53 protein-coding genes (2 of these 53 only partly in view) are annotated in these 57,671 nt (G+C 42.6%); 40 read left to right on the top strand and 13 right to left on the bottom strand.

What is annotated here, in order from left to right:
• The 7 genes in view from OCU77_RS09455 to OCU77_RS09425 are tightly spaced (at most 22 nt apart) and all read left to right on the top strand, a layout consistent with a single transcriptional unit that may run on beyond the window.
• On the top strand, positions 1-352 hold the end of the coding sequence (locus OCU77_RS09455; RefSeq protein ID WP_371701219.1) for an ABC transporter substrate-binding protein. Its footprint begins 380 nt before the window's first position; 352 of the gene's 732 nt are visible here — the last part of the coding sequence; its start codon lies beyond the left edge, outside the window; the stop codon is at positions 350-352.
• Between the two features lies 1 nt (position 353).
• On the top strand, positions 354-1,346 hold the full coding sequence (locus OCU77_RS09450) for a type VI secretion system-associated FHA domain protein (RefSeq protein ID WP_048898443.1): 993 nt from the start codon (positions 354-356) through the stop codon (positions 1,344-1,346).
• Positions 1,347-1,823 carry a type VI secretion system lipoprotein TssJ gene (gene tssJ, locus OCU77_RS09445; RefSeq protein WP_048898442.1) on the top strand — a complete coding sequence of 159 codons (477 nt, stop codon included), beginning with the start codon at positions 1,347-1,349 and terminating at the stop codon, positions 1,821-1,823. It begins immediately after the preceding gene.
• Positions 1,823-3,145: a type VI secretion system baseplate subunit TssK gene (gene tssK, locus OCU77_RS09440; RefSeq protein WP_048898441.1), complete on the top strand. Its 1,323-nt coding sequence runs from the start codon at positions 1,823-1,825 to the stop codon at positions 3,143-3,145. Before tssJ ends, tssK begins: the two co-directional genes overlap by 1 nt.
• A gap of 10 nt (positions 3,146-3,155) precedes the next feature.
• A complete protein-coding gene (icmH, locus tag OCU77_RS09435; protein WP_048898440.1) occupies positions 3,156-4,298 on the top strand; it encodes a type IVB secretion system protein IcmH/DotU in 1,143 nt (380 codons plus the stop codon).
• A 5-nt stretch (positions 4,299-4,303) separates the two neighbouring features.
• Complete coding sequence (gene tssM / locus OCU77_RS09430) at positions 4,304-7,774, top strand: type VI secretion system membrane subunit TssM (protein WP_244915180.1); 3,471 nt, start codon at positions 4,304-4,306, stop codon at positions 7,772-7,774.
• 22 nt (positions 7,775-7,796) lie between these two features.
• A complete protein-coding gene (locus tag OCU77_RS09425) occupies positions 7,797-8,465 on the top strand; it encodes a protein kinase domain-containing protein (RefSeq protein WP_048898439.1) in 669 nt (222 codons plus the stop codon).
• A gap of 81 nt (positions 8,466-8,546) precedes the next feature.
• On the opposite strand, the gene OCU77_RS09420 is transcribed toward OCU77_RS09425, so the two are convergent.
• From OCU77_RS09420 to OCU77_RS09410, 3 genes are all read right to left on the bottom strand, one after another.
• Positions 8,547-9,134 carry a hypothetical protein gene (locus tag OCU77_RS09420; RefSeq protein WP_048898438.1) on the bottom strand — a complete coding sequence of 196 codons (588 nt, stop codon included), beginning with the start codon at positions 9,132-9,134 and terminating at the stop codon, positions 8,547-8,549.
• A 257-nt stretch (positions 9,135-9,391) separates the two neighbouring features.
• On the bottom strand, positions 9,392-10,024 hold the full coding sequence (locus OCU77_RS09415) for a TetR/AcrR family transcriptional regulator (protein ID WP_048898436.1): 633 nt from the start codon (positions 10,022-10,024) through the stop codon (positions 9,392-9,394).
• A 59-nt stretch (positions 10,025-10,083) separates the two neighbouring features.
• Complete coding sequence (locus OCU77_RS09410; RefSeq protein WP_107302878.1) at positions 10,084-10,596, bottom strand: DUF2505 domain-containing protein; 513 nt, start codon at positions 10,594-10,596, stop codon at positions 10,084-10,086.
• Between the two features lie 521 nt (positions 10,597-11,117).
• On the opposite strand from OCU77_RS09410, the gene OCU77_RS09405 reads away from it, so the two are divergent.
• Positions 11,118-11,534: a hypothetical protein gene (locus OCU77_RS09405; RefSeq protein WP_048898435.1), complete on the top strand. Its 417-nt coding sequence runs from the start codon at positions 11,118-11,120 to the stop codon at positions 11,532-11,534.
• A gap of 57 nt (positions 11,535-11,591) precedes the next feature.
• Here the strand turns inward: OCU77_RS09405 and OCU77_RS09400 are convergent, their stop codons facing one another.
• On the bottom strand, positions 11,592-12,005 hold the full coding sequence (locus OCU77_RS09400) for an HMA2 domain-containing protein (protein WP_239685927.1): 414 nt from the start codon (positions 12,003-12,005) through the stop codon (positions 11,592-11,594).
• 94 nt (positions 12,006-12,099) lie between these two features.
• On the opposite strand from OCU77_RS09400, the gene OCU77_RS09395 reads away from it, so the two are divergent.
• The 7 genes from OCU77_RS09395 (at position 12,100) to OCU77_RS09365 (ending at position 17,097) form a co-directional block, all read left to right on the top strand.
• Positions 12,100-12,420: a heavy-metal-associated domain-containing protein gene (locus tag OCU77_RS09395; protein ID WP_239685926.1), complete on the top strand. Its 321-nt coding sequence runs from the start codon at positions 12,100-12,102 to the stop codon at positions 12,418-12,420.
• Between the two features lie 12 nt (positions 12,421-12,432).
• Positions 12,433-13,260, top strand: coding sequence for a YtxH domain-containing protein (locus tag OCU77_RS09390; RefSeq protein ID WP_239685925.1), 828 nt, complete (start codon positions 12,433-12,435; stop codon positions 13,258-13,260).
• 3 nt (positions 13,261-13,263) lie between these two features.
• Positions 13,264-13,572 carry a magnetosome protein MamC gene (locus tag OCU77_RS09385; RefSeq protein WP_048898434.1) on the top strand — a complete coding sequence of 103 codons (309 nt, stop codon included), beginning with the start codon at positions 13,264-13,266 and terminating at the stop codon, positions 13,570-13,572.
• Positions 13,562-13,858 carry a hypothetical protein gene (locus tag OCU77_RS09380; RefSeq protein ID WP_048898433.1) on the top strand — a complete coding sequence of 99 codons (297 nt, stop codon included), beginning with the start codon at positions 13,562-13,564 and terminating at the stop codon, positions 13,856-13,858. Before OCU77_RS09385 ends, OCU77_RS09380 begins: the two co-directional genes overlap by 11 nt.
• Positions 13,855-15,915, top strand: coding sequence for a heavy metal translocating P-type ATPase (locus OCU77_RS09375; RefSeq protein ID WP_048898432.1), 2,061 nt, complete (start codon positions 13,855-13,857; stop codon positions 15,913-15,915). Before OCU77_RS09380 ends, OCU77_RS09375 begins: the two co-directional genes overlap by 4 nt.
• Positions 15,916-16,241: 326 nt before the next feature.
• Positions 16,242-16,664, top strand: coding sequence for an organic hydroperoxide resistance protein (locus OCU77_RS09370; RefSeq protein WP_048898431.1), 423 nt, complete (start codon positions 16,242-16,244; stop codon positions 16,662-16,664).
• 37 nt (positions 16,665-16,701) lie between these two features.
• Positions 16,702-17,097, top strand: coding sequence for a DoxX family protein (locus tag OCU77_RS09365; RefSeq protein ID WP_048898430.1), 396 nt, complete (start codon positions 16,702-16,704; stop codon positions 17,095-17,097).
• Between the two features lie 207 nt (positions 17,098-17,304).
• Here OCU77_RS09365 and OCU77_RS09360 read toward each other — a convergent pair whose 3' ends face one another.
• The gene (locus OCU77_RS09360; RefSeq protein WP_107302877.1) at positions 17,305-18,420 is read right to left on the bottom strand and encodes a M20 family metallopeptidase; all 1,116 of its coding nucleotides are present in this window, start codon (positions 18,418-18,420) and stop codon (positions 17,305-17,307) included.
• Between the two features lie 182 nt (positions 18,421-18,602).
• On the opposite strand from OCU77_RS09360, the gene OCU77_RS09355 reads away from it, so the two are divergent.
• From OCU77_RS09355 to OCU77_RS09345, 3 genes are read left to right on the top strand one after another with little or no spacing between them, the layout of a single operon-like run.
• Positions 18,603-19,646 carry an ATP-grasp domain-containing protein gene (locus OCU77_RS09355; protein ID WP_048898429.1) on the top strand — a complete coding sequence of 348 codons (1,044 nt, stop codon included), beginning with the start codon at positions 18,603-18,605 and terminating at the stop codon, positions 19,644-19,646.
• Entirely contained in the window at positions 19,643-21,136 is a 1,494-nt protein-coding gene (locus OCU77_RS09350) for an ATP-grasp domain-containing protein (protein WP_048898428.1), read from the top strand. The genes OCU77_RS09355 and OCU77_RS09350 overlap by 4 nt, the downstream gene beginning before the upstream one ends.
• A gap of 6 nt (positions 21,137-21,142) precedes the next feature.
• Entirely contained in the window at positions 21,143-23,848 is a 2,706-nt protein-coding gene (locus tag OCU77_RS09345; protein WP_261855986.1) for a M14 family zinc carboxypeptidase, read from the top strand.
• Positions 23,849-24,017: 169 nt separating this feature from the next.
• Here OCU77_RS09345 and OCU77_RS09340 read toward each other — a convergent pair whose 3' ends face one another.
• Positions 24,018-24,788 carry an endonuclease III domain-containing protein gene (locus OCU77_RS09340; protein WP_107302876.1) on the bottom strand — a complete coding sequence of 257 codons (771 nt, stop codon included), beginning with the start codon at positions 24,786-24,788 and terminating at the stop codon, positions 24,018-24,020.
• Positions 24,789-25,284: 496 nt separating this feature from the next.
• Here OCU77_RS09340 and OCU77_RS09335 point away from each other — a divergent pair, with 496 nt between their 5' ends.
• The 5 genes from OCU77_RS09335 (at position 25,285) to OCU77_RS09315 (ending at position 30,605) form a co-directional block, all read left to right on the top strand.
• Positions 25,285-27,102 (top strand): RICIN domain-containing protein, encoded by a 1,818-nt coding sequence (locus OCU77_RS09335; protein WP_048898426.1) that lies wholly within the window; start codon positions 25,285-25,287, stop codon positions 27,100-27,102.
• Between the two features lie 303 nt (positions 27,103-27,405).
• On the top strand, positions 27,406-28,395 hold the full coding sequence (gene trhO / locus OCU77_RS09330; RefSeq protein ID WP_048898425.1) for an oxygen-dependent tRNA uridine(34) hydroxylase TrhO: 990 nt from the start codon (positions 27,406-27,408) through the stop codon (positions 28,393-28,395).
• Positions 28,396-28,599: 204 nt separating this feature from the next.
• A complete protein-coding gene (locus OCU77_RS09325; protein WP_048898424.1) occupies positions 28,600-29,433 on the top strand; it encodes an AraC family transcriptional regulator in 834 nt (277 codons plus the stop codon).
• 81 nt (positions 29,434-29,514) lie between these two features.
• Positions 29,515-30,291: an AzlC family ABC transporter permease gene (locus OCU77_RS09320; RefSeq protein WP_048898423.1), complete on the top strand. Its 777-nt coding sequence runs from the start codon at positions 29,515-29,517 to the stop codon at positions 30,289-30,291.
• Positions 30,288-30,605, top strand: a complete 318-nt coding sequence (locus tag OCU77_RS09315) for an AzlD domain-containing protein (protein ID WP_048898422.1) — start codon at positions 30,288-30,290, stop codon at positions 30,603-30,605. Before OCU77_RS09320 ends, OCU77_RS09315 begins: the two co-directional genes overlap by 4 nt.
• 118 nt (positions 30,606-30,723) lie before the next feature.
• Here OCU77_RS09315 and OCU77_RS09310 read toward each other — a convergent pair whose 3' ends face one another.
• On the bottom strand, positions 30,724-32,007 hold the full coding sequence (locus OCU77_RS09310) for a sensor histidine kinase (RefSeq protein WP_048898421.1): 1,284 nt from the start codon (positions 32,005-32,007) through the stop codon (positions 30,724-30,726).
• 157 nt (positions 32,008-32,164) lie between these two features.
• On the opposite strand from OCU77_RS09310, the gene OCU77_RS25210 reads away from it, so the two are divergent.
• Complete coding sequence (locus OCU77_RS25210; protein ID WP_048898420.1) at positions 32,165-32,650, top strand: prepilin-type N-terminal cleavage/methylation domain-containing protein; 486 nt, start codon at positions 32,165-32,167, stop codon at positions 32,648-32,650.
• A gap of 20 nt (positions 32,651-32,670) precedes the next feature.
• Here the strand turns inward: OCU77_RS25210 and OCU77_RS09300 are convergent, their stop codons facing one another.
• Positions 32,671-33,339: a response regulator transcription factor gene (locus tag OCU77_RS09300; RefSeq protein ID WP_107302875.1), complete on the bottom strand. Its 669-nt coding sequence runs from the start codon at positions 33,337-33,339 to the stop codon at positions 32,671-32,673.
• Positions 33,340-33,636: 297 nt separating this feature from the next.
• Here OCU77_RS09300 and OCU77_RS09295 point away from each other — a divergent pair, with 297 nt between their 5' ends.
• The 4 genes from OCU77_RS09295 to OCU77_RS09280 all read left to right on the top strand — a co-directional run bounded on the left by OCU77_RS09295 (position 33,637) and on the right by OCU77_RS09280 (position 39,075).
• A complete protein-coding gene (locus OCU77_RS09295; RefSeq protein ID WP_053111790.1) occupies positions 33,637-34,830 on the top strand; it encodes an efflux RND transporter periplasmic adaptor subunit in 1,194 nt (397 codons plus the stop codon).
• Positions 34,831-34,854: 24 nt separating this feature from the next.
• Positions 34,855-38,025, top strand: a complete 3,171-nt coding sequence (locus tag OCU77_RS09290; RefSeq protein WP_048898419.1) for a multidrug efflux RND transporter permease subunit — start codon at positions 34,855-34,857, stop codon at positions 38,023-38,025.
• 246 nt (positions 38,026-38,271) lie between these two features.
• Positions 38,272-38,577, top strand: a complete 306-nt coding sequence (locus OCU77_RS09285) for a peptidase associated/transthyretin-like domain-containing protein (RefSeq protein WP_048898418.1) — start codon at positions 38,272-38,274, stop codon at positions 38,575-38,577.
• Between the two features lie 42 nt (positions 38,578-38,619).
• A complete protein-coding gene (locus tag OCU77_RS09280) occupies positions 38,620-39,075 on the top strand; it encodes a hypothetical protein (protein ID WP_048898417.1) in 456 nt (151 codons plus the stop codon).
• Positions 39,076-39,497: 422 nt separating this feature from the next.
• Here OCU77_RS09280 and OCU77_RS09275 read toward each other — a convergent pair whose 3' ends face one another.
• The 3 genes from OCU77_RS09275 to fdhD form a co-directional block, all read right to left on the bottom strand.
• Entirely contained in the window at positions 39,498-40,088 is a 591-nt protein-coding gene (locus OCU77_RS09275) for a regulatory protein ToxS (protein WP_048898416.1), read from the bottom strand.
• Between the two features lie 252 nt (positions 40,089-40,340).
• Positions 40,341-41,255, bottom strand: coding sequence for a helix-turn-helix transcriptional regulator (locus OCU77_RS09270; protein ID WP_048898415.1), 915 nt, complete (start codon positions 41,253-41,255; stop codon positions 40,341-40,343).
• On the bottom strand, positions 41,252-42,160 hold the full coding sequence (gene fdhD, locus OCU77_RS09265; protein ID WP_048898414.1) for a formate dehydrogenase accessory sulfurtransferase FdhD: 909 nt from the start codon (positions 42,158-42,160) through the stop codon (positions 41,252-41,254). Before fdhD ends, OCU77_RS09270 begins: the two co-directional genes overlap by 4 nt.
• Positions 42,161-42,643: 483 nt before the next feature.
• On the opposite strand from fdhD, the gene OCU77_RS09260 reads away from it, so the two are divergent.
• The 12 genes from OCU77_RS09260 to OCU77_RS09205 all read left to right on the top strand — a co-directional run bounded on the left by OCU77_RS09260 (position 42,644) and on the right by OCU77_RS09205 (position 55,914).
• Entirely contained in the window at positions 42,644-43,096 is a 453-nt protein-coding gene (locus OCU77_RS09260; RefSeq protein ID WP_048898413.1) for a DUF3305 domain-containing protein, read from the top strand.
• Positions 43,086-43,952, top strand: coding sequence for a DUF3306 domain-containing protein (locus OCU77_RS09255; protein WP_048898412.1), 867 nt, complete (start codon positions 43,086-43,088; stop codon positions 43,950-43,952). Before OCU77_RS09260 ends, OCU77_RS09255 begins: the two co-directional genes overlap by 11 nt.
• Positions 43,953-44,246: 294 nt before the next feature.
• Entirely contained in the window at positions 44,247-45,911 is a 1,665-nt protein-coding gene (locus OCU77_RS09250; RefSeq protein WP_107302874.1) for a 4Fe-4S binding protein, read from the top strand.
• A 10-nt stretch (positions 45,912-45,921) separates the two neighbouring features.
• Complete coding sequence (locus tag OCU77_RS09245) at positions 45,922-46,509, top strand: TorD/DmsD family molecular chaperone (RefSeq protein WP_048898411.1); 588 nt, start codon at positions 45,922-45,924, stop codon at positions 46,507-46,509.
• A 120-nt stretch (positions 46,510-46,629) separates the two neighbouring features.
• On the top strand, positions 46,630-46,827 hold the full coding sequence (locus tag OCU77_RS09240) for a formate dehydrogenase subunit or accessory protein (RefSeq protein WP_048898410.1): 198 nt from the start codon (positions 46,630-46,632) through the stop codon (positions 46,825-46,827).
• 12 nt (positions 46,828-46,839) lie between these two features.
• Positions 46,840-49,695, top strand: coding sequence for a formate dehydrogenase subunit alpha (locus OCU77_RS09235; protein WP_107302873.1), 2,856 nt, complete (start codon positions 46,840-46,842; stop codon positions 49,693-49,695).
• 11 nt (positions 49,696-49,706) lie between these two features.
• Positions 49,707-50,333, top strand: coding sequence for a formate dehydrogenase FDH3 subunit beta (gene fdh3B, locus OCU77_RS09230; protein ID WP_048898409.1), 627 nt, complete (start codon positions 49,707-49,709; stop codon positions 50,331-50,333).
• 137 nt (positions 50,334-50,470) lie between these two features.
• Positions 50,471-51,547: a formate dehydrogenase subunit gamma gene (locus OCU77_RS09225; protein WP_048898408.1), complete on the top strand. Its 1,077-nt coding sequence runs from the start codon at positions 50,471-50,473 to the stop codon at positions 51,545-51,547.
• Between the two features lie 375 nt (positions 51,548-51,922).
• Positions 51,923-52,186, top strand: a complete 264-nt coding sequence (locus OCU77_RS09220) for a hypothetical protein (protein ID WP_048898406.1) — start codon at positions 51,923-51,925, stop codon at positions 52,184-52,186.
• 10 nt (positions 52,187-52,196) lie between these two features.
• Positions 52,197-52,925, top strand: coding sequence for a hypothetical protein (locus OCU77_RS09215; RefSeq protein WP_053111788.1), 729 nt, complete (start codon positions 52,197-52,199; stop codon positions 52,923-52,925).
• Between the two features lie 261 nt (positions 52,926-53,186).
• Positions 53,187-53,897, top strand: coding sequence for a Sir2 family NAD+-dependent deacetylase (gene cobB, locus OCU77_RS09210; protein WP_048898405.1), 711 nt, complete (start codon positions 53,187-53,189; stop codon positions 53,895-53,897).
• Positions 53,898-54,204: 307 nt separating this feature from the next.
• Positions 54,205-55,914 carry an amidohydrolase gene (locus OCU77_RS09205; protein ID WP_162845626.1) on the top strand — a complete coding sequence of 570 codons (1,710 nt, stop codon included), beginning with the start codon at positions 54,205-54,207 and terminating at the stop codon, positions 55,912-55,914.
• A 70-nt stretch (positions 55,915-55,984) separates the two neighbouring features.
• Here the strand turns inward: OCU77_RS09205 and OCU77_RS09200 are convergent, their stop codons facing one another.
• Positions 55,985-57,028 (bottom strand): extracellular solute-binding protein, encoded by a 1,044-nt coding sequence (locus OCU77_RS09200; RefSeq protein ID WP_048898402.1) that lies wholly within the window; start codon positions 57,026-57,028, stop codon positions 55,985-55,987.
• Between the two features lie 230 nt (positions 57,029-57,258).
• Positions 57,259-57,671, bottom strand: the 3' end of a protein-coding gene (locus tag OCU77_RS09195) for an extracellular solute-binding protein (RefSeq protein WP_048898401.1). The gene runs 619 nt beyond the window's last position; only the last 413 of its 1,032 coding nucleotides appear in the window; the start codon falls outside the window, past its right edge — the gene reads right to left on this strand; it ends in the stop codon at positions 57,259-57,261.

Here is a 57,671-nt window from a genome sequence, read left to right as displayed (position 1 = left end):
CTCGATTGATACCGAAGATCCCATGTTTAAAAAAGAAGTGATGGTGACAGCGCTGTTTGGGTCAAACAAATGGTTTTGGTTACAAAGCCAGGGCTACCGAGTGGAAAAAAAACCGCGTCGGCCTACAGCGTTAGTGGAACTATTGCTTTCAGGCGAAGTGGGTGCCGTGCTTGCCAATGATTTTGTAATGGAATCGGCTATCAAAAAATTGGGTGTAAGCCACCGAGCAATTACAACAACAAAAGTGAATGACAAACCATTAGGGGTCTACTTCTCGAAGAAATTCACGAAGCAGTATCCTCGTTTTATTAAAGAGTTCAACCAAGCTGTTCAGCAGTGTAAGGAGGGGTAGCATGCCGTTATCACTAAGAATTATCAGTTCTCCAGATGGGGAGCCTATTACTGCATGGGCGCATAATTTTCCTGATGAAGGAGGCAGTATTGGTCGCGCATTTGGTTCGACCATGCAGCTTTCTGATGCATCCCGTGAAATTTCAGGTACGCATGCATTGATTAGCCGTAGTAGCCGTGGCTATCAAATAATGGATGTCAGCACGAATGGCTTATTTATCAATGGTAGCCATGAGCCTCTTGGGCGAAATAACCAATCGACGCTTAGTGACGGTGATGTTCTGAACTTAGGTAAATACAGAGTGATGGTTTCTTGCTTTATTCCTGAAAAGGCACAAGCAAAACAATCGCAATCTATCGACGAACCGCTATTAAATGGTTGGGAGGATGATCCTTTTGGCGTTGAGTTACCTTCTGTTAAAACGCATTTAGAAGCTGTACCAGATGAAGCGAATCGATTTGAGCAAGTGCTGTCATTCACTGCAGCATCACAAGATAGCGTCATTGAAGACCCATTTTTAACGAAAGAACCTGAAGTTGTTTTAGATAGCACGCTACAAACCACCAGTGTGTTTCAAGATGATGGCTTTGATGATGATCCTTTTGTGGATGATAGCATGAGCCAGCTAACGTCTATTCCTCGCGAACAGCAGCGAGGTACTTTGCAAGAACGTCAACAGGTAGGCACAAGTGTTAGTTCGCCATCAATGCTTGATCCGCAGCAGCTCATGATATTTCAAGCTAAGCAGCAAGAACTCATGATGCAGGCTGCAGAAATGGCGCTTGAGCGTTTATTGACAGATATAGCACCAGCGTCTTTGGAGGGATTATTTGATGACTTAGTGCCTAAGCGCTTTTGGGGCAAGAAGTCAGATTATTGGTCAATGTATCAGCGTTATTACGCGCGTCAGCAAGATAACAACGAATGGCAAATGAAGTTCAAAGCCTACTTTGCTGAAAGTCTACGCATTAAACAAACATTTGGAGATAAGTAAATGAAGCGCACTCTTTTTATTGTCTCTGCATTGTTAATGCTAAATGGTTGCAGTAGCTGGATGTTTTGGAAAGACGATAGTCCAGCGCTAGTGATCGCACATGTAACCGCGGCTAATAACATCAACCCGAATATTGACGGCCTTGCGTCACCACTTGAGGTAAGAATCTATCAACTTGCGGATAGTGAAGCATTTAAACAAGCCAGTTTCTTAGACATATATAACGATGACCAAGGTGCGCTAAAGGCCGATCTACTCTCCAAACGTCAGCTGGGAAGCGTACTACCAAACGGTAAGCTTACGGTGGAAATCCCACAAATGAGTGAAGTGAAATATATAGGTGTGGTAGCAGCATTTGCGAATTATCGAGAAGCAAAAAATAAAGTCATTATGACCATCGAACCTGATTCAAAAATAGAAGTAAACGTAATGATCGACGGTATTAACGTGAGTGTTACGGATCTAGAGGACAAATAATGGATAAGAATAAAGTCGTTTGGTCTGAAGGGATGTTTTTAAGTCCCCAGCATTTTCAGCAACAAGAACGTTATTTAGAAGGTTTTACGAAAGATTATTGTGGGTTGATGAATCCATCTCGTTATGGCCTTGCGGATTTTAACCTTGATCACTCAATGACTAACATAGGTAAAGTCGGCATCAAGAATGCGAGAGGAATATTCCCAGATGGTACACCGTTTGATATTCGTAATGGTTTAGCACTTGATATACCAGCGGGCACTATCGATAAGATTGTCTATCTTGCTATGCCAATCTATCGCTCTGGTGTGGTTAATGTAGGTGAAAAAAGTGATCGTAATCGCCGTTACCACCGTGTTGATCATAATGTGTTTGATACTAGCCGTGGCAATAACGAAGCGTTACAGCTTGAGTTAGCTGAATTAAACATAGTGCTGAAACTTGAAGGTGAAGATCTTCAAGATTACACCTTGATCCCAATTGCGCATGTTTCTGAGCATAAATCAGATGGTGAAATTGAATTAAATCAGGCGTTTATTCCTGCCGCTTTGTATTTCACCGTATCGAATTACCTCAAAGAAGGGGTGAGTGAACTGTACGCACAGATGCAGTATCGTGCGCGATCTATTTCACAGCGTCTCAAAGTGGAATCAGCGAGTAAAAGTCACCAAGCCTTAATGCGCGATTATCTATGGTTGCAGTCGCTAGGGCGTTGGCTCCCTATGGTGAAATATTGGTTAGATGTTGGTACAACGTCACCACAAGATGTGTATCTGCAGTGCCTGCAAATTGCGGGTGAGATGCAAGGGCTAAACGGCGATATGCCGCAAGAATACCAAGGTTGGAATACCCGTAAGCTATATGCGTTATTTTCTACCTTGTTTGTTGATATGCGTATTTTACTTCGTGAGGTACAGCTCGATAACGTCACGACCCTAACATGGGATTCAAGCCTGTTCTTGAAGCGCCGTTTGTTACGCACTTTGGTTCAAGATCGTGGATTATACAATGCGGGGCGCTTTATTTTAGTGGTGTCTTCATCATTAGGTTCGGTTCAACTGAGCGAGCAATTCCCGTTAGCAGTTAAATTAGCCGGTAACAGTGCGATTGCTGATTTGGTAAGAAACTCATTATCTGGTGTGCCTCTACGTACCTTACCGATAGCTCCCTCTGAGCTGAAATTGCGAACTGATGCCGCCTATTTCGAATTGGATACGCAATCAGAGCTATGGCATGAGTTGGTGCAAAAGGATGAGCCGATTGCATTGCACGTCGACAGCCGTATTGGTGATGTTGATATTGAATTTTACGTAATTCGCTAATGGTATCGCTATGACATCGTTATTTAATGAACAAGAAACAATTTCGATACGTCGAGCCGAGTTTAAACCGGGTGTTGCTCAACCAACGGCGACTCAGTCACTTGATTTATCTGGTACTGAGAAAGTTATTGATAATTTGGCCATTTATGAAAACCCATTGTTGAACGCGTGCAGTGAATTATTAGGGCTATTGGTCAGCTTACCAAGAATGTCGTCACCGCTCGATATTGATGCATTTCGCCAACAATTGCTGGATGCGATTGATGATTTTAAACGACGAGGGCTGTTTTTAGATTATCACCCAAGCGTGATTGAAAAAGGCTGTTTTGTATTGTGTGCAGCTTTCGATGAAATGATCCAATACACCGCCTGGGGAGAGCAGATTCGCTGGGAGAATCACTCGGTGCTCAGTAAGGTTTTTAACCAACGTAATGGCGGTGAAGTCTTCTTCCAATTGCTCGATCAGGCGCGTCGTCAACCGTCAAAGTTGGTTGATTTTCTTGAGCTGCAATACGTGTTGATGATGCTGGGCTTTCTTGGCAAATATCGCCATGCCGATCGACGAAAGATCAATGAATTAAAGTCTGAGCTATATATGACGATTCGCCATTTTCGTGAAGAATCGGCGATGCGAGTGCCTGTAACGCCTGAGCTGCCAGTAAAGAAAACGCCTTGGCAGTTTTTAAGTGCACCTAAGCTGATGGCACTCGCCACACTGGTTGTTGTGGGATCATTCATTTTTTCTGAATTTTGGTATGACAGCCGAAGCCAATCAACGATTGCGGCATTCACAACATTACAAATGGATGGCTTTTCCAATTCCTCGCAAGATGAAGACTTAGTTTATGTGAGTACCGCTGCAGACATTGGCCTTGTTGAACCGGAAGCTGCGGAGCCAGTTGCCGTAAAACCAGAAGCCAAACCGGCAGAATGGGAAGTGTTACTGGCAACATTTTCGGTCGAGTCTAATGCCAAACGACTTGCTCAAGACATGCAAGGTACAGGTTATAGCGTGCAAATACGTGAATTGGACAACATGGTTGAGTTGGTCGTACCTAAGCAGGTTGATTTAACCAAAGCTAAGCAATTGAAAAACGAGTTAAATGCGCGATTTGGCTTGAATGCAATTATTCGCCGTAGCAAACAGAGTTAGCAATAATGAAAAAATTAAACCTGAATAAGCCATGGCTGGCTATAACTCTTGCCTTACTGCTTGGCATGCTGGCGACTGCCATCTGGATGCCGAGTGCGACTGATGATGCTTTTCCTTTTCGTACTCTAATGTTGTGGAGCGGGGGGCTATTAAGTGCGCTTAGTGGTTTTGCGTGTTACTGGTATCGTGACCAATCAAAGGAAGCCAAACAAGAGCATGAGGTCGAAGTCTTGTATAAGCAAGATGTGAAAACCATTAATCAAATGTTCATTGAGGCAATCAAACAGCTTAAAGGGCAACGAGTCAACAAGCTGCAAAATATGTACGAGCTGCCGTGGTACGTGCTTATTGGCGGCGAAAAAGATGCGAAAAGTAGCTTATTACAACAAAATAACCTAGAGCCTGTGCTGCATCGTACTTTAGATGAAAGTGATACCGAGCAGTATTTACGTTTTTGGAGTAACGATCACCTAGTTGTTGTCGAGGTCGGTCACCGCTTGTTTGATGATTCAGGTATTGATGATCGTCTATGGCGCGTGTTTGCCCAGCAACTTTCTAAGTACCGCCCGCGCCAAGCTGTTAACGGCATTATTACGGCGATTGGTTGTGACCGTTTACTACAAGGTGATAAGAAAGCACGCCTAACGTTAAGCTCAAATTTGCAAGAGTCTATTTTGGCTTTAGGTGAGCACACTGGATTATCGCTGCCTGTGTATACCGTCTTTACTAAGTCAGATTCTATTGCTGATTTTGTGGATTTCTTTACCAGTTATTCGGGATGTGATCTTGATAACCCATTTGGTGTCACGCTTCCATTTAACGAAAATAATCGGTTTGATCCGCGTGATTTAAAGAAAGAATGCGATGCGATTTTAGCTAATTTAGCCCAGCAGCAGTTTCAGTTATTACGAGAGTCTCGCGAAGAAGAGTCTAAATCTGTTATCGCTTTGCCATACCAGTTACGTGTGTTCTTTGAGCGAGCCAATGAGCTGTTAACTTATATTGGCCGTGAAAATCGGGTACGTCAATCTGTGTGGTTGCGTGGCATGTACTTGCTGACGACCGGGCAGAAGGAGATCAGTTTTGATCTGTTAACTCAACTCGTGGCGGACAAAACAGCGTTTAATGCTGAGGGTATTAAACATCAACAACAAGGACGAAAAAGCCTTTTCGCGACGCGTATTTTTAGCCATGTGATCTTACCTGAATCTAAGATTGTTGGTGTGAACGAGCGTCGACATTATGGTTACTTAGCATTACGCAGCCTTATGGTGATGTGTGTTGTTTCTGGGATTGTCTTTTTGGGCTTACAGCTTCGCGATAACTGGAGTGCAGATGAAGCTTTCCGCGAAAAAGCCATTACTCAATTGAGTTTATACCGAAGTGATATCGATCGCTTACGTGATGGTTTCACCGGCCTTGAAGAAGTAACGCCAGTATTAAATGAGCTGCGTTTGGTGGCTCAAGAAGGCAATCAACCATTATCTTGGTATGACAAAGTTAGCTTTAAACAAACACAAACGGCTGAAGATATTTATCAAAGCTATCAAAAGCAGCTTCAAGTTTTTTTGTTGCCTCAACTAGAAGAAATCTTGAGTAGTGAGCTATATGTTTACGTTAACTTAGGCAACCCAAGTAAGGTCTTTGAGCTGTTACGTTACTATCAGATGCTATTTGATAAACAACGTTTAGATCAAAGTGAAATGATCAATTACCTTGTTGATACCTTAAACGATCAAGGGGATATCTCAGCCAGTAACATTAATAACCTTAGTCAGTTAATGGTCGACCTGTTTTCTAGTGATTATCAAAATGTATTGAAATCCAATGATGAATTGGTGTCGGTTGCAGTGCAAAATTTAGAAGGCCTTTCACCTGAGCGCTTGATTTACGCCCGTGTGAAATCTATGCCTGAATACCGTAATCGCGTGGATATTCGTCGACAATTAGGTGATAAGTTTGACGCATTATTCCAATTTAAAGATGACTTCCATGGTTACCTATTGCCCGAGCTATTTACTCGTCAAGGCCATAGCAAAATTGATTTAACAGTTAAATCTGCGCTACTGAAAAAGCAATATGATGAATTTAAAAGTATCCAAGGTGATATGTCAGGTGCATCGGTTGCTGAGTTGTCTGAGCTGAGTAAAAAAATCCAGCGTTTGTATTATGCGGATTATGTTTATCAGTGGAAAGAGTTGGTTAAGAACATTGAAGTGAAAGATTTCACCAGTGTTTATGATCTTGCGAGTGCCATTAAAATTGCTCGAGAACCAGCGAATAGCCCATTAATTGATGTATTAGATGCGGTGATTGTGAATACCACACTAGCGGCAAAAAATGACACTGATACTCGCGCAAATGCAAAAGCCGCAAACCAGTTGGGTTTGAAAAAGCTGGGTAAGCAGCTAAGAAAAGTCGACAAAATTAATCGTGTTGCTGGGGATGACTTAGTTCGTTTACAACCATCATTTGTGGTTAACGAAGCTTTTAGTCGTTATGCCTCTTTCATGGCTATTCAAGGAAAAAGTAAGAGCGCGCCAATTGATGAACTCATGCTTGAGCTTGATAACCTTAATACTTACTTTGATGCAGCACTAACCAGTAGTGAACCACAACGTGCGTTATATACCAATGCAAAAGCGCATGCTGCTGGGAGCCAAGATGCGTTGGTGAATTTCCGTCGTCAATCGAGTAAAGCGCCGGGACAAGTCGCGGATTGGATCAAAAACTTAGATAAGCAAGCATGGAAAGGTGTTATTGAAGGTGGCGTTGGTTTCCTTAACCAGCAATGGGATGGACAGGTTTATCATTTTTATCGTGAAGCCGTCGAAGGGCGTTTCCCATTTGCATTACAAGGGAGAGGTGAGGTAGCAATTGATGATTTTGCGGCAATGTTTAAACCGCAAGGGCGTTTAGATACATTTATCACTAAGCAGCTACAGCCCTTTGTATACTGGGATAATAATACCTTGAAGCTGGCAGAGGTGGATGGTCGTAAATTACCAATAAAACCAGAAACTCTGATTAGGCTTAATCAAGCGAAGAAAATCAGCACCATTTTCTTTGGTCCAACAGGTCAACAACTTGCCGTTAAACTGAAGTTTAAAGCCAGTTCAATGAGTACTTCTGCCACACAGTTTAGTGTACGAGAAAATGAAAATGTTTTCTCATATCGCCATGGACCACGTTTGTGGAGCCAAGTTGTTTGGCCATCCATAGGCGAAAACGACTATATGTCGGCAAACTTTTATAATGGTGAAAACCGTATCGCAACCAAGTCTTATACTGGACAGTGGGCGCTGTTTAGAATGCTTTTTGATGGTAGTACGAGCGCGACAGGCGATAGAAGAGTACGCAAGCTTCATTATGGGTTAGAAGATCAAAGCATCGTTCTTGAATACGCATTGGACAGTAGTAACAGTGTACTAGACAAGCGCTTGCTAAATAACTTCCATCTCTCAGCTAATCTGTAGTTGGCATGGTAAAGGTAGATATATGAAGGTCGCATTTCAGGACTCACATTCATACTCTGCACGAGTTATGCGTCCGCTAACAGAACGCTTTGAGCTGATCAAAACGCTTTCGAATAAGGTATGGCTTGCGCATGATCGCCAAGCCGACTTTAAACCTGTTGTGATTAAGCAGGGAGATGGCGATCAACTTGAACGCGAATGGTGCTGCTTGAATCAGTGCCGTTCGCACTATTTTCGTCAGCCTGTGGAATGGTTGGAGGATGAGCAGCTATTAATCCTTGAATATATAGAAGGTGACTCGCTACTGAGTTTAGAGCAAGATCAAGCCACGCTATTTCTAAGTTTGATGCCTCAAATCGTGCGAGCGATAAGGTGTATCCATCAACAAGGTTGGGTACATGGTGATATTAAACCCTCAAATGTATTACTGGATAAAGAATGCCAAACTATCACTATTATAGATTTTGGTGCAGCTTTACCGATGAATACAGTGGTTAATACACAGTCGAGTATACAGCTCACCTTGGGGTTTTGTACTCAATCTCGAACGTATGGGCATCACCGTGTCTCAGAAAAAGATGACTGGTACTCGCTTCAACAGTGGTTACTTCAATTAAAATCTGTGGGTTTGCCTATAAAGGATGTTAAGCAAGTCGATAAATGGTTAGCTTGGTTGCACACTATGATCTGACTTTATATTTCATAAAACGGATAAAGGCTGTGATGAAGGATCACAGCCTTTTTTATTGGATTGTCCCGTCCTGATATTCAGTTACAAGTAAGACTCTAAGTGACGAATAATGGTTTCTTGTTCGGCTTCGGTGGCTTTTAAAATCATATAGCCTGTGGGATCAAAATGAACAATTGCATGAATACTAATGATTTGAGAAAGGATATTGAGCATAGACCAGCTTGAAGGGCTGACACTAAATTGTAGATGGACTAGGCGTTCACCGGTGTAGCTAAGTGCACCATTGTTACGTTGGTTACAGAGTAGGGCATGACTGTCGTTTTCTACAAAAATCGCGTCAGCAGTCAGTTGAGAAAGTACAATAGGAAAGGCTTCTGGGTGACAGTACGAATTAATCACAAAGGCTTCATGTAAGCTTTTTGTTTGAAGTTCAATATCGTTGCCACGTACTTCAATGTCACCATAGAATCCATTAGAGAAAAGTTGAGCGATAAACTGCTCTAAAGCGATCGGATTTGAAAAGGAAATAAGCCACCAGTGCGCTCCTCTCGCGGGAAGAAAGCTTCTCTCTTTACTGCGAGCACTCATAAAAGTGGCAGTATGAGCCGTTAATGACGGAATGTAACTAGTGGATAAAATTGTTTTATCTATATTCTTGGTTGCAGTCATAATAAATTCCTTTTAAAGCTGCAAAGGTACAACATATGCTGCGTTGCATGTTATTGCACTTGCAATATGATGCAGCATCGTACCTTTTTATCGAAATTTATTTATTTATTCCACAAGAGAAAGTGATTGTATTTGCTATGTGGGCGAGGGATCACAGGATAAAGTCATTTAATCGCTACCAGTATGGCTTATATAAAGAAGGCTACCATGGTTATAGTAGCCTTATTATCTGGTGGGTACCTAAAAAGTAGACATCACTATTGGACTAATTCGTCAACTAAATCTTGGTGAGTATAAAAAGGCGATTTAGCATTTTCAGATAAGTATGGTTCTACCATTGAGATAAGACGTAATACACCCGCTCGAATCAGTTCATCTTCGCTTAACTTATCATGTAATAGTGTCTGATAATTCAACCAGTTTAAGCTAACTAACAACAAGTTATCAGCGATTAAAGGCTGGTTGCTCGCATCACAATCTAACATGCCCAAATCAGCTAAATGTGCGAGCATATCGCTGCTTAGCGTACGTAATTTTAAGACTAAGGTACGTATTTTGCGTTTGATTTGCGGACTCTGGCTGTTGAGGTTATCCAGGTTACGAAATAAGAAGCGATAATGTGTAAATAGCGCCATAATCGTATGTAAAAAAGGCCAATAATCATCAAAGTCAGTGACTTGGTCTTTATACTCATGGCTAATACGGGTCAGTGAATTGTGAAGCTCTTCCACTAGTGTTGAAATGATCTCGTCTTTACCACGAAAATGGTAATAGAGGTTGCCAGGGCTTATTCCCATCTCGGTTGCGATGATTAATGTGCTGACATTAGCCACGCCTTTTCGGTTGAAGAGGTCGAGACTAACGGCGAGAATCCGATCACGGGTTTTCATGGTTATTCCTTGTCTTGACAGTGTTTAATACACGCAATGTTTCATGAATGCCAGTTCAACTAGTTTGCTAGCTCCGGGGCTGCATTTAATAAAAATGCGTATTCATTTTGCATTTGCTGCTTAATGTCTTCACTAATGAATTTGACTAAGGTACTACCGATCAACGGCATCGCACTGCTGACTGACACAGTGACTTGATTGCGTGTTGCTACTTCACCGCCAGCTTTGGCTGGTTCGCTAAACAGCATAGTGCCAGTAATTTTTGCTGGCACACCAACAATCTCAACGCTCATCTTACAGAGTAAAGTTTCGTCATCTTGCCAATGCCAAGTCTCTGTTTGATTGATGGTGTTAAAACTGCCAAGAATACTTTTAAGCACAGCGGGTACATTAGCTGGTACATCACGTTGTGTTGCGATACTAAACCCGTCCTCGGTTTCTTTGATTGCAAGCACTTTGACATTTTTCGCAGCAAGCTGATTATATTTTTCAGCAATGAGTTCCTCTTCGCTAAAAAAGCGAAGTAGCGAGTCCAAGTCAATTTGATAATCGTGCGTAACTGAAATATCCATTTTCCTTCCTTTTACATCGTATAACTGGTCTGACAACTAAAAATTATTGTGCAACTAGCAGCATTTGAATTCAAAGAGAAAGACTGAAAAATCAGCCCTTGATCAATATTCCTTTTGAGTATTGGTCCGTTTGTCGCTACGGCTCACACTTAAATGAAATAGAGCTTTTATTCTAGGTTTGTTACATCAATGAAATAAAAGAGTAAGCTTGATGTTTTGTGATAGACACCACGAACAGGTTTAATTGTGAACTATATAATTTAATCACTTAAGTGTTGGGTTGCATATTTGTCGTCATTGAACTTAGCCTTAAGTAGATACTCAGCAGTAATGCGTTTGAGAAAAAGTCTTTCTTGAAATGATGTGGTGTCATGCTCCAGAGAAAGCGGAAAAGCCACCTGCTAGGCACAGGTGGCTTTTTATTTAACGGTCAAGTGTAATGAGACTGATTTTTATTTGTCTTTATCCGTTTTAAGTATTCTGGTATTTTGTAGTGTCTTTATTGGTTGGGCATAGAAACAGTGGATGCTAAAAAAGCACTAAAAAAACTGAAGAAGAAGGCGATTAAACATCCCACGCACTCTGCGATTCAGTTGATGAAGCTTGGGAAGTCTTTATCTGGCGGTATAAAAGTATCTGAAGGTGTTAAGCAGGAAGTAAAAGACATTTCTCATCAAGCATTGACGGATGCTGTCAGTGAATTGGCTACGCCCTTAAATCCTTTGTTATCTTGGTTTAACGAGGGGGGGAGTATTGCGATATCACCATCTTATGCTGGCGGTGGTCGTTCTGCGGTTAAGCGTTTAACGCCAATGCAGGCTAGTCCAAAAATAGCTTTAGCTCGTATGCCCTTAAAGTCACCACCATGTAAGCGATGCCCTGCAATGAATTCTGGGTTGTGTAAATGTGCCGTAAAGAAGTTTGATATTCGAGTTTAGGTGAATAGCTTAATGCTGAAATTTAATCGTTCTAACACCAATGACTGTGAGCTTAGCTCACAGGCTCATGATCACGCGGCTTACTGATGGGCCGACTAAGCGCTTTAAGGCCATCATGGCCATCCCTTTTGCAAACGTTTTGGTGCCTTTAGATACTGCATTTTCGATAAAAGATGGCTTATCAGCGCCTTGTGTCCAGCCATGACTTTCCAATGTTTCTAATAAGCTTTCACAATCAAGCTCTTTGTTATCAAAACTGATAGCGACAGAGCCTGCATAACGTTTGTGTTTGATCTGAGTGATAGCATCAATTTCTTCCAAGTTTTTTATCAGTTCTGCAACAGCTAGTGGATTTTGGTGAATATAGTCTGAACGGACACGTAAACGCTGTTCTGTTTTGTGAATATAAGTGTTCATATCATTACCAATAATGATGAAAATTAAGATGCGAATCATTTCTATTTGCAACAATATCACTCCCTTTGATTAAGCGCAAAAAAAATGTAGATAAAAAATTTAAATGGCTGAAAGTAAAAGCAATCCACTGCTGTGTAAGTATAATCAAATGATGAAAAAGCAAATAGATACAGCGCTTAAGTTGCGCCGATGGGTGACAATTGGTCACCATATTCCTGGGCGAGTTCGCCTGAAGTATAAACTGGGTGTACTTGCACACCTCGCGGCTTTTAATCGCAAAGATATAGAGCAAGCACTGCAAGAATTTCCTGCATTCAAGCAGTACAAAATTAACAATGCGACGGGTAGCTTGTTAATTGAATATGATGCAAACATCGTGCAGCCAAGTCTGATCGAGGCTTTGTTCGCTGAATCCGATCAGGATGCGGAACAAGCATGCTATGCATTGGCAGCTTGTTTAGAGCGATAACTGGAGTAATAAATGACTAAAAAAGAGAACGAAGGGCAGCCAACTGACCCTTATGCTCAATATGGCGAGCAGCCTGCATGGGATCAAACATTACCGCCGCCACCGCATTATCAAGGACACCCGTATTCAGGGTATCCGCATCCAGGCTATATGCACCCTGGCCATGCTCAACCGAGTTACCCTCACCAAGGACACCCTCATCATGCTGCGCATCATATGCCACCGCATGGTTATGGGTATCCACATGGTCATCCGCATGCATTTCCTCCTGGATACATGCACCCAGGTATGATGCCACCACCTATGATGGGGCAGATGCCACCAGAAATGATGCAAGCGCATATGGCGCATATGCAAGCAAGCATGATGCAGCCACAGTCGGAAGAAGCACAATCAGAACCCAATCCTTTATTTGATCAGGCTCAAGCAATGCTTGAAGGTGCATTAGGTGAAGAAGCGGGCATGTTTAAAGAAATTTTAGGGAGTTTTGGTATGAACGATAAAGAATTTTGGAAAGGCGCTATGGTTGGTGCGGCTGCAGCATTAATCCTAAGTAATGAAAATGTGCGTAAAGGTTTAATGGGCGCGATTTCTGGTGCTGGCAATATGCTAAAAACAGGTGGTGAAGCAGTAAAAGACACGGCAACGCAAACTGCGGCATCTGTCCAACAAAATGTTTCAGCGGGCAATGAAATTTTCCGTGATACTTATGCCGCGGGTAAAGAAGGCTTTAAAGAGTCTGTTGAGCGCCATCAGCAAGTTAAAACCGAGCAAGCAGAAGCACCAGTACCAGCACAGGAACTGGATGTTGATAATACTCAGAATGGTATTGAAAAGTAATTTATGAGTAATTCCACTGATAAGTTAAGCCCTGCCAGTCGCGCAATGATTGTTGGTGCCATCATTGGTGGGACTGCTTCTGCTGCACGGCAATGGAAAGGGCACCAAGCCCACACTATCGAGACTAACGAGATGGTGTCCAATGTTGTTAAAGACTCTTTGAAAGCAGGGTTAGCAGGCGGAGCTGCAACTTATGTAGCAGATAAGATGGCTGGCCGACCTTTACTCTCCATGTTAACTGTTCTGAGCACAGGTGCTGTTGGCATGTACATGATGGATCAATACGCGGGAAAAAATAACGATGAGCAATAATCACCCTTACTATGGCTACCCATATTATGGTGTGCAGCCACAGCAGAAACCTGTTGAAGCGCCATATAAAAAACAAAATACGAAAACACATTTTGTAATGGGTGTTGCGGCAGGCGCAGCGGTTGCTTATTTACTGTCGAACAAAAAATTTCAGCAAGGCGTAACGGCAACGGGTGAGAAAGCCTGGTCTGCTGTTCGTGGCGAAGTTGAAGAGTTGAAAGAACGCTTAGAAGATACTCAAGCAGAGCTTGAATACTACCGCAACCTTCATAAAGGTGAAGAATGATAGAGGTGCATGTACAGCATCGCTTTCCCGGTCGTATCCGTTTTAAAGTTAATGCATTAAAACAGTATCCAGATATTGGTGATTGGATAAAGCAAAGCTTGTTAGCAATTCAAGGTATCCATGAGGTGCGTGTCAATGAACATGCATGCTCGATTGTGATGCACTATGAGCCTTTATTGCTTGATTGCAAAACCCTCTCTGCCCGTATTGAAGCATTGAACTTTGATGAGGCAGAGCAAGCAGATTCAGAACATGAATTCACTCGTGGTGATGTGGCGCTTAATGTTATAGGTACACTATCAACCGCAATGCTGCCCAAACGTTGGGGGGCACTCGCGACTGCAACCTTGATTGCACCAACGATCGCTGAAGGTATTAATGAACTACGCGACAAGCGTGTTTCGGTTGAAGTGCTCGACGCGATTGCAGTTGGGCTTTCTGCATGGCGTGGTGACTACCGTACCGCAATGTTGACCCAAAGCTTGATTAGCTTGGGCGAATACATGGAGCAACGTACTAGCCGCAGCAGTGATCAGCTATTAGCTGACTTGATGAGCCCAAAAGAATCTTTGGTTTGGCGTATTACCGCAGAAGGTAAATCCAAGTGTAACTCGTCATCATTGGTGGAAGGCGACTTGATTGAGTTAATGCCGGGTGATGCTGTGCCAATTGATGGCAAAGTTGAATCGGGTACTGCGCTTGTTAATCAATCGACCTTGACTGGTGAGAGTGTACCTGTACGTCGTGAAGAAGGGGCTGCTGTTTATTCTGGCACCTCGATTCATGAAGGTAGCATTAAGGTTCGTGTTGAAAAAGTAGGTAGCGAAGCTACAACGGCAAAAATTGCTAAGCTGATCTATGATTCGCTCAGTGAGAAAAGTGAAATCCAGCAAGTCACGCAAGATATGGCAGATCGTCGTGTTAAAATTACGCTTGGCATTGGTGCTGCTGTTTTTGCATTAACTCAAGATGTGAACCGCTTAGCCTCGGTATTCTTGGTGGATTACTCCTGTGCCTTGAAGCTCAGCACGCCAGTTACTTTTAAATCGATAATGTATCGTGCAGCGCAAAATGGCATCTTGCTTAAAGGTGGCAGTGCGATAGAGAAACTGGTGAAAGTCGATACTTGCGTGTTTGATAAAACCGGTACGCTCACCTATGGCGATATGGAAGTAACAGATGTCGTTCCGCTTTGCTCTTCAAATACAGCCCGTGATCTACTGGCTATTGCTGCATCTGTAGAAGAGCACAGTAGTCATCCTTTATCACAAGCAATCGTTAATGCTGCCAAACATAATGAGTTGCCGCATATTGACCACGGTGAAGTGGAATATGTGATCGCCCATGGCCTACGTAGCACCTTGAATGAACACTGCTTGATCATGGGGAGCCGCCATTTTCTCGAATCACACGAGCAAGTGGAATTCGCAGAATATGAAGATGAAATATCTCACTTAGAACAGCAAGGTCGTCACCTGATCTTTATTTCTCACCAGAAAAAGCTGATCGGTATGATAGGTTTACGCGATCATTTGCGTGAAGATGTTGCGCAGACACTGCGTGAATTGCGTGAGTCTGGTATTAATGAATTGGTGATGATCTCTGGTGATCGTGCGTTTAAAGCACAAATGCTGGGTGATGAGCTACAACTTGATCGCGTTTTTGCTGAAGCAACACCAGAGAGTAAATCTGAGATTGTTGAAGCTTTGAAGCAGTCGGGTCGTACTGTGATGTTCGTGGGTGACGGTGTGAATGATGCGCCTGCATTAACCAAAGCTGATGTGGGCATTGCGATGTGCAAGGGCACAGAGTTGGCTCGCCAAGCTGCCGATGTAGTGTTACTGAAAGATACATTACATGGTGTCGCGCAAGCCCGTCAATTGGCGCAAGTAGCGATGTCGCTGGTAAACAGTAACATCAAACTCGCCGAGTACGTGAACAGTGGCATTATGTTTGCGGCGGCATTAGGTATGCTAAAACCAGCAGCCAGTGCTTTGCTCCATAATGGTACAACGTTAGCGATTCTTGCTCGCTCTTTAGCTGCAAAAAATGGCTAGAGCATTATCTCGAGTAATGGCATGAAATACCCAAAGCCCGGTTAATTATAAGCCGGGCTTTATTTATCAAGACAAACTATAAAGGACTAGTTATGTAAGTTTGCTAGTAACTTGTCACAGCTGGCTTTGAGTTGATTCCATTTCATTTAGTCTATGTTTATCAGTTGAATTCGCCATCTCAAACACCTTACTGGGAGTAGATTGCGCACAATATACTTGTGTTTTACCTTCTAATCGACTTATACTTACTACAAATAAATTGCGCGCAATTAAATTGTTAGCAATTAGATTGGCTTGTTATCGTATATAATTTAAAGGGCATCATCATGACGACACTGTACACAACGAAAGCAACGGCATCAGCAGGACGTAACGGTCAAGTAACTACAGACGACAACATGCTAGATCTAGCTCTCAGCTACCCGAAAGAAATGGGCGGAACAGGTGAAGCAACTAACCCTGAACAATTATTTGCTGCTGGTTATTCTGCGTGCTTTTCAAATGCGATTATTCACGTAGCACGTGAGATGAAAATCAAATTAACTCAGGCACCAGTGACTGCAGAAGTCGGCATAGGGCCAAATAACGCGGGTGGTTTTGCATTAACAGTAGTGCTGGCTGTCGTACTTGATCTAGAAGAGCAACAAGCGCAGCAATTAGTAAAAACAGCACATCAAGTTTGCCCGTATTCAAATGCAGTGAAAGGTAATATCGATGTAAAGCTATCAGTTAATGGTGTTGCACTGTAATTAGATGACTTGTATTCGTGTGATAAGGATAAATAACGTGAACACTCTATTATTGACTGCTGGCCGTGTACTTTTGGCATTGTATTTTTTAATTCCTGGCATTATGAAGTTCGTGTCGTGGGATATGCATATCCAATTAATGGAGAAGCATGACATGCCATTTGCTCCTGTGCTATTAGGGGTAGCGGGTGTCTTTCAAATTGGCGCTGCCGTTTTATTAATTGCTAACCGATTCACCTGGATAGTTGCACTATTACTGGCTGGATTAGTGCTTGTGATTAATGTGTCGTTGCATGATTTCTGGAATTACCTCGGTTTAGAGAAGGCGCATGAGATGCAAAACTTCATTAAGAACTTGGGTATTTTTGCTGGCTTGTTAGTGCTGTCTGGTCACTCAATGCCAGAATACTTAAAAGCAAATCGTAAAAAGTAAATTTGTCGTATCAGCGACATGGTATGTGAAATAAAAAAAGTCGTATGCGTGCAATGCGTAACGTAAAAGCCAGCAGGGATTACCTACTGGCTTCATAAAAAAGCGTCAACCTATTATAGGACTAGACAAAATCAACAGCGTGCTTACTAAATTAAGCAGAGGCCAAATCTCTACTTATTCGTAAACGTCCACTTTCGCTGAAAGCGGTTAGTCATCGGGATGGTGGCTGCGACTGTAATGATGAAAGATAGCAGTGACTTCATCAATGCGGCGTACAAAACTCTTTTTAGAAGCACGCTCAAATTCAGTATGATCACCATCACCGTAAGGGCCAAAGCCATCAAGGGTTGGCACGCCTTCACCCGCAGTGACATTGGCATCGCTTACGCCGCCACGCTGCTCTGTCTTGAGAGGGTAACCAATGATGGTCGATAGAATATCAATAAAACTTTGCTGGGCAGGTGAGGGTGTCATTACGTTACGCTGTAACCCGCCGGTGAGTTTTTCAGAAACGCCTTCTACACCGTGGAGTGGAATTAGCGATGGAATAGCACGAAGAATGCGCGCTTGTTCATCTGAGTGAGTGAACCGTGCTTCAACCATCAACTTAGCAAAAGGTGAAATGGTATTGGTGCTGGTTCCACCTTCCATTAACCCAACATTGACGGTTGTACCTTTGGCTAAGTGGGTGAGTTCAGTGAGCACAATCACTAACCTAGCGGCGGCAAGATTGGCATTTTTTCCTACCTCATAGTGGTTGCCGGCGTGCGCAGCAATACCTGTTAGCTCAATGCTATAAGTAGCCACCCCTTTCCTGCCATTAACCACTTCGTGATCTTCGCCCGCGGCTTCAAAATCTAGGCATGCATCGTACTGGCTTGCAATAGAGCGGGTGATAGCTTTGCTGTCATCGCTACCTGTTTCCTCGTCGCTGACTAACAGGAAGTCAATATTGGTGATGCATCCATTTTCTTTAAAGACATTGCGTAATGCTGTTAACGCAACAAAATTGCCGCCTTTCATATCACAGGTACCCGGCCCGTATATCCATTCCGCGTCTTCGGTAAACCCTTCAAATGTATTAGGTGGAAAAACAGTATCCATATGACCAAGCAAGAGCAACCGAGGTTTATTGGCTACAAATGGGCTGGTGAATAGTAGGTGATCACCTATCTGTTCACGAGGGTAGGCTGTCATTGTCATCCCGAGTGCTTCCAGCCACCCTTGCATTAACTCGCCATTGGCATCTACACCTGCTTTATTTTGGGTCCATGAGTTGATGTCTACCAAGGTTTTTAAATCCGTAAAATCGATACGCGTCACAGCTTGATTCCTTCTTTATGTAAATGCGATCAACGGGCTATTCGTCGATGAGAATTTCCACCTAGGTCACTGTTAAAAATTTTACGCAACACTATGATGTGCAACTATATTAATATCTATTTTGGAATGTTGAAATTCCCTTTTCGTATATTTTTGAAGTCGAGTGATTTAAGGAAAATGTTATGGCCACTCATCGTGTCGGTTTATGGATGTATCAAAATTCAGGTGGGACAGAAATTGAGCGAAAAATCGTCGCAAAGCTGAATGAGAGGAATATTGACGTCATTACAGGGTTGGATTTAAACGATGCTACTGCACATAACGGTAGTATTTTTTGTAAAGGCCAGGTGATGGAAGATTTGGATCTGTTTTTCTCGTATAACGCGGGGCAACAGGGACCATTTCAAATGTACTTATACCAAACGTTGAGCAGCATGATTCCCACAATTAACAATTATGCGGCGTTTGAGTTAACCGAAGATAAGTTCCGTACTGCCCATTTGCTTAAAACGCATCAGATCCCAACAGCGGATCATATTGTGTGTAATAAAAACAATATCGAACAAGTAAAAGAGCACTTGCGTTTTTGGCAGGGCAAAGCGATTTGCAAGCCTGTGAATGGCTGGGGCGGCAATGGGATCATCAAGCTTGAAAGTGAGCGTGATCTTGATCTATTGCTACCGTATATCACGATGCAAAACGCACCGCAGTTTTATATTGAGCGCGTAATTGAAAACGATTACACCGACTATCGAATCGATATTGTTGATGGGAAATACGTTGCTTGTTATGGCCGTAAAGCCGCCAAAGGAAGTTGGAAAACCAACATTACCAGTGGTGGCTGTGTTATGAAGCGCGAACCGACGCAAGAGGTGATCGACCTTGCGTTAAAAGCTGCCAATATTACGGGCTTAGAAGTTGCTGGGGTCGACATTATTTACGATATCGAGCATCAAGAATATGTGGTGCTTGAAGTCAATGGTATTCCTGCCTTTGCAACACCCGATCAAGAACAATTTGGACTCGACTTTAACAATACCAAAATAGATTACCTCTGCGATTTGATTGACCGGACAATTCGTCATCGTGTTGATCTCCCGACTGTATCTAGCGAAATAGGACTGGAGATAGAGAAACCTATCACTATGCCATCGGCTGTGAACGATATATTTAATGCTGATTTGACTGGAAGTGCGGCTGCTATTATTAAGGACAAAGCGTTATGAGTTTATTGAAACCACAATTGCCAAAAATTGGGATGCTTTACTTAGATCATGTCTTACGTTTTTTTGATCGCTCTAATTTCCAAGGGTGGCCAGATAAGATTGAACAAGTGATTTATCATTGGGGTAATGATAAGCAGCGTTTCATCAATGAAGTGAAGCAGAAGAAGATTGATGTGCTGATTGGTAATATCCCTGCAACGGCATACGAAACCTTTCGTGATATTGCAAGGGCTTTACCGGACGTCACTTTTATCCCTTCGCTAGATAGCCAGTTCAGTAATAAGTCGAAAGAAAATGTGACTCATTTTTGCGAAAAGTACCAACTGCCGATCCCCAAAACACACATTTTCTATCAGCCAGATGAAGCCTTGGCCTACTTGCGAGACGCTGAATACCCTAAGATTGTAAAACGCTCTTACGGTCCTTCAAACTATGGCGGCTATTTCGTTCATAAGGTTGATACTCTTGATGAAGCCGTTCGCTTGTTCTCAGAGCGCCGTTATTTTCCTGCCTATATTCAAGACTTTGTGCCTATGAAAGCGGATATTCGCGTGATGCTGGTGGGCCACCAGCCTGTCTGTGCGTTTTGGCGTCGACCACCTGAAGGGGAATGGTTAACCAATACGAGTCAAGGCGGCAGTATGGATTATCAAGATGTCCCACGCGAAGTTCTGGACTTAGCGGTGCGTGTATCAAAAGCGGCCCAAGCTGAATACTGGGCGTGCGACATTGCCGTGAGCACCAAAGATGAGTACACCATTTTAGAATGTGCCACCGCCTTTGCTGCTTTCCCGTATATCCGAGATTGGATCGGTCAATACTTAATGTGGCAACTCGCCCCTGAGCAATTTAATAAACCGTATTTTGCTGATCGTAATTGGGAAGAGTTGGGTAAAGTGGATTCATCGTTACTGCGTACTATGCGCCATATTCAATTTGGTCATGCGAGTGAATCAACGGATACCGGTGAATACGCACCGGCTGACGAGCATTATTCGTTGTTAAATACTTATCACGAACAGGCTGAAGAGTGGCCAAGTGAAGCATGGAACTTTCAAGATATGAACAAAGGAAAACTTAAACATTCATATTTTGGACAAACGATAGAGCAAGCTAAAAAGAACCCAATAGATGGGCGTGATTTGTCTGAACTTAACCTGTCAGAGTTTAACCTAGACACTGGGATTGAAGATCTTAGCCGCTTGAACAATTGTGTTGATGACATTCAAGGTGGCACCGATCCCCAAGATACAACGGATGACACGCAACAGGCTTTGGTTGTGGAGCCGCAACAATTAGTCAAATTTTTCATGTCGGTAAAAGGGATAGGTCACGGTTTAGCCACCGAGATTGTTGATACCTTAGGTGTCGATGGCACTTTACGTATTTTGAACGATCAGCCAGAACAGCTCATGACATTCCGAAATTTAAAGCAGAAAAAGCTGGATGCTATCCTCTGCCAGTGGCGTGAGTGTGAGCTTCTCAACTAGGGATAAATGATGAAAAAGCAATATTTGTCGTATCAAGACACTATAGACTTTCTCGCCCAAGCAATGGAAAAGCACCCGAACTTGATCCGCTTAGAAAGTATCGGTGAAACCCATGAAGGGCGTCCGATCATGATGGTGACAGTATCGCAAGATGTCGCCTATGCGGATCTGAAACCAGCACTGTTATATACGGGAACTATCCATGCAAGAGAATGGATTGGGATTGAGCTAGCGGTTAATTTTGTGCAGTACTTGTTAGATAACTACCCAAGTAACCCTGATGTAGTTGAAGCGCTAACTCGTAATACACTTTATATGGTGCCGTGTTTAAACCCAGATGGTTTTGAGTATTCACGCCAGCATTTTTCATTCTGGCGTAAAAATAGGCGAGATAATGGAGACGGTACTTTTGGGGTCGATCTAAATCGAAACTTTGGGATCAACTTTAAACGAACAACCAATACGCAATCTAATATTTACGGTGGCCCTGCTGCATTTTCTGAACCAGAAACTTCGGCCATTAAAGGGTTTGTTGAAAGCCATAGTAATATTCGGATCGCATTAGATTACCACTCCCAAGGCAACGTTTTTTTTCCTGCGCATAAATTTAATCATGAAGCCGAAATTGAAGGCACAGATCTCAATATTATGTGCGCCAACATGGCGAATGAAATCTATAAAGTGACGAAGCGCCAGTACGGTATTCATCGTGGGAAGCCACCTGCGAATTTGATTCACGGCAGTGGGCGAGAATATTACTATGATCGCGGCATTTTATCTTCTGTGGTCGAGGTGGGAAGTCGTAATATTCCAGATTACTTGATCAATATGTCGCAAAGTGTCGACGAAAACATTCCGGCTTTGTTGTATGCATTAAGCACGGCAATTAATTACTCGGATCTTGCCCCTAAACGCCCTGATAACTTTACCATCAAAGAGGTTTCATCCAATCAAGTGGTTTTGAGTTGGGATGACATAACAGATGATCGCCTGCATGAAGGCAATAGCAATGTTCCTTTATCAAATAATGATGAAGGGTGTTATTACCAAATCTACCGCAGTGAATCACCGAAATACCAGTGTACTCGTGAAAATCTTATTGCGATAACGTCACAAAATGAATACACAGACAAACAGTTAAAATCGGGGCATCGTTATTTTTATAACTTGCGCAAAGTGAACCGTATCAGTCGGATTAAATCGCCTTTTGCACCGGAAGTGAAAATTAAAACGAGCTTAGAAAAAGATGAGTTTGCGTTCACTTTATTCCCAAACCCAGAACAAATTGGCTATGTCGGCGAGCTGACTCAAGCTAATAACCGCGAGCACTTTGGCTACAATTCACTCTTTATTGGCGTGAATAAAACCAAAGGGGTGTGTTATGGCGTGATCGATTTTAATCTCGACCGATTACCTGATGATGCCATTATCAAAGATGCTGTATTTTCGCTATATCCCATGAATCGTGTTGGCGCCAAAATTGAAAATTATGGCGAATGGTCAGTGTCTATTCTGAATCCAGATGATATTTGCGACATTACCAATTTTGATGAGATTCGATCTGCGACGCCATTGCAAACACTAGGCAATGCCATCGACTCGGATCAACTTACTCAAGGGATCTGGAAAGATTGGCGCTTTAGTGCATTAGAGAAACGGCTAATCGAAGAGCAATTGGTGAAAGGACGTTTATTGTTACGTATTCAAGGGCCTGACACTTTGCCTCTTTGTAACGATTCGCAGATGATGCAATTTGATATTGGCTACGGGCGCTTTGGTGGCGGGATCCATTACCGACCAACGCTAGATCTGATCTATACCCGCAAACCTTATCAAGTGGCACTGAGCGCGACGGATTGCCATACCATAGAGCAAGAAGCGCATTACCCTGCAGAGCTGCGCTCTGGCTTTGATTACCAAGGTGAAACCGTGTTTGGTCAGGTTGGCTTTTCGCTATCGTGTATTAGCAATAATACAGACATTGCGATAACCCAAGCTTACTTTGAAATTGAAAGTGGATCGCTGGTGGGAGTTGAACAACCTATGCGTTTCACTGTTGAAATGGCCGAGCTTGATAGTCTTGATTATTACAGCGTGAAGCACAGAGAGAAAATTGAGTTTATTGGCTATGAAGTGAGTAGCGAGGATTTGGCGAAAGCACCACGTCAGCGCTTTATGTTCGACAGTTCTGCACGGCAATACTTAGAGCAACTTCATGCGGATGGTAAGCATGTCACATTGATCATTCGCGCTACATCAGCTTCGCGTCAAAGAGAAGCTATTATCGATTGGCATGGTTTGGAAGGTGAGCACAGACCACAACTGGTGATTGATTACATTCAACGTCGTCATCAAGCATTGGATGTGCCGCAAAACCTAGAAGCTCAGCTGCAAGATGGGGCGGTAAAACTCACCTGGGATAATCCGGACCATCCAGACTTTGTTGGTGCGTATGTGGTACGTAATAGCTTCCATCCACCACGAACACCTTTAGATGGCGTGAAGCTGTATGCGGGCAAAGATAGCTATACCTTTGACCGGTTCGGCAATGCAAACATTCCTAAATACTACTCGGTGTTTAGTTATGACAATGTGCCTAATTACTCTGTCCCTGCGATGATCAAGTTCAGTACTGACGAAGTAACGCCTATCGTCTGTGATGAATTTGAACCGCAAGATGAAGCCGAAAAACGTTATCGGGACGGAGATTAGCCCACAGTGCTCAAAGAATAAGTATAGATAGCATTTACTTCGTTATTGTTGGTTGGCCCTTCATTAAGATGGCTTTCTTTCCGGTGGGTATAATCGGCGATTTTCGAAAATGATAGCAAAAGGCTTCTGTAGGGAAGCCTTTTTTATTTGGAATAAAGTAAGGTTGAGTCTATTTCTTTTGATCAAGAAATATTGGTTTAGACGTATCGGCTAAATGCGATTGCCCAGTTACACAGGTCAATCTAAGAGGGCAGTGCTGGCACTTAGGTTTGGGGTTACAAAAGGCTTGTCCATGGTCGACCATCAAGCCGTGGTACAAAGCATAGCGAGCCGTATCAAGAGGAATAGCTTGCTCCATTAAATCGTGAAATCGTTCATAGCTTTTAGGAACAGTAAGGCCATTTCTCTCAAAGATACGACGCGTATAAGCATCAATAACAAAAGATGGCTTACCAATCGCATACACTAAAATAACGTCTGCAGTTTCGCCACCAATCCCTTTCACGCTTAATAACTCTTTGCGCAGAGTTACTTTATCTTGTGCACGCACTTTGTTGATATCGTATTGGTAACCCTTAAACCAAGCCGTCATCGATTTTAGCTTAATGGCTTTTTGATTGTAGTAACCACTGGATCGAATGGTTTGTGCTAATTCCTCTAATGACATGGCTGCGATATGTTGCGGGAATTTATTCTCAGCTAGATTACTCAGCGCTTTATCGGCATTCTTCCAGTTCGTATTTTGCACCAAGATAGAAGCTAGCATGATTTCGTACGGGTTATCGTTCGGCCACCAAACATAATCACCATAGTGCTGCACCAAGGTGTCAAAGATACTTTGGATGAATGTGAGTTGGTCTACGGGCTTTGTTAGCTGTTGTTGAGAGTGCTGTATCAAGACTAACCTTAGAGCTAACGTCAGTAAAAAGGATGATTGCATTCCATAATTCTAGCTGACAGGCTCAAAACGGAGCAGTTCGTCGTTACAGAAATAGCGCTAAGTTTATAGGAATGATGAAGTGGATATTTACCTTCAGGGAAATAGTTATTTTAAAGGTCAGTATTTATAAATATTTAAAGAGGGATGATATGATTATAAAATCACTAAAGTTGTACCGTATAGTAATAACGTAATATGTTATTTATAAAGTATCGTATCATTGGGTAAAAACATCATAGTGATTTCGGGTTAAATAAATTGGATTAAAAGTAGATAAGATATTTTACTTTAAAGTTACTAATACAAAATAATTGTGCTTGAACAGCAAAGGACAATTGGTATAAGTCATCTGCATTAAAATAGCAAACGTTTGGTATTTGATTTATTGCACATCAATAAAAACTTTTATAAAGATAAATTTATAACTGTGATACTAATAAAATTGTGATGTTCAACTGATGCATCATATTAAATATTATTTATTATGGAAACCAAAATGAAAACTGTAATGGCGTTAGGCTCTTTTAGCTTGCTGTTTGCTTCGAGCTCATTTGCACAAAATATGAGTAATGAAGAAATTCAGTCAATTCTCACTGGTGCAATCTCATATGATGAAAGGTGCTTTGTTGATCTTTCAAACCAAGATGAGAAACCTATTCCGATCGGTTGTGACCAATATATTTTTATCAATTCTTCCACAGTGGATGTACAAAAAAGAAAAGAGAAAACTGCTCACTTGATTGGTGTTGGCTTTGAACATCCTTATGTACTTATCAAAAACCCTTATAGTCAAACTGAAAGTGTAATTAGCTTATTTGATGAGATAAAACCGGATAAGCTTCTCTCTGAAATCGATAAACCGCTACAAAGCCATACTTCTTCCAACACAGCTTCGCATCGCAGGTACGCGCGCTCTGTAAATATGAGCGGTAATAGCTCACAACAAAACATGGTAACAACGAAATATGTGAGAGAAGAAATCCCTTTTTCAAATACAGAGCGTTTCAATGGTAGTCAGAAAGCAGTATTTGAATATAAGCTGGATTTTTTTTCACGTTATCCATTCTTTCACCAATTTGGCCAAATTTCCCCTGACAATAAGAAGTTCGTGAGAGTGAGCTTAGTGAAGAGTCCTGGTGTTAACTTTCATGCGACAGGTGAGTGGCCTCGGAGTTGGACTCAGGATGGTTACGCCGCGCATCAGTCGCGTTATTACTCTTACCCTGATTATCTCGACCAAGTTTCAATCAGTACCTCTCTACAAGATAGTGATATTGAGCTCTATGACTTTGTGCCGAAAAATACCGATAAGAACCTTTCTAAGTTCAGTAAAACCTCAACTGTCGATATTAATATAGGCATTAGTATCCCTAAGGTACCTATTAAGTCTGTAGGTGTGAAAACATCAGAGACGGTGACTTACGAAAATGGTGACTACATGGGGTTTGATGTAAGTAATGGAACTCAGTCATTTAATATCACTTATCGTAATAAACGTTACGGTTCTCATATTACGGATTACAAGGGGTATTGTAACCTGTTGAAGAATACAGAAAACTGGTGCTGGAATTACGCGAGTAGCTCCTACGATGATCCTCTTGATTTAAGTAAATTGGAAGGAACACCATATTCAAATGGTTTTGTGCCCGTTTTCTCTTCAACATATGCCAGCCCATATTATAAAACTGGGCTATCAACGCTGAACATAAAGGCCACTGTGACAGGGATGAATGTCCTCGGGTATAGCTATTGGGCTGCTGGACGGCTTTATTACCATGGTTCACAAGCTGGTTACAATCCATATGATAAAAAGTTCAGATTACATCAATATAGTAAATCTACTCAATTTACTGTTGATTGGAACAGTTCAATATTCTCTGGTGCTCAACCTGTAACATTATCGTCCTTAAAAGGATCAGACCGTCAATCACAATGCTTGACGGTAAAACCGGATAATTTCGTTTCGCTTTCCGATTGTAAAAAAGAAGATACACGCCAGCTTTTCTATTATACGCCGAATAATAAAAAGTATGTGTATGCTAAAGACATTAATAAGTGTTTATCAACTCAGCAGGAGCAATTGTCGATTGCAGATTGTTCACGCACGACGAATAACAATAACCTTATTTGGCAGTGGTACGATGAAACTCGTAACTTCTCCCTCTTGTATACTCAAGGTATTAATGGTTTGAAAGTACTTCAACCTACGGAAGACGGTAGTCAGATTAATGTTTCACAAATAGAGTCAGCGGAGGCAGCATCAAATGATAATTTATTTGACTCTCGTCTTGGTGATTTTAATGTAGGCGGTTAACTGAATTAACTGTTGGTTTGGAACAATTTGGGTCAGGTGTGTGTTGCTTCGGTAGAGTTATTCTTTACTAAATAACATAGCCTGACCCATGTTAGTTTAGTGCTAAAGTTATGGTTGTTAATATACTGACTCAGTGCTTATTACTTATCTTTAGATTACTAACCCTTGCAATTTGTAATGCTATATAGCCCTGTTTTTTGTTGGTTTTTGTCCTCGCTATGCTTCGTTATACTTCGTGTGATTTTAATAAGTCTGTAAAAGACCCGCACTGGATTTACGTTCCAGCCCGCAGAAGGATAAAACATGTCTCAATATGTTGTATGTGCACTCTATAAATTTGTCATGCTTAACGATTATAAAGCTATTCGGCAGCCACTCACGGATCTTCTAGAAGCAAATAACATTCGCGGTACTTTGCTACTGGCAAGTGAAGGTATCAACGGAACGGTTGCAGGTAAGCGATCATCAATTGATGCCTTGCTGCAATGGTTTAAGCAAGATACTCGTCTTGCCGATGTTGTTTACAAAGAGTCGTTCACTAAAGAGCTGCCTTTTAATCGGACTAAAGTAAAACTAAAAAAAGAAATTGTGACCATGGGTGTAGAGGGGATCGATCCTCTTAACCTTGTAGGGACATACGTTAAGCCAAGCGATTGGAACGATCTGATATCTGATCCAGAAGTGCTACTGGTTGATACGCGTAATGATTACGAAGTGGATATTGGTACCTTTAAGAATGCGGTGAATCCCAATACAGAAACATTCCGCGAATTTCCACAATATGTCGCAGAGAATTTAGATCCAACCAAGCATAAGAAAGTCGCTATGTTCTGCACTGGTGGTATTCGTTGTGAAAAATCAACAGCCTATTTGAAAGAACAAGGCTTCGATGAAGTGTACCACTTAGAAGGCGGTATTCTTAAGTACCTTGAAGAAGTCCCACAAGAAGAAAGTATGTGGGAAGGGGATTGCTACGTCTTTGATGGGCGTGTGGCGGTTAATCACCAGCTAGAACGCAGTGATTATGATGTGTGTAATGCTTGTCGCTTACCGATCACCCGTGCTGATCAAGCGTCTGAATATTTTGAAAAAGGGGTGAGCTGCCCTAAATGTGTTGATAAGCACAGTGATGAGCAAAAAGCCCGTTTTCGTGAGCGAGAAAAACAAGTGCAGTTGTCTATCGCACGTGGAGAAGTTCATGTTGGTGGTGATGCTGCGCAATTAATAGAGCAACGTAAAAAAGCAAAACTGGCAATGAAAGCGCAACAGCGTTCAGGCCAAAAAATGAAATAGTAGGGTTTCAGCTCTTATTCGTCTTAGGGTAAGAGCTTATTCTTTTAATATTAATGGAGGAGACTAACGTTACTTGCTTGTGTAGGTGTTTATTTGGTTCGATATTTGTCTGTAAAGCGCAATTTTGTACAAAAATATCTGTGAGGTGTACGCTAGACTGAAGCTGAAACATTGCGTTGAACTTAGAGAAATAATCGAGATTGAATGGCTAACAAGAAAAGCAGTAAAGAAAGAGCTGACTATAAGATCACTGATGAACTGGGTGGTCTTGAAATTCTTGATGCCGAATACGAAAAGCAGAACTTTTCACGCCATAGTCATGAGGGCTATACCATAGGGGTGATTGAAACGGGGGCGCAGCGTTTTTATCGCACAGGCGGACATCATGTAGCGCCGCAAGATACCATTATTCTAGTGAATGCCGATGAAGTGCATAGTGGCCATTCAGCGACAGAAGGCGGCTGGGCGTACCGCGCTATGTATCCGCTCCCACAGCAATTAGAGCAGCTAACGAAAGACCTTTATTTGCCTAACTATGGTGCGCCATATTTCCCGAATGCCGTTATTTCCGATCCTGAATTAGCGAATCAACTCCGCCTTGTTTTCAATACGTTAGAAAATTCAGATAACCGGTTATTAAGAGAGACCTTGATTTACGGCGCCTTGGTTAAGTTAATGGGCAAGCATGGTAAATCAAGGCTTTATCCCAATTTTGAAACTAAGGCACAGAAACAGCTGTTACTGGTAAAAGAGTTTCTGGATGATTATCCCCAAGCGGATGTGTCATTAGATGACTTGGCTAAATTGGCAGCAATTAGCCCTTACCATTTGGTGCGATCTTTCCAAAAAGAGTTCGGTCTCCCTCCTCATGCATACCAAATCCAGTCGCGATTACGATTCGCCAGAAAATTGCTAAAGCAGGGCCATAGCATTTCAGATACAGCGCAGGAATGCGGTTTTCACGATCAAAGTCATTTTCACCGTCATTTTAAAAAAGCCAATGGTTATACACCTGGCCAGTATATAAAAAGGCGCTGAGCAAGTTTGTACAATCGTAAATTACCCGCAAAAACTAGATTGAAGAAAGTGATGAATAAAATGAAACAATAAGGTGAAGTCGTGGTTCAAAACAACACCAAAAGAAACAAGCAATCTAGAGAGAGAAAATCACCATTCTGGCAAGGTGTAGTAGCGGTATTACCGTTGAGTATTGCGGTGATCCCTTGGGGGATTTTAGCGGGCTCATACGCTATTGATGCAGGGTTATCTGGTGTCGAAGCACAGGCGATGTCAGCGGTACTGTTTGCAGGCTCGGCACAATTAGTGGCTGCGGGGATGTTTAAAGCCGGTGTAGGCATAGGCACTATGTTGGTCACGACGTTTTTCATTACTTCGCGCCATTTTTTATATAGCGTGTCTATGAGAGGCAAGATCAGTAATCTTCCAATGCGGTGGCGTTTAATTTTAGGGTTTTGGCTTACTGACGAGCTGTTTGCTGTGTGTGGTGGGCAACCTGATAAAGCCTTTAACCCTTGGTTCGCCGCGGGGGCGGGTGGCTCGTTTTACCTAATATGGAATCTGGCGAGTTTTGTAGGCATTGTCGCGGGTAGTCAGTTTCCTTCTTTGAATGAGGTGGGGTTGGAATTTGCGGTTGCCGCGACCTTTATTGCATTGGTTATTCCGCAAATAAAATCGATACCGCTTTTAGCCTCTGTCGGTGCCTCTTTAGTTGTATCTGTGCTTTTAACACTTATGCAGGTTGATGCTGCCTTAATGATTGCATCGATATTTGGAATGGTAACCGGGTATATGTGCGAGACGTTACTAAATGGAAATGAGCACCAAACTTCTTCTAAGAAACGCGTTGAGACGCAATCAGATGGAGAACAGAAATGATAATGTTATCGATACTTGCAATGACGGCTATCGTGTTTTTTAGCCGTTATGTTTTCCTTGAGCCGCGAGTACCATTAAAGCTAAATAAACATGCTCTAAGGTTACTGAGCTATTCTAGCCCTGCAATTTTAACGGCTATTTGGGCGCCGATTATTTTCCTTCCTAAGGGGGAATTGTCTGTGAGTTTAACCAACCCTTATTTACTTGCAGCGGTAATCACAGCTTTATTGGTCTGGAAAACCAGTAATGTGTTGTTATCTATTATTCTGAGCATGGGGGCTTTTTTGTTTTTTAATCTCTATCTGCTTCGTTGAGCATCGCTATTAAAACCTATTACTAACCAACCTCTTGGAAACCCAACAGTGAGGAAACGCCAGAGGGTTGGTTAGTGTTTTCATTTCGCGCAATTTACTGAACGAAACGTGATGGCTCTTACGCTTTTCGCTTCGTTGTGGTGAATATGACTTCAACAGTACAGGCATCGTGGACCACATCTTGTTGATAATGCCAGCCTTGGTTAGTGCATATCTGTTTTACCAATTTAATGCCTAAACCAAAACCATCACTTTTCTCTCCAGTTAATAACTCCCCCCAATTGACTATGGTTAGGGTTTCTTGCTCAAGTTTTATCAAAATATGACCACTATCTGTGTGTTGCATGGCGTTGCGGATCAAGTTAGCAATGATGATGCGTATCATCACTTTGGGTAGTGATTGCGTGACAGACGAGAGCGCTAATTCTACTGTCACATCTTTGCCACCCAACAAGTATTGGTGTTCTTCTACTAATTCTTCTGTTAAATGGCTGAGGTTGAAGGTTTCAATCTTGGGTTGATAGTCTTTATTTCGAGTTAACCAGAGTAGGGTTTCTGTTAAATGGCTCATGGTTAGTCCCGCACGGTTAATACGATCTAACGGCTTCTGGCAAGCTGGTGGCGCATCGTGCCACATGTGCTCCATTAAGGATGCATTACTTAAAATGACGGCAATCGGTGTTCTCAGTTCATGGCTTGCATGCTGAAGGAATTGAGATTCTCGGCTTAAGGTTTTTTCGATGTTTTGTAGGTTAGTGTGAATTTTTTCAGCCAGCTCATCGAGCTCGCGAAAACCAAAAGCAGGTACAGGGTCTGCGATGGTTTTTAATGTTAATTGCTGTGCCCACTGGTGAAGTTTACTGACAGGGCGGGCAATGTATTGTGCTAATGAAAATCCGATGAGCATAAAGGTTAAAATAGCCACAATAGCAACGGACCCTATAGAAGGCATTTTTGATTCAACCATGATCCTTTCAAATTCAGTTACAAGGAACTGATCATCGAAGACATTGACAATAAAGTACATCTCACCGTTGGCTGACTTTGCAGGATGGATGAAGTAAGCCGCTTCAGGGTAGTCATACCATGCATCTTTCACTTCAAAACTATAGTGATCTTGAGTGGAGAAATCCTCTGGCGCGTAATTTGATTTTATGACGTCAGGCAACGATTGGTAGTTAGGGTAAAGATCGGTATCAATAACATCCAGCTTAGATTCGACTGTTTCGTAGCCTTGAATATTGATCAACTTCTCGATATGGATAGCGTTCATTGCTAGCGAATTATCTAATCCCCATAAGTAAAAGCTTCTAGCCAGCAGTGAATAGCCAAGGATAAGAATAAGGATAGTGCTGATGATAAAGGTTAAAACAATGCGTAATAAACTTTGGTTAATTTTCATATGGCTACTTAAAAATCCTTATAAGAATGGGTTTGGTTAAGTCAATATGGCTGAAGTTATGCTTAACCTGTAATTTTGGAAATAAAAACCTTTAAAAGCAATGCTGCAACCATGTTGATATGCTACTTTGGCATCAGTTGGTATCTAGGGGGCACTCTTGAAAAGTAAAGGTTTCACGCTTATCGAGCTGGTTGTTGTCATCGTTATTCTTGGTATTTTAGCGGTTACTGCCGCTCCACGCTTTTTAAATGCACAACGAGATGCACGAATTGCAACCCTCAATGGCTTTAAGGGCGCATTTTACGCCGCGGACGGCATTGTTATGTCAAAAGCAATGACAGCTGGTATTGAAAGCGCTATGTATGATACCGAAATTCCCAATACAGGTATTTATGTCCGCCAAGGCGTGATGTCGCTCAATGCTAAAAATATTGCGGCTTCCATGAATATCGACGGTTTCACTATTATTGATCATGGCACCACGGATATGCCCTCGGTGTATGTGGTACTTGATTATAATAAAGTTGAAAACGGTTTCCCAAGCGAACGGTGCCTGCTGCTGATTTCTCGTGGGGTGACTACCGCCTCTTATCCAAAGCCTTTGTTGCCTTTAAAAATATTGCTAGATGATAGTGAGTGTTGATACCAAAAGGTGGATGTTGTTTACTCTGGTTTGAGAACCCAGCCTTTACCCGCAATAGTATGTAATAGCTTTACGCCTGGTGCTTGCTCTAAGGATTTACGTAAGTAATAAATGTGTGCTTTGAGCGTATTGCTATTTGGAGCGTCATCTCCCCATAGTGCACTTTCTAGATCTTCGCGGCTAACTACATTGGGGCTTGCGCGCATTAAAACTTCGAGAATAGTAAAAGACGCAGGTGTTAATTTGATGGTGTGATCACCTCGAACAACTTTATGGGCACTGTTATCAAGCTCTAAATCATCAATTTTAATCACAGGGCTTTGACTACTACGACGCCCAGATAACACCATGATACGCGCCAGCAATTCACGGTTATCAAAAGGTTTTGCTAAATAATCATCACCACCAGAGGCAAACCCTTCGAGTTTGTCGTCAATACTGCCGCGCGCCGTTAAAAATAAAATAGGAGTTTGGCAACCTTCCTGACGGAGTTGTTTACACAAACTCAGTCCATCCATTTTTGGCAAGCCAATATCAAGCACTAATACATCGTAACGATTAGTTTGAGCAAGGTTTAGGCCCGCAGCACCGTTACTTGCGTAGTCGGGTACCATGTTTTCAAACTCCATGAGCTGCAGTAACGTTTCTGCAAGATCACGATCATCTTCAATCAATAACACTCGAGTCATACATACCTTTTTATTTATTGCTTAGATTCATTACTTCACGAAAGGGTGCTGGAAAGCACGCGTTGTTGTGATGATGAAGGTTATACCAGTATAAGTAAATTTAGGGTAAAGATCTGTCTGTCTTGTCAGCCTGACTTCGATGAAATTGACTAACTTAACATATAGTAAGTGTGGTTTTTGTCATTAAGTACTCATGGTGTTTTACCGTGTTTTTACCCTGCAACTATTATGGTGCTTTCTTTATTGAAGGGTTATCTCCAGTGGGTGGGATAACGTCTTATTTGAAGAAGAGTAATAATGACAGTGGATATACAAAAATCGAGCCTACTGATTGCCTCTGTGCTGGTAACTAGTTTGCTGGTGGGATGTAAAGGAGGGCTGTTCGCCGATAAAACGGAAGCCGCCGAAATAGAACCGCCTTTAACCGCTAATATTTCCGTTATTGAAGCCGAGAAAAAGCCAGTAACTTTGTTTGATGAACTGCAAGGGCGTGTTGTCGCTTTTCGAACTGCAGAAATCCGCCCGCAAGTGAGTGGCATTATTACTCAGCGGTTATTTAAGCAAGGCGAGGTCACTGCCAGTGAGCAGCCATTATTCCAGATCAATAAAGAACCTTTTGTTATCGACATTCAGGAGAAAGAAGCCTCTCTTGCTCAAGCAAAAGTAGCGTTAGAACAAGCTGAGCGTCAATATATTCGCCTTCAAGAGCTGGATAAAACAAGTGCGGTGAGTAAGCAAGCTTTAGATGAAGCTAACTTCAATTATAAGAAAGCATCGGCCAATGTTATGCAAAATGCAGCGACATTGGATCAGAGCAAATTAAACCTAAAGTTTGCGACTATTCGTGCGCCTATATCTGGAATTATTGAGCAGGCTCTTGTTACTGAAGGTACATTGGTGAGCAAGGGTGATAGCCAAGCTTTGGCGATCATAAAGCAAATCGATAAAGTGTATATCGATGTACGCCAACCTGCTTCAAAGTTACCTCTTTTGCGTAAATTGGTGGCGAGTGGTACGCCACAAGAGCAGTCGGTGAAACAGAAAGCTAATCAGCGAGGCTTGGGTGTCAATATTATCGTGTCCGATGATAATGGTGAGAAGATGACGGGCCAAATTGTCTTTTCTGGCATTAGTGTTGATGTAAATACTGGAGACTTAATTGTTCGTATTATTGCTGAAAATGGTAAACATACCTTGCTGCCAGGGATGTATGTTCGAACAGAGATCCCACGTCGTAAATTAGATGCCTTCCTATTACCCCAACAAGCGATTCAACGTGCGAGTAATGGCGATGCCTATGTGGTTGTTGTTACAGAGAAAGGCGACGTAGAGCAACACGTAGTGAAGTTGGATGGTATTCAGAACTTCAATTATGTGGTTACTCAAGGCTTAGACCAGGGGGATAAGGTGATAGTGGAAGGCCATGAAAACCTGATACCTGGCGCAGCGCTCAATATTTCACAATGGCAAGCGGCTGAGTTAGCTGGATAAGCAATAACCGATAGGAATAGTATTGTGTCTCAATTTTTTATTAATCGACCAATCTTCGCTTGGGTTATTGCGATATTGATTATCCTCTCTGGGGTAATTTCGATTCCTAACCTAGCGGTAGAGCGTTTTCCAAGCGTTGCCCCTCCAAGTGTGAGCTTATACCTTACATATCCTGGTGCCAGCCCGAAAACACTGAATGATACTGTGGTATCACTGATAGAGCGTGAGATTTCAGGTGTTAAAGGCCTGATGTACTTTAAGTCGTCATCTGATTCGAATGGTAGTGCTGAAATTACTGCGACCTTTAAGAACGGAACTAACCCTGAGATGGCGCAGGTTGAAATTCAAAATAAGCTCAAAGCAATAGAAGCTCGCTTACCTTTATCTGTTCGTCAGTCAGGTATTCAAGTCGAGTCATCATCTTCCAGTACTTTGATGTATGTTGGCTTGATTTCGCCGAATGGTAAATTTACCGAATCTGAATTAAGCGATTACATGATCCGCAATATCATCGAAGAGCTGAAGCGAGTACCTGGTGTTGGTCGGATTCAGATGTTTGGTGCTGAGTTCGCAATGCGTATTTGGATCGATCCCATTAAGCTGAATGCCTATAACCTGACAGTTGGTGATGTCACCAAGGCGATCCAAGAACAGAATGTACAGATTTCACCGGGTAAAGTGGGTGATGCGCCCATAAGCCAAGGGCAGAAAACGGTAGTACCTTTAACAGCACAAGGCCAGCTAGAGACACCGGAAGAGTTTCGTAAGATTGTACTTCGCTCGACATCGAATGGCGGCAAAGTATTGCTGAGTGATGTCGCCAAAGTCGAACTTGGTTCTGCCAGTTACCAGTACTCCAACCGTGAAAACAGTAAGCCGTCGACTTCTGCGTCGGTTAAACTCTCGCCTGGTGCGAATGCCATTGCGGCTTCTAATGGTATTCGAGCTCGTTTAGATGAATTAAAACTCTCTATGCCTGCAGGCATGGATTACAGCATTACGTCAGATGCTGCGCCATTCGCCAAGATATCGATTTCAAAAGTGGTAATGACCCTATTTGAAGCCATGGTGTTGGTGTTTCTTGTCATGTATCTGTTCTTACAAAATGTTCGATACACCATTATCCCTGCGATTGTCGCACCGATTGCCTTGCTTGGTACTTTTACCGTTATGCTCGCGTTCGGTTTTTCGATAAATGTCTTTTCGATGTTTGGTATGGTGCTGGCTATCGGGATTATTGTAGATGATGCGATTGTTGTGGTCGAAAACGTAGAGCGGGTGATCGCAGAAACAGGCGCATCAGCGAAACAAGCGACTCAAATGGCGATGAAAGATATCTATGGCGCTATTGTGGGTATTACTGCGGTGTTGTCAGCGGTATTTATTCCGATGGCGTTTGCGGCAGGTTCTGTCGGTATCATTTTCCAACAGTTTTCGTTGGCGATGTCGATTTCTATTTTGTTTTCGGCTTTCTTAGCGATTACCTTAACGCCGGCATTGTGCGCGACTATCTTAAAACCACATAGCGAAGCCCATGCTCACAAGAAAGGTTTTTTTGCATGGTTTAACCGTAAGTTTGACAGCATGACGCAAGGTTATCAGTCTTGGGTCGCTAAGCTGGTGGTTCGTACTGGCAGAATGATGCTGTTTTACGTAGCCTTTGTTGCTATTGCTATTTATAGCTTTGGTAAGATCCCAAGTACATTCCTGCCAGAAGAAGATCAGGGGTATTTCTATACATCAATTCAGCTGCCATCGGATGCAACGGTAGAACGCACCATGGATGTCGTGACTAAAGTTGAAGACTTTGTTCAATCACGTGAAGCCGTGGATTCAAGTATGTCGATTTTAGGTTTTAGCTTTAGTGGTTCAGGTGCAGGCTCAGCTTTTAGCATTACAACCTTAAAGGATTGGGAAAACCGAAATGGAGCGACAACTAACCAAGAAATAGATGCGTTAGCGGAGCACCTACAAGGCCTTAATGAAGGCATGGTATTCAGCATGTTGCCTACAGCTATTGATGGATTAGGGACGTCATCGAATATTTCGTTTCAGTTAATGGACCGTTCTAACTCTGGTTATGACAAATTCCAAAACGTACAGCGTAAATTTTTACAAAAAGCACGTGAGAGTAGTCAGTTCTCTAGTGTGTTTTTTGAATCTTTACCTGAAACTAACGGGATCAAACTCAAAATTGATCGACAGAAAGCACAGGCGTTAGGGGTTTCTTTCACTTCAATTAGTGAAACGATTTCAACGGCTTTAGGTTCAAATTATGTGAATGACTTCCCGAATAAAGGGCGCTTGCAGAAAGTGATCCTTCAAGCTGATGCAAAATCACGTATGCAGTTGGAAGATATTCTTAAACTGTCTATTCGTAATGAACGTGGTGGCATGGTGTATTTGTCTGAGTTTATTGAGCCGATATGGAAGCCAACACCGCTACAACTGACTCGGTTTAATGGCATGCCTTCAGTTGCGGTATCATTAGCGCCTGCCGCTGGGGTTTCAAGTGGCGATGCGATGGCTGAAATTGAAAAGATAGTGGCAAGTTTACCGCAAGGAACCACGATTGAGTGGACTGGGCTTTCACGTCAGGAGAAACAAGCTGAATCGCAAACAACCATGCTACTGGCGTTCTCTATGCTGGTTATCTTCTTGGTGCTATCGGCATTGTATGAGAGCTGGTCAACACCATTGGCCGTTATTATGGTTGTACCGTTGGGGATTATTGGCTCAATTGCATCGGTGCTAGTAGCTAATATGTCAAACGATGTATTTTTTAAGGTCGGCTTGGTTACCATTATCGGTTTATCGGCCAAGAATGCGATTTTGATCATCGAATTTGCCCAGATCCAACGGGCGTTAGGCAAAGGATTAATTGAGGCGACGATTGATGCGGCGAAAATGCGTTTACGTCCTATCTTGATGACATCATTGGCCTTTACGTGTGGGATCATTCCGTTAGTGATAGCAACTGGCCCTAGTTCTGAAATCCAGAATTCTATTGGTACTGGTGTTCTCGGTGGGATGATCAGCGGTACGGTATTAGCTATCTTCTTTGTACCTGTATTCTTTGTCTTTATTAATGAGTTAATAGAAAAGTGCTTTCGTAAGGCTAAGACAGAGCAAGTAAAGGGTAATCATATCGATGTTATTAATGCCGACAATAAAGCGGTTGTTATTAAAGACTAAGTTGTAGCGCCCAGTTGCGTTATATAAAGCATTAAAGATAGAAAAGAGCGGTCTTACTGTCATCAGTAGGGCCGTTTTTCTGTTGGGCTCAAGGTTCATTATCAAAAAATGAAAACATTTAATTATCTTTACCTTCGTTTACCGCGCTTTTACCTTGCAGTTGTTAAATTAACTACATGTTCAGAGCAAACGAACATAACGGTTTAAAAGCCCTGATTTAAGATAATAACTAATAGGATTCCACTTATGAAAAAGTCTAATATCGTAATCGCATCAATGCTTATCGCTTTCTCTTCTATGTCTTTTGCAGGATTGAAAGTGGTTGACTCACAAAATGGAGCGTGGGTTACAGTAACAGACAATGGAAAGCCTGTCGCAGAAGCTGTTGTCTCAGCAACCAATGTGCCACAAAGCAAGGGTGAATTTAAGACGAACGAGAAAGGGCGTGTATTCATTCCGCTTTCAATGAACCATTCAAAATCAGTGAAGTTCAAAGCGGTAACCCCTGAAGGAAAAGAAATGAGTCGCTTTGCATTCCATGGCAAAAGTTAAGTAACCCTTTAAGAACATGAAGCCATAGCTAAGTAATTAGCTATGGCGTTTGCATTTGAGTTTATCTATATGAAACTTAATCAATGGACTGCCTTCGTTAAAGACCTTAAGCAAGCACTTCATGTAATAGCCGCTGTGGCTTTCCTTTTCAGTGTTAGGTTTTTTTACGAATTGGATTACCCCCAATTTATTTTGAATAATACATTGATACCTTGGTATGGCGATCACTACACAACAAATGAGAGTTTGTTAACTATTGGTTCTTCGTTTTTTTCGTATGTTTTCTTTGTCTTAATTATGATTAAGATTTCAGAATGGGTCGTACAAGAGTTTGACTTGACGGCAACAATAATTACAGTAATAAAATCGATAGCATATGTGGCGATTGGTTTATCTATTTGGTTTGAATATAACGGACAGGCTTGGTGGATTGTAAATTTGGGGTTATTAGTGCCTGTTTTGATAATCGCAATAAGATTGTCGATATACGACGCATAGACAAAGATATTTATAGACTGGTTTTTAGCTCGACGAGGTGTGGGGCTTAAAGGATGTTAAAGGTGGTGCTTTAATCATTTGGCCTGAGATAAGATAGAGTAACCTATGCAGAAAGCGAAACTTTGTTACTGCAGAGTAAGCTTGAGTTATATTAGATAACCCTATAGGAAAAACACGGTTTCGGTTTCATGATTGGATTTATAATTTTCTGTTTGTTTTTGTATTTTTTCTCCGACACCTTACTTTTTATTGCTTTAGTTATCGGGTTGATTGTTTTTTTTGGTTAATTGATTAGATAGTGCTTCACATCAAGAGTAAGCCAAATAGAATGTTGGATATTATATTCACTATAGGTTAAAGAAAGGCCGCTACTTATTAAAAGATAGCGGCCTTATTTATATGAGTAAGACAGTCGTAGTTAGTTAATAATATTCGCTGGTTCTGAACGAAAGGTTATTGAGCGTCGCATTTTTTATGCTATCAAAGTTCATGCGATAGGTTTGTTTGGCTTTGATATCAAGTATGTTGTTACGTTGTAGCAAATCAACCATTTGGTTACTTGTACTGTTATCACTAATATTACTTGGGTTAACCTCAATGTACTGACCACTAATAGACCAAGAGCCTGACTCTAGGTACTCGAATTGGCTAGGTTTTACATCGGGGCTGGTATAAGTAACTAAAGTGGCTTTTTGATATTGCTTATTTGGCAGAAAAATCATCTGACTTGATGTGTTTATATAGTAATAAGTAGATGCATAGGTGTTTTGGTTTTGCTCGTTTACTATATGCCGAGTCTCAACGCTTGCTTCCGTATGAGACTGCCATGGTCTTGCGGTAAGTAAGAATTTATAAAGTGGCTCTTGTGGAAAAAAAGCAACGGAAGCGGCAATAATGATACCAGAGAGAAGAATAGGCTTCGCTTTATCTGGTATTGCGTAGTTTTTTAATTTTTGTTTGGGGGTATTTATTGTCTTTCTTATTGTTGGCTTAATTGATGACTTTACTGTCATGGGGGATATCCATCATCTAGAGATATGAAATATGCTAGATAATGATGCTACGTCGTGAGCGGTAAAATTAGGGTAAATATGGGATAGAAAGCACAGGTTACATTCAGAAAAAGCCTTGCTTCGTAATTATTGAACTGGGTGTTAAAAATGTCGGAATAAGGGGGAAGCTTGTAATAAGCAACCAAGCTACGAGCGCGCCTTATTGCTCGTAACTGGTTATCTTAGTATATGTTATGGGCCGTTAACTCTATGCTAACTAGCACTCCACATTTGTTTACCTGTACGCTGGAAGCTATAGCCACCCAACTGATCACCCCGTACTTGTATTTCCATGTCTTCAAGTTGATGTAATAGCTGCTGTTGTAAGGTACGGAAGTAAATATTTTTGGGTATCACTAACTCAAACGCTTCTCGACACAATGGAATAAAACCTAAACCGAACTCCCCAGCAGTACTCTGGCTCGCACACCCTACATCGGCTTGACCCCTAGCAATGGCTGATGCGAGCTCACGCTCAGAATTACAGGTATCAACTTTGGTTAGCATGCCTAGGTTAAAGGCATGGTTATGAAGCCACTCTTCTAAAGCTCGCATACTGCCAGCCCCTTCTTGACGCAGCGCCCAACGCCAGCGGGGGGCGAGTAGATCTTGCGGTTTTAATTCACGCTCACCAAATTGCTTAGCAACGTCTGGGTTCACCACTAAGCCTTGTTGGCGCTCAAAGGCATGAACGAGTACCCAGTTTTTATGACCAGGGTATTGTTGCAACAATGCTGGGTGACGTAAGCCAGATTCTTCCGCGTTACCCCAATGAATGGCACACATATCAACATGGCCCTTACTGAGCATTGCTAGACCTTGTCGAGTGCCTGTCGAGGTGTAACCCACTAATGCAGTACTGCCGAGTTGGTTTGCCATTTTTCCAACAATCATTTGTAGTAGTGGATCGTCAGAGCCTGCAATTAACAAGCGGTCGTTTTGAACCCCATTATTACAAGACTCAAGTAACCACTTATCTAACATCGCCTTGGGGAAAAGCCATTTACCGGTAATTTTGGTACAAGGCAGTAAGCCTTCGTTCGCTAGCGCATAAACTTTCTTTTCGTTTAAATCCAGATATTCAGCCACTTGTTTGGCGTTCATGAATTCAGGGAAGTCGGTGCTCATTGGTGATCACCTTTTTTATCATTTCCTTTATCGTTAGCTCGTTTTGAATCTTTCAGCTTAAAGCTTTTGGCTTGTTCATCGAGATTGCCTTTTATATCGAGAATCAAATTCTGCATGCCGTTATACACTTGGAAGCGATGGCCTTTGGCGCGGGCAATCATGGTAATGCCAAGCTTTTGGGCAAGCTCATAGCCCATTTGAGTTGCACCCGAACGAGATAACAGAATTGGAATACCCATTTGTGCCACTTTAATGACCATTTCTGATGTTAATCGACCGGTGGTGTAAAAGATCTTGTCTTCGCCAGTTTGACCAGCCAGCCATAGCTCACCAGCTAAAGTATCTACAGCATTGTGACGACCTACATCTTCAACAAACGACACTATCTCTGTGCCTTTACAAACGGCACAACCGTGAACAGCCCCTGCGGCCTTATAGGTTTCATTATGATGGGTAAGTGATTCAAGCAAGCCATACAGCTGAGACTGAGGCAGTTGAGGCTGGGGCAGGGTAACACCTTCCAGCTTCTTCATGACGTTACCGAACATGGTGCCTTGGCCGCAGCCCGAGGTGACAGTCTTCTTTTCTAGTTTCTGTGCTAGATTGCCTGTGTCTTCTTTGGTAATCACAGCGGCAGAATTGGTATCCCAATCGATAATGACAGATTCAATACTCTCTAAATCTGAAATGAAGCCTTGGTTTTTAAGGTAACCGAGTACAAGCGCTGAAGGGCGTTCACCCAAGGTCATCAAGGTCACCACTTCAACCCAATTGAGGTAAACCGTTAAAGGATGCTCACAGGCGATTTCTTTGGTCATCATATCGCCGTATTCATCCATGATATCGACAGTCATGGTTTGCTTCACTGAGGCGTTGGTTTTAATAATTTTTGGCAGTGGATTCATAAAAGTCCTGTAGCAATGATTGTCTGTCTAAAAATGGCGTTTGTTATCGTCGTATAACGCGGTGTATCGGTGATAGTGCAGCAATTCTTCCTAACCCGACTATTCTCTAACTATTTAGCGTTAATCCGCATCGCTGTGTAGCAATTATAGTCGCTATCACTCAAGTGCGAATGATTACTTATTGATATATAAAGAGAACTTTTGACGTTCAATGCAACGATAATCAGTTAAAAACGTGCAGTAGCTATCTCTACTTACCTTTTGTGAGTCTTCTGCAAGGATTGTTCCAATCTTATAATAGACACATTATATCCCTTATTTTTTGTAAGTGTATAAGTTGGTCTGATAATTGCTTTGTAGGTGAAAATAGTGTGGTTTTAATGGTGCGCAGCGAGTTGCATTATGCTCGTTCAAGTACAAATGCTATCCATTTTCATTCACGGCTATTGTGTAAATCATGTATTCAAGAATAAAGGAGTAAGCGTGCCTGAGCTCTATAAGAATGAATCGATTTGGCCGATTGGCTTTCGACTAGTATCAGAAGAAAAGCAAGTTGGACGCTGGTCTACACTGTCTTGGTCTATTGAAGATGTTGCTTTGCATGAAGAGCAACGTACAACAGAAAGCCATGTGTTACCGCTAGAACTATTTCGCGATGAACGATCTGACTATCGCTTTAATTTAAGTTCACGCGATCCTCACTTATTCATTGTTTGTGAAGAAGAAAACGAACAATTAAAACCTGTCCATATTACCGCTGCTCAGTCAGTAGCAAGCAGTTATATGGATGGAGATTATCAAGTACTTCATATAACGACGCCGTTACCGGTTCAAGCATGGATGGAAGCATTTATAGGTCGACATGGTGAGTTGATCGAAGGTGGCCGTAAGAAGTGTAAGAACAAAAAAGGCAAAGGTCGTTCAAGTGGCAAGTAATATTTTTCAGCGCTGGGCTAGTCGTAAGCTCGCAGTTAAGAAAGAGAATGAAGCGTCTAATCAATTAGATAGCTTAAATGTGGATGAAAACCTTTCTGCTTATTCATCCACTAATTCGCCTAGTGCTGAACAAAACCGTGTTGAGGGGGAGTCTCTTGAAGAACAGGAGGGGCTTGATACTGAAACACAGATTCAAGTTGATACAGCTAACACAGAAGGCAGCACGCTTTCTGAATCGAGCCTTGCTGCTAACGATGAAGGTACGGGTGATGGACTTCCATCATTCTCTGACGTTGCCAGTGTGAGCTTTGATTCGGGTGCCGCTGCTTTTTTGAAAGAAGGTGTAGAGAAGTCTGTTAAGAAAGCAGCATTGAGTAAGCTTTTCCATTCTGATGAATTCAACTATATCAGTGACATGGATGATCATACGGAAGATTTCTCAAATATACCTAAACTTGATACGTCGGTTGTAAAACAGCTACGTAGTTGGGTTAACGAAGTTGCTGACAAAGTAGAAGAGTTAACTGATGCAGCTGGAATGGATGTTAATACAGGTCTAGCGCATGATGATCTTGCGGCTGTAACGAATGCAAATGATAGCAATAGGCTTGATAGTGCTACGTCACAGACTGAGCAATCGCGAGATGATGAAACACTAAGCGAAGAACTTAGCAAAGCATCGAGTGAAGAAGAGGTTGAAGCATCTGCCCCTACAGAAATCCCTACTGATCTTGTTGAGAGTAATGATGTTGACAGTTTACTCGAAGCAAAGTCGACGGATGTCGTAACCAAACCAGCACTCAATGATGAGAAAACAAGTCAGCTCAACCAAATCGAGTCTCATAAAAAAGTCTGATACCCAGCTAAAAATAATGGGTTATTAAGTGAAAAATCAAAAGTGAGACAAAAAGGGAGAAATACCCTTAAAAAATAGCGGGACAATTTGGCGCACTAGAATGCATAGCGAGAGACAAAATGTCGCACGCACTGTTAGCCCAGATGTCTCTTTCTGACTTTAGTTCCTTATAGGTCATTTTATTCCGTTAAAAGTTGGTTCGGTTATTGCTCTATAGAAGCATGAAGGTTCAAGAATTTTAAAGTTGACCTTTAATCGACATCGACAAACGGTGACGAGTACACAGGAATAAGAATGTTAAAAAGTACACTAGAAGCACTAGCAAGCAATGATCAAAATGCAGCCGCTCGATTCTCTGCCATTACAGGTACGGTTGAATTAGCGAATCTGATCCCTCCAACGGTTTCTTATGAAAGCCGTGGGAACTTATTGATTATTGGTGAGCAGCTAACAATTACCGCACTGGCTGAACAATTTTCTGCACTAAACTCAGTGACCCTACTGGCAACTGAAAAGGCTGCACAGGCTGAGAAAGTAGAAAATCTGTATTTCAGCAAAGAGGTGACTGTTAAGGGTTACCTTGGTGCATTTGATGTGAGATGTCGTGTAGACGGTACTATCTCTGAAACAAACGTAAATTTAGCAAAAGTGGCGACTGGCCGTGATTGCTTCGATATTGTTTTAGATATGACGGCTGAAGGCATTGTTAAGATTGAAATTCCTGCACCGGGTTATTACGCCACGGCAAAAGGGGCTGTTGTTGCAGACTTAGTTGAAGAATTACCTGCAATGATAGGGACATTCGATAAGCCTAAATACTTTCGTTTGAACCCAGATCTTTGTGCGCATTCTTCGCGTGGCGTGAGTGGTTGTGATCGTTGTGTCGATGCTTGTCCTGCTGGGGCGTTAACCAGTACGGGTCATGCTATCGAAATTAATCCATACCTTTGTCAAGGCGTGGGTACATGTGCAACGGCATGTCCGACTGAAGCAATTAGTTACGCGTTACCTGATCCTGATAACACACAACATTTTGTGTATCGCCTTTTAGACCGTTATCAAACAGAAGGAGGCTCAGCGCCTACGATTCTGTTTTACGGTAATCGTGATGAAGCATCTGTTATTCGTACTCTGGCTCTGTTCCCGTCAAATGTTATTCCTGTAGCACTTGAAGAGCTTGCAACTGTAGGGGTAGATACTTGGTTTAGTGCATTGGCATACGGTGCGCATCAAGTCCTACTTGCTACGAATACAGATTATATTCCAGCAACGATTGATCGCGTTTTGTCTGATGAACTTGCTATTGCTCAGGCTTTCTTAACCGAACTAGGTTTTGAAGCTGATCGTATTACTTTGTTTGATTTTGCTCAGGTGGAATCATTCAGTGCTTACGACGCAGCATTGGTTACTGATGCACAAGCGCGCTTTGAAGGTAATAAGCGTGACAAGCTATTTGCAGCTCTCACGCTACTTGCTGATGTCGCACCCGCTAAACCTGACTATTCTGAATTGCCTGCGAATGCACCTTATGGTTCGGTAGATTGCAAAACGGAAGATTGTACTTTGTGCATGAGCTGTGTGTCTGTGTGTCCAACGCGTGCCTTACATGCTGTAGGGGATCGTCCTGGTCTGTTATTTGTTGAACAAGATTGTATTCAATGTGGCATGTGTGAAAAGGCATGTCCTGAAAAAGTCATTTCGATGAAGCCTGGCTTTAATTGGGATGCACAAGCACGCACTGAAGCACAAGTTGTTCATGAAGAAGAGGCTGCATGTTGTACCAGCTGTGGTAAAGCCTTTGCACCTGCTTCTATGGTGAAAATGTTAACTGAAAAGTTACAGAGTCACTCGCAATTTCAGGGTGAAGCAATTCGTCGTTTATCTATGTGTGAAGATTGTCGTGTTCGCGATATTTTTTCGCAAATGGAAAGCGATCCTGAAAGTCAGTTAAAGGTGTAGGCGGAATCGAATGGAACAGCAATTAATGCAAAACGAAGAAACAACCCTACGTGTAGATATTTACTCCATGCTGGCGCATTTGCTCCGTAAAGCACCGGATGAAAATATTCTGGACTGGCTATCTAGTTTAGATGTGGCTACACCACAACCGCATATTTCAGGTATGGCTGCGACTTGGCCTTTAGTGAAACTAGCGGCAGAAAAAACAACCTTAATTAGTGTGCAGGAAGAATATCAAGATCTGTTTATTGGTATCGGTCGTGGCGAGATCGTACCTTTTGGTTCTTGGTACTTAACTGGATCTTTGATGGAAATGCCTCTTGCGCATCTTCGTCGTGATTTGGCTCAACTTGGGTTTCAACGCGAAGAAAATGTAAAAGAACCGGAAGACCACATTGCAGCCCTACTAGAAGTAATGGCAATGCTGGTGGAAGGGGGCGATGACCATCTGCAAAAAACGTTTTTTAACCGTCATATCGCGACATGGTTTGAACGTTTTTGTGCCGATTTGAAGTCGGCTGATAGTGCTGTTTTTTACACTGCTATCGGCGAATTGGCTTTGCAATTTTTGACTGTAGAAAAGACACGATTTGTTTAAGTCCTTGGCGTAAGGCGTTGCTTTGCGCCATGCATTCTTATGACTTACCTATCGTAACCATAGCTATAACAAACTATCGATTTCCGATAATCGGATAAGACGATAAAGGAGCAAGCTTCCATGAGTGAGCAAAATAAACCTAATGAAGGCCGCCGCCAATTGTTGAAAAACATTGGTCTAAGCGTGGCTGCTGGTGCGGTGGTTGCAGGTACTGCAACTGCTGCAAATGCGACGGTAGAAAAGCCTGAAGCAAAAGAAACCAAAACTAACGGCTATCGCGAAACGCAACACATTCGCGACTACTACGAAACCTTGTAAGCGGAGCTATAAATGAAACTGACAAAACGTTCCGATAACGTGAGCAAGGACGAAAACCAATTAGGTGTATCTCGTCGTACTTTCCTTCGTAACTCTTCACTGGCGGCTGCTGGTGGTGTTGCGGGTGCAAGCATGTTTGCTCCAAGCATGATGAAAAAAGCAGAAGCGAAAGAAGTGGATCGCTCTGCGCCTGCTGAAATTAAACGTACTATCTGTTCTCACTGTTCTGTGGGCTGCGGTATTTACGCTGAAGTACAAGAAGGTGTCTGGACTGGCCAAGAACCCGCTTTTGACCATCCTTTTAATGCTGGTGGACACTGTGCGAAAGGTGCTGCGCTACGTGAACATGGTCATGGTGAGCGTCGTCTAAAATACCCAATGAAGTTGGTTAACGGCAAGTGGACCAAACTGAGCTGGGAACAAGCACTGGACGAAGTAAGTAAGAAAGTACTTAAAATCCGTGAAGAGTCAGGCCCAGATTCTGTTTACTGGCTAGGCTCTGCGAAACACAACAACGAACAAGCGTACTTGTTCCGTAAAATGGTTTCGCTATGGGGTACGAATAACGTCGATCACCAAGCGCGTATCTGTCACTCAACCACGGTTGCAGGTGTTGCGAACACTTGGGGCTACGGTGCAATGACCAACTCACTGAACGACATGCATAACTGTAAGTCGATTCTGTTCATTGGTTCTAACGCCGCTGAAGCTCACCCAGTAGCAATGCAGCATATTCTGATCGCGAAAGAGAAGAACAGCTGTAAGATCGTTGTTGCGGACCCACGTCGTACACGTACTGCTGCTAAAGCTGACGAATACGTATCGCTACGTCCTGGTTCTGACGTTGCGTTCATCTGGGGTGTGCTATACCACATCTTCAAAAACGGTTGGGAAGACAAAGAGTTTATCCGTCAACGTGTTTACGGCATGGAAGATGTACGTAAAGAAGTGGCGAAATGGACGCCTACAGAAGTTGAACGTGTAACTGGCGTGCCTGAAGCAGAAGTGTATCGCACTGCGAAAACACTGTCTGAAAACCGTCCGGGTTGTGTCGTTTGGTGTATGGGTGGTACTCAGCATACTACTGGTAACAACAACACACGTGCCTACTGTATCCTTGAACTTGCGCTTGGCAACATGGGTAAAGCGGGTGGTGGTGCTAACATCTTCCGTGGTCACGATAACGTACAGGGTGCAACTGACTTTGGCGTACTATCTGACAACCTACCAGGTTACTACGGCCTTTCTGAAGGTGCATGGAAACACTGGGCTGGCGTTTGGGATGTTGACTACGAGTGGCTAAAAGGTCGTTTCGACCAAGCTGATTACCGTGGCAAGAAACCAATGAACAACGCAGGTATTCCTGTATCGCGTTGGATTGATGGTGTACTTGAAAACAAAGACAACATCGAACAGAACGACAACATTCGTGCGATGTTCTACTGGGGTCATGCAGTAAACTCACAAACACGTGGGCCAGAAATGCGCACTGCAATGGGTAAACTGGACATGATGGTTATCGTCGATCCGTACCCAGGTGTTGCAGCAGTAATGAACGGCCGTACCGATGACGTTTACTTACTACCAGCAACTACGCAGTTCGAGACGCATGGCTCTGTAACGGCTACAAACCGTTCTATCCAGTGGCGTGATCAGGTTATTGAACCTTTGTTCGAATCTAAGCCTGACCACGAGATCATGTACTTGCTATCGCAGAAACTTGGTCTGTCTGAGCAACTGTTCAAGCACATTAAAGTTGAAAATAACCAACCTGTTATTGAAGACATTACCCGTGAATACAACAAGGGTATGTGGACAATTGGTTACACAGGCCAGAGCCCTGAGCGTTTGAAGGCACACCAGCAAAACTGGCATACCTTCCACAAAACAACACTTGAAGGTGAAGGTGGCGTAGCTGATGGTGAAACATACGGTCTACCTTGGCCTTGCTGGGGTACTCCTGAGATGAAACACCCAGGTACTCACATCCTTTACGATACATCTAAAACGGTTGCGCAAGGTGGTGGTAACTTCCGTGCACGTTTCGGTGTAGAACGTAACGGTGAAAGCCTACTGGCTGACGATAGCTACTCATTAGGTTGTGAGCTTGAAGGTGGCTTCCCAGAGTTTAGCGCTAAGCTGCTTAAGCAACTGGGTTGGTGGGACGAGCTAACAGCTGATGAGAAAGTCGCTGCTGAAGGTAAAAACTGGAAAACAGACGTTTCTGGTGGTATCCAACGCGTTGCGATTAAACACGGTTGTATCCCTTACGGTAACGCAAAAGCACGTGCAGTTGTTTGGACATTCCCAGATGCAGTGCCACTTCACCGTGAACCACTGTACACGCCTCGTCGTGATTTGGTGACAGATTACCCAACGTGGGATGACAGCGAAGCAATGTTCCGCTTGCCAACACTGTACAAATCAATCCAAGAGAAGGATGTATCTAAGGATTACCCAATTATCCTGACATCTGGTCGTCTGGTTGAGTACGAAGGTGGTGGTGATGAAACGCGTTCTAACCCATGGCTAGCAGAGCTTCAACAAGAAATGTTTGTTGAGGTGAACCCGAAAGATGCAAACGATCTTGGCTTCCGCGACGGTGACATGGTCTGGGTTGAAGGTGCAGAGAAAGGCTGCATCCACGTTAAAGCGATGGTAACTCGTCGTGTGAAACCGGGTTTGGCGTTCATTCCGTTCCACTTTGGCGGTAAGTTCCAAGGTGAAGACTTACGCGGCAACTACCCAGCAGGTACTGCACCGTTTGTATCGGGCGAATCTGCAAACATTGCAACCACATACGGTTACGATCCTGTTACTCAAATGCAGGAAACGAAAGTAACTCTATGTAAGATCTCTAAAGCGTAAGGAGTCATCAAATGGCACGTATGAAATTTCTTTGTGACTCTAAACGTTGTATCGAGTGCAACGGCTGTGTTACTGCATGTAAAAACGAAAATGATGATGCACTAGAGTGGGGTATTCAACGCCGTCGCGTTGTGACGCTTAACGATGGTGAAGTCGGTGAAACTTCAATCTCTGTAGCATGTATGCACTGTAGTGACGCGCCTTGTATGGCGGTTTGTCCTGCGGATTGTTTCGAGCAGACAGAAGACGGCATCGTACGCCACGATAAAGATCTTTGCATCGGTTGTGGCTACTGTCTATTTGCTTGCCCGTTTGGCGCACCACAATTCCCTAAACAGGATGCGTTTGCTGAGCGTGGCAAAATGGACAAATGTACTTTCTGTGCAGGTGGCCCTGGTGTTGAACCTGGCTCTGAAGAAGAGCGTCAGAAGTACGGTGCAAACCGTATCGCTGAAGGCAAGCTACCTATGTGTGCTTCACTTTGTTCAACAAAAGCATTACTTGCTGGTGATGCAGCTAAGATTTCTGATGTTTACCGTGAGCGTGTTGTTGCACGTGGTGCAAAAGAAGCCGGCTGGGCAAGCAACGTAAATGTTGACGATCTAGCATACGATGCGGGCAAAGCTCGTAAAGCATAATGGTTTATTGGGCACGCTATAGAGTGTGCCCATAAATCAGTAACAAACTGAGCGCGTCTTTATTGCAGAGCAATTGTTCTGATAGAAATGAATAAAACGCGCGCTTTCAACTGTTATCGAAACAGTCAGGAGTTTTAATGACTAAGCGAATCCAACATTGGTTCACTTTGCTAGCAACCGCATTCATGCTGATGTTTACCTTGTCAGCGTTTGCTAGCGAAGGAGCGAATACAAATACGGATAATGAGCGCTTGGGCGAGTCTTCGGTTCAAAAAGAAGCGGTAGGTTTCGCTGGCGCTGACTATTGGCGCATGGTCAAGGATGGTCAAGAAGGTTACACCACATCAAAATCACCAGAGCATGGTGTATTGATTAGTGTGCCGGGACAAACATGGTATGTGTTAAAAGAAAAGTGGATGTCTCCACTGGGTGCATTAGCTATTTTTGGTAGCTTAGCAATGGTGACACTTGCCTATGTTGTTGTTGGCCCGCTAAAACTGAGTAAGCCTAAAACAGGTCGCAAGATTAAACGTTGGAGCCGTATGGACCGTGCACTGCACTGGAGTATGGCATTTACCTTCCTTACGCTTGCGTTTAGTGGCTTAACCTTAGTTTATGGTAAACACTTCTTGAAGCCCATTTTACCGTCTGAGCTATGGGGCTGGATTATTTACGCGGCTAAACAATACCACAACTATATAGGACCTATTTTCTTCCTATTGCTTGTTGCAGTACTGGTGAAGTGGTGGCGTAAAAGTATCTTCAACATGGTTGATGTACGCTGGTTCATGAAAATGGGCGGCATGGTCGGTAAACATAAAGGTACGCATCCATCGGCAGGTTTCTCGAATGGTGGTGAAAAGGCGATTTACTGGTTGCTTATTTGCTTCGGTATTGTCGCAGCCATCAGTGGTTTTGTTCTCGATTTCCCAATCTTTGACCAAACTCGTCGTGATATGGAGCTGTCGAACCTTGTTCACATGTTCTCTGCGCTTATCTTGATCTGTGGTTTCATCTTCCACATCTACATCGGTCTGTTCGGTATGGAAGCAGCACTAGATGGCATGATCACAGGTGAAGTCGATGAAACTTGGGCGAAAGAGCATCATGACCTTTGGTATGAAGAAGTGAAAGACCTTCCTGAAAACCAACCAGGTTATGATGAAAAAGCCGAAGCTGAAGCGAAAGGCAAACCTAGCTCAAAAACATCGTAATCAATCTAATTTGATTTCTTGATATTCAAACGCCGCAATTATATTGCGGCGTTTTTTATATCAATAGCGATAACGGGATTTGCCATGTTGTCGTGATTGGTATTGATAAAGTTCTGCATAAAACGTCCTCCTTTCAGCATTTTTACATACAGTTCACCCACCAAATTTTGTCTGCTTGCTCGTAAAGTCCAAATCCTTCGTTTTATAAATTGGCTGTTTTTAACACATTTATACATTGCTATCTAATGTAAGCGAGATTTCGCTCATTGTCGTACGGTAAAACAGAGAGATCACTCGCAACCCTTTGTTAAGTATTAATTTGATGAATGGTTCACTTTGTAAAATAAGGACTCATTTGTAAGTCAGGAGGCACAAGTGAATAAGCTCAGAATACTTTCAATATGTACTTTGACTGTATTACTGGCGGCTTGTAACGGTTCATCAAGTGGTGATTCGACACCACCAAAGCCAAATACAGGGGAAATCACCATTTCGTCTGTTGATGAATTTAATCAAGAAGTCTTAGCGAAAGGCGTTATCGGCGCTGATCAAACAGTTACAGTTACTCTTCCATCAGATAACAACACGTTAGTGGTCAATAAAGATTTAATCGTCAAAGGCGATCTCATTATTAAATAAGGACATTTCAATGAAAAAGTCTATGTTGTCATTGTTAGCTCTTGCCATTACAACCTCACTTTCAGCAGGTGCAACAGCAGCGTCACTTGATGTTCATGGTGATATCAAAGTGAATGGTAAAACCGTTATCGATAGTAAAGGGAATTTGATTCAACCAGCACCAGCCGTAGATCCACTTTTGGTTGATATGGTTGAGTATGAACCTGCACCTAATGCAAAATTAACCTATCAAAGAACCCTAAATGGAATAGTTGAAACGAGTGTTATCAGCTATGAAGATGGACGCGAGGTGAGTACTATAATAACTCAACCGTCAGGCAAGGTTGTTTGGGGGGCTGAAAGGGTATTACAAGCGAATGGTGAGGTTGAGGTTACAACGACCACGGAAGTGTGTGTAAAGATAGCCAGAATGAATATTGAAGCATCATCGGGCTTTTATCCAACGACGATTGGCTCACCAATCAGCCGCTTTGATAAGTTTTCTTCAGAAATTTTAAATAGCTCATGCGTTGACGATGTCGCTGGAACAATCATTCATGCAATAGAGCTTTATAATTTAGTTCCTCTTGCTAAATATGAGTACCAATATGGTGAAGGGAATAGTCTGAAAGATTGTGTGCTCGCTGAGCTTGATGTGCCATGGAAGGATGACCATGAATACAGAACTTACTGTAAAGGTGTGGGTATGGTGGAATACGGCGACAAAGGCAATCCATACAAACTGGTTTCTTTCGAGTAATACTTTATCCTGATTGCTTAAATGTAGTGATTTACCACTTTAATGTCATGGTCGTGCATTTAATGGTAGATCACTCTTTGCGTCTATATTCACTTAGTCTAATGCACTATAACTTTTCAGGTATTCATCTTATTTTAATCTATTCACTGCGATATATCACAACTCCCTGATTTGTTAGACTATTGTCTAATACGAATTGGTTATAACCCCACTGAAAGAGTGGTATAACTAAGTAACACGTGGCTGAGTAAGGATATCTGTATGCTTTTTCCCTATCAAAATATCGTTGTACTAACAGGGGCTGGAATTTCAGCAGAAAGTGGCATCCGAACGTTCCGTGACCAAGATGGCTTATGGGAAAATCATCGCATTGAAGATGTTGCCACGCCAGAAGGATATCTTCGTGACCCTGTAACAGTACAAAATTTTTATAATTTACGACGGCAGCAGTTAGAAGGTGGCACTGTTGAGCCAAATGCGGCTCATCTTGCACTCGCAGAACTCGAAGCTAAGCTAGATGGTAAGGTGACTATTGTTACCCAGAACATTGATAACTTGCACGAGGCCGCTGGTAGCAAAAATATTATCCATATGCATGGCGAGTTATTAAAAGCGCAGTGTAGTCAAACAGGGCAGTCTATTGATTGGACAGGGAATATCACACTAGATGATCATTGCCATTGTTGCCAAATACCTGCGCCCATGCGCCCTAATGTCGTCTGGTTCGGAGAAATGCCTATAGGAATGGGCGCCATTCATGAGGCGATAGTAGAAGCGGATTTGTTCATTTCAATTGGTACCTCAGGGGCTGTTTATCCAGCTGCGGGTTTTGTTCATGAAGCAGCAATGCATGGTGCACACACTGTAGAGCTGAACCTAGAACCCAGTGACGTTGAAAGCGAGTTTGCTGAAAAACGTTATGGACAAGCATCAGTATTAGTTCCTGAGTTTGTTCGGGAGCTCTTGGATTAAAAGAAACGCAATGTAGTCTCTATCCTTTTACCTAGCGTTGTGAGTCTACTCGCTTTGTGTCGCTTTGTGTCGCTTGTCATTCGGGTGAGTCACTGAAAGGTTCACCTATCTCTATCTTTACCCAGTCTCTCCGAGAATAAGCGGAGCCCTAAAGATATTTATCCACTAAGGATAAGTCTTTCAAGATGCATCCTCATCATAATTAGCTATGAAGCCTTGAGTCAGTGACAGACTATTCAAGTCTATACTTTGAAAACGGCTCATACTTAAAGGTAGTTTTATGCTGAATGGATTAAGGGTTCTTGTAGTGAACTATATAACAGCCTTATTGTTAATATTGTTTTCTTTTTACTCTAATGCGGAAGTTATTATCGCAGATAAAGTATTGAAAAATGGAAGTATATATACGGTTAATACGGCATCTCCTTGGGCGCAGAGTGTTGCTATCAAAGACGACAAAATTATCTTTGTTGGTAGCGATAAAGATGTCGTGTCTGTCGTGGGTAAAACAACAGATGTGATCGACTTAAAAGGGAAGATGGTAATACCGGGGTTTATAGATAATCATATTCATCCTTTAGCCGGTTCATTAATTGCCAGTGGTAGCCGGTTGGAAACGGATGATAAAGCGGAGTTGATCGCTAAGATTAAGCAACACCTAGCTGAAAACCCTAAGCAGAGCCCTGTAATTAGTTATGGTTGGCGTATAAATGTTTTTCCTGAAACAGGGCCAACGAAAGAAGAGTTAGATGCAATTGAAAGTAACAGGCCTGTGTTCTTATGGGCGGTCGATGGCCACTCTGCTTGGGTAAACAGCAAAGCGCTCGAAGTGGCGGGGATTACGAAAGATACACCAGATACTCAGCCTCCATTTAGTTACTTTCAGCGCGATGAAAATGGGGAGCCTACAGGTTGGATTGTTGAAATACCGGCTCAGTTAGCTGTACTGTCTAAGTTAACCGATGTGAATACGGCTTACGTAGAAGCCGGATTTCGCAACTGGGTTACTAAGTTCTCCCAAGCAGGAATAACCACAGTTTTTGATGCTGGTATTCAAGGAGTATCTATAGATGAGGGACTTCAGCTGTATCAGAAGTTAGAGCAAGAAGGAAAACTCGGATTTAAAACCTGGACTTCATTTTATTGGAATGACCAAAATGTTGATCCAATCCCTGAGCTTAAACGGATTCATAAGGAATATAACTCCGACTTGGTTAAAGTGCTGCGTTTGAAAGTTAACGTTGATGGAGGGGATGATAAGCAAAATGCAGTATTCATTAAACCGTATAGTGATCGTGATGATGGTTGGAAAGGCGAGCCAATTCTTCCTGCCGAGGTGATAAACAAAGTCGTTACTGAAGCTGATGCCGCTGGGTTTGATGCGTATTGTCATTGTTTTGGTGATGGTGCAACGCGTTTGTTTTTGGATGCAGTTGAAATAGCCACCAAGAAGAATGAGCCAAGAGATCGTCGACACACTGCAAGTCATGTTAATTTCATTCATCCCGATGATTTACCGCGCTTTAAAGCATTAAATGTGATTGCGGATTTTCAAACCAATTGGGCGGCACGTGATGCATTGCTGCAAAATGTGACGCTGCGTCGGGTGGGAAAAGATCGTTTAAATTCGACTATTAACCCAAGGGCTGTGCTTGAAAACGGTGGTCGCATTGCTATTAGTTCGGATTGGCCTGTGGCGGGCTGGAGTGCAACTCATGAGCCATTAGTGACCATTCAGGTTGCCGTTACACGTCAGTTCATTCAGCCACCGCGTAAACCTCCACTTGGCGGGGAAAAGTTGCGGTTAACTTTAGATGAAGCGATTTATGCCCATACATTAGGTGCTGCATATTCTTTAGGGCAAGAAAAGAATGTTGGTTCGCTAGAAGTCGGTAAAGCCGCAGACCTAGTGGTACTAGAAAAGAATTTATTTGATGTTGATGTGTACGAAATAAGTAAAGTACCAGTACTGATGACGATCATGAATGGCGATATTTATCATCAGGATGGTCATTAATATCGTTACAATAAAAAACCAGCCTTATGCGGCTGGTTTTTTTATTTTTGAGTGAGCGGTAACGCTATGATTACTGACCCGCTTTTAGCTTTTGGTAGTATTCTTCGTAAAGCGTATTTGCTGTACCTACACTGTTTTGCCATTCACCAGCATCCATCACTTCTTGTGGTGGGTAGATGCTTGGATCGTTAACGAAATCTGCAGGTAGTTTGTCTTTAGCGGTTGCAACTGGTGTTGGGTAACCAATTTCAAGTGCAACTTTTGCTGCGTTTTCTGGACGAAGCAAGAAGTCGATCATTTTGTGTGCTGCTTCTGTGTGCTTCGCTTTTGCTGGAATTGCTAGGCTATCCATCCAGAAGATTGCACCTTCTTTTGGCCATACAATATCGATCTCAGCTCCTTCTTGGCGAGCCATGTAAGCAGAGCCATTCCATAGCATACCAAGTGATGTTTCACCCGCCATGTAAGGGTTAGCAGGGTAGTCTGAGTTGAACACTAATACGTTTGGCATCAGTTTTTTCAATTCTTCGTAAGCCGCTTTAATTTCAGCTGGATCTTGCGTGTTGGCAGAGTAACCAAGCTTACGCAGTGCGATGTGGAAGAACTCACGTGCGTCATCCATCATCATTAGCTGGCCTTCCCACTTAGAATCCCAGAAATCAGACCAGCCTTTAACTTCAGCTTTGTCCATCATTTCTGTATTCACACCGATACCTGTAGCCCCCCAAATGTATGGGATAGAGTAATCGTTACTTGGGTCAAAAGGCTTGTTTAGGAAATTTGGATCCAAATCTTTAAAGTGAGGCAGTTTACTGCGGTCGATTTTTTGCAGCATGCCTTCTTCACGCATCTTAGATACGTAATAAGTTGAAGGAACTACTAGGTCATAGCCTTCACCATGAGTTTTTAGTTTGGCGTACATCGTTTCGTTCGACTCGTAAGTCGAGTAGATAACTTTGATGCCAGTTTCTTTGGTGAATTGCTCAAGTACTTCACTTGGAATGTATTCAGACCAGTTGTAGAAGTAAAGCTCTTCGTCAGCAGCAACAGCAGTGTTTGCCATCATAGCCATAGCGCATACGCCACCTGCGACGAGGGAAGACCATTTTTTCATTGATATAACTCCAACTTATACAGTTTTAGGTGTTCTCGGACGGCGAAACCGTCTCTCCTTAGTGTAGATAAAATACGTAATAACGTGATACAGGAAAAGCGGGCGAATTATAGCAGAGGGTAATGATAAAAAGGTGATTAATCACATAAAAACAGTGCAGTATAAGAGCAACAGCGACAAAAAAGGCTTCCATATTTGGAAGCCTCAATTTAAAAAAGCAATATAGGAGGTTACTGACCCGCTTTAAGCTCTAAGAAGTAGTTCTCGTAGCGAATATTCATGTCACCAACAGAATCTTGCCACTCACCACGATCAAGGTCTGCTTGCGGTGGGAATAGAGTAGGGTCGTTCTTGTATTTCGCATTAGATTTCTCTACTGCAGTTAAGTAACCTGTTTCTTCTGAGATTTTTGCGGCTACATCAGGACGTAGTAGGAAGTCGATCATCTTGTGTGCAGCTTCAACGTTTTTCGCGTTTTTAGCAATTGCTAAGCTATCAACCCAGAAGATGCCGCCTTCTTTCGGCCAGATTAACTTGATCGGTAAGCCTTCTTTTTGTGCTGCTGCTGCAGAACCATTCCAAAGCATGCCTAAGCCAACTTCACCAGCAAGGTAAGGGGCTGCAGGGTTATCAGAGTTGAAAA

Source organism: Photobacterium swingsii (assembly GCF_024346715.1).
Taxonomy (GTDB): Bacteria; Pseudomonadota; Gammaproteobacteria; order Enterobacterales; family Vibrionaceae; genus Photobacterium; species Photobacterium swingsii.
This window is presented reverse-complemented; position numbering and strand designations above follow the sequence as displayed.

Excerpts from the sequence above, each read along its gene's own strand:
- OCU77_RS09450 (WP_048898443.1), top strand. The coding sequence starts at position 354 with ATGCCGTTATCACTAAGAATTATCAGTTCTCCAGATGGGGAGCCTATT.
- tssJ (WP_048898442.1), top strand. The coding sequence starts at position 1,347 with ATGAAGCGCACTCTTTTTATTGTCTCTGCATTGTTAATGCTAAATGGT.
- tssK (WP_048898441.1), top strand. The coding sequence starts at position 1,823 with ATGGATAAGAATAAAGTCGTTTGGTCTGAAGGGATGTTTTTAAGTCCC.
- icmH (WP_048898440.1), top strand. The coding sequence starts at position 3,156 with ATGACATCGTTATTTAATGAACAAGAAACAATTTCGATACGTCGAGCC.
- tssM (WP_244915180.1), top strand. The coding sequence starts at position 4,304 with ATGAAAAAATTAAACCTGAATAAGCCATGGCTGGCTATAACTCTTGCC.
- OCU77_RS09425 (WP_048898439.1), top strand. The coding sequence starts at position 7,797 with ATGAAGGTCGCATTTCAGGACTCACATTCATACTCTGCACGAGTTATG.
- OCU77_RS09420 (WP_048898438.1), bottom strand. The coding sequence starts at position 9,134 with ATGACTGCAACCAAGAATATAGATAAAACAATTTTATCCACTAGTTAC.
- OCU77_RS09415 (WP_048898436.1), bottom strand. The coding sequence starts at position 10,024 with ATGAAAACCCGTGATCGGATTCTCGCCGTTAGTCTCGACCTCTTCAAC.
- OCU77_RS09410 (WP_107302878.1), bottom strand. The coding sequence starts at position 10,596 with ATGGATATTTCAGTTACGCACGATTATCAAATTGACTTGGACTCGCTA.
- OCU77_RS09395 (WP_239685926.1), top strand. The coding sequence starts at position 12,100 with ATGATGAAAAAGCAAATAGATACAGCGCTTAAGTTGCGCCGATGGGTG.
- OCU77_RS09390 (WP_239685925.1), top strand. The coding sequence starts at position 12,433 with ATGACTAAAAAAGAGAACGAAGGGCAGCCAACTGACCCTTATGCTCAA.
- OCU77_RS09385 (WP_048898434.1), top strand. The coding sequence starts at position 13,264 with ATGAGTAATTCCACTGATAAGTTAAGCCCTGCCAGTCGCGCAATGATT.
- OCU77_RS09380 (WP_048898433.1), top strand. The coding sequence starts at position 13,562 with ATGAGCAATAATCACCCTTACTATGGCTACCCATATTATGGTGTGCAG.
- OCU77_RS09375 (WP_048898432.1), top strand. The coding sequence starts at position 13,855 with ATGATAGAGGTGCATGTACAGCATCGCTTTCCCGGTCGTATCCGTTTT.
- OCU77_RS09370 (WP_048898431.1), top strand. The coding sequence starts at position 16,242 with ATGACGACACTGTACACAACGAAAGCAACGGCATCAGCAGGACGTAAC.
- OCU77_RS09355 (WP_048898429.1), top strand. The coding sequence starts at position 18,603 with ATGGCCACTCATCGTGTCGGTTTATGGATGTATCAAAATTCAGGTGGG.
- OCU77_RS09350 (WP_048898428.1), top strand. The coding sequence starts at position 19,643 with ATGAGTTTATTGAAACCACAATTGCCAAAAATTGGGATGCTTTACTTA.
- OCU77_RS09345 (WP_261855986.1), top strand. The coding sequence starts at position 21,143 with ATGATGAAAAAGCAATATTTGTCGTATCAAGACACTATAGACTTTCTC.
- OCU77_RS09340 (WP_107302876.1), bottom strand. The coding sequence starts at position 24,788 with ATGCAATCATCCTTTTTACTGACGTTAGCTCTAAGGTTAGTCTTGATA.
- OCU77_RS09335 (WP_048898426.1), top strand. The coding sequence starts at position 25,285 with ATGAAAACTGTAATGGCGTTAGGCTCTTTTAGCTTGCTGTTTGCTTCG.
- trhO (WP_048898425.1), top strand. The coding sequence starts at position 27,406 with ATGTCTCAATATGTTGTATGTGCACTCTATAAATTTGTCATGCTTAAC.
- OCU77_RS09325 (WP_048898424.1), top strand. The coding sequence starts at position 28,600 with ATGGCTAACAAGAAAAGCAGTAAAGAAAGAGCTGACTATAAGATCACT.
- OCU77_RS09315 (WP_048898422.1), top strand. The coding sequence starts at position 30,288 with ATGATAATGTTATCGATACTTGCAATGACGGCTATCGTGTTTTTTAGC.
- OCU77_RS09310 (WP_048898421.1), bottom strand. The coding sequence starts at position 32,007 with ATGAAAATTAACCAAAGTTTATTACGCATTGTTTTAACCTTTATCATC.
- OCU77_RS09300 (WP_107302875.1), bottom strand. The coding sequence starts at position 33,339 with ATGACTCGAGTGTTATTGATTGAAGATGATCGTGATCTTGCAGAAACG.
- OCU77_RS09295 (WP_053111790.1), top strand. The coding sequence starts at position 33,637 with ATGACAGTGGATATACAAAAATCGAGCCTACTGATTGCCTCTGTGCTG.
- OCU77_RS09285 (WP_048898418.1), top strand. The coding sequence starts at position 38,272 with ATGAAAAAGTCTAATATCGTAATCGCATCAATGCTTATCGCTTTCTCT.
- OCU77_RS09280 (WP_048898417.1), top strand. The coding sequence starts at position 38,620 with ATGGCGTTTGCATTTGAGTTTATCTATATGAAACTTAATCAATGGACT.
- OCU77_RS09275 (WP_048898416.1), bottom strand. The coding sequence starts at position 40,088 with ATGACAGTAAAGTCATCAATTAAGCCAACAATAAGAAAGACAATAAAT.
- OCU77_RS09270 (WP_048898415.1), bottom strand. The coding sequence starts at position 41,255 with ATGAGCACCGACTTCCCTGAATTCATGAACGCCAAACAAGTGGCTGAA.
- fdhD (WP_048898414.1), bottom strand. The coding sequence starts at position 42,160 with ATGAATCCACTGCCAAAAATTATTAAAACCAACGCCTCAGTGAAGCAA.
- OCU77_RS09250 (WP_107302874.1), top strand. The coding sequence starts at position 44,247 with ATGTTAAAAAGTACACTAGAAGCACTAGCAAGCAATGATCAAAATGCA.
- OCU77_RS09245 (WP_048898411.1), top strand. The coding sequence starts at position 45,922 with ATGGAACAGCAATTAATGCAAAACGAAGAAACAACCCTACGTGTAGAT.
- OCU77_RS09240 (WP_048898410.1), top strand. The coding sequence starts at position 46,630 with ATGAGTGAGCAAAATAAACCTAATGAAGGCCGCCGCCAATTGTTGAAA.
- OCU77_RS09235 (WP_107302873.1), top strand. The coding sequence starts at position 46,840 with ATGAAACTGACAAAACGTTCCGATAACGTGAGCAAGGACGAAAACCAA.
- fdh3B (WP_048898409.1), top strand. The coding sequence starts at position 49,707 with ATGGCACGTATGAAATTTCTTTGTGACTCTAAACGTTGTATCGAGTGC.
- OCU77_RS09225 (WP_048898408.1), top strand. The coding sequence starts at position 50,471 with ATGACTAAGCGAATCCAACATTGGTTCACTTTGCTAGCAACCGCATTC.
- OCU77_RS09215 (WP_053111788.1), top strand. The coding sequence starts at position 52,197 with ATGAAAAAGTCTATGTTGTCATTGTTAGCTCTTGCCATTACAACCTCA.
- cobB (WP_048898405.1), top strand. The coding sequence starts at position 53,187 with ATGCTTTTTCCCTATCAAAATATCGTTGTACTAACAGGGGCTGGAATT.
- OCU77_RS09200 (WP_048898402.1), bottom strand. The coding sequence starts at position 57,028 with ATGAAAAAATGGTCTTCCCTCGTCGCAGGTGGCGTATGCGCTATGGCT.